This window comes from Streptomyces sp. NPDC088197, from assembly GCF_044741185.1.
In the GTDB taxonomy this organism is placed as follows: Bacteria; Actinomycetota; Actinomycetes; order Streptomycetales; family Streptomycetaceae; genus Actinacidiphila.
The window spans coordinates 687,866-745,536 of record NZ_JBIUSD010000003.1 but is presented as its reverse complement, the minus strand read 5'-3'; the positions used below and the strand labels follow the sequence as shown (position 1 = coordinate 745,536).

41 protein-coding genes and 1 tRNA gene (2 of these 42 running past the window's edge) are annotated in these 57,671 nt (G+C 72.9%); 17 read left to right on the top strand and 25 right to left on the bottom strand.

What is annotated here, in order from left to right; translation table 11 throughout:
- From pstC to ACIOC1_RS11605, 7 genes are all read left to right on the top strand, one after another.
- Nucleotide 1 carries a 1-nt sliver of a phosphate ABC transporter permease subunit PstC gene (pstC, locus tag ACIOC1_RS11635; protein ID WP_355337106.1) on the top strand. It extends 1,025 nt beyond the left edge of the window, so just 1 of its 1,026 coding nucleotides falls inside the window; its start codon lies off the left edge, out of view; its stop codon straddles the left edge of the window (only 1 of its three bases is visible, at nt 1).
- 4 nt (nt 2-5) lie between these two features.
- On the top strand, nt 6-1,313 hold the full coding sequence (gene pstA / locus ACIOC1_RS11630; RefSeq protein ID WP_391046816.1) for a phosphate ABC transporter permease PstA: 1,308 nt from the start codon (nt 6-8) through the stop codon (nt 1,311-1,313).
- Nucleotides 1,313-3,109: a phosphate ABC transporter substrate-binding protein PstS gene (locus ACIOC1_RS11625; RefSeq protein WP_401853505.1), complete on the top strand. Its 1,797-nt coding sequence runs from the start codon at nt 1,313-1,315 to the stop codon at nt 3,107-3,109. The genes pstA and ACIOC1_RS11625 overlap by 1 nt, the downstream gene beginning before the upstream one ends.
- Nucleotides 3,106-5,862 carry a hypothetical protein gene (locus ACIOC1_RS11620; RefSeq protein ID WP_401853503.1) on the top strand — a complete coding sequence of 919 codons (2,757 nt, stop codon included), beginning with the start codon at nt 3,106-3,108 and terminating at the stop codon, nt 5,860-5,862. The genes ACIOC1_RS11625 and ACIOC1_RS11620 overlap by 4 nt, the downstream gene beginning before the upstream one ends.
- A gap of 193 nt (nt 5,863-6,055) precedes the next feature.
- Complete coding sequence (locus ACIOC1_RS11615; protein WP_401853500.1) at nt 6,056-8,308, top strand: Ig-like domain repeat protein; 2,253 nt, start codon at nt 6,056-6,058, stop codon at nt 8,306-8,308.
- A 297-nt stretch (nt 8,309-8,605) separates the two neighbouring features.
- On the top strand, nt 8,606-9,604 hold the full coding sequence (locus ACIOC1_RS11610; RefSeq protein WP_401853498.1) for a sortase: 999 nt from the start codon (nt 8,606-8,608) through the stop codon (nt 9,602-9,604).
- 109 nt (nt 9,605-9,713) lie between these two features.
- On the top strand, nt 9,714-10,505 hold the full coding sequence (locus ACIOC1_RS11605) for an ATP-binding cassette domain-containing protein (RefSeq protein ID WP_391047183.1): 792 nt from the start codon (nt 9,714-9,716) through the stop codon (nt 10,503-10,505).
- A gap of 167 nt (nt 10,506-10,672) precedes the next feature.
- Here the strand turns inward: ACIOC1_RS11605 and ACIOC1_RS11600 are convergent, their stop codons facing one another.
- From ACIOC1_RS11600 to ACIOC1_RS11590, 3 genes are all read right to left on the bottom strand, one after another.
- Nucleotides 10,673-12,130, bottom strand: a complete 1,458-nt coding sequence (locus tag ACIOC1_RS11600; protein WP_401853495.1) for an aldehyde dehydrogenase family protein — start codon at nt 12,128-12,130, stop codon at nt 10,673-10,675.
- Nucleotides 12,131-12,171: 41 nt separating this feature from the next.
- Complete coding sequence (locus tag ACIOC1_RS11595) at nt 12,172-13,521, bottom strand: MFS transporter (RefSeq protein ID WP_355337120.1); 1,350 nt, start codon at nt 13,519-13,521, stop codon at nt 12,172-12,174.
- A 222-nt stretch (nt 13,522-13,743) separates the two neighbouring features.
- Nucleotides 13,744-14,568: a nuclear transport factor 2 family protein gene (locus tag ACIOC1_RS11590; protein ID WP_391046800.1), complete on the bottom strand. Its 825-nt coding sequence runs from the start codon at nt 14,566-14,568 to the stop codon at nt 13,744-13,746.
- A gap of 130 nt (nt 14,569-14,698) precedes the next feature.
- On the opposite strand from ACIOC1_RS11590, the gene ACIOC1_RS11585 reads away from it, so the two are divergent.
- Nucleotides 14,699-16,888: an ATP-binding protein gene (locus ACIOC1_RS11585; protein ID WP_401853491.1), complete on the top strand. Its 2,190-nt coding sequence runs from the start codon at nt 14,699-14,701 to the stop codon at nt 16,886-16,888.
- Nucleotides 16,889-17,018: 130 nt separating this feature from the next.
- Here the strand turns inward: ACIOC1_RS11585 and ACIOC1_RS11580 are convergent, their stop codons facing one another.
- Both ACIOC1_RS11580 and ACIOC1_RS11575 read right to left on the bottom strand, forming a co-directional pair.
- Nucleotides 17,019-17,924: an NADP-dependent oxidoreductase gene (locus ACIOC1_RS11580; protein ID WP_401853489.1), complete on the bottom strand. Its 906-nt coding sequence runs from the start codon at nt 17,922-17,924 to the stop codon at nt 17,019-17,021.
- Nucleotides 17,925-18,143: 219 nt separating this feature from the next.
- Entirely contained in the window at nt 18,144-18,785 is a 642-nt protein-coding gene (locus ACIOC1_RS11575; RefSeq protein WP_401853486.1) for a TetR/AcrR family transcriptional regulator, read from the bottom strand.
- 183 nt (nt 18,786-18,968) lie between these two features.
- On the opposite strand from ACIOC1_RS11575, the gene ACIOC1_RS11570 reads away from it, so the two are divergent.
- A complete protein-coding gene (locus tag ACIOC1_RS11570; protein WP_401853483.1) occupies nt 18,969-19,706 on the top strand; it encodes an SDR family oxidoreductase in 738 nt (245 codons plus the stop codon).
- 255 nt (nt 19,707-19,961) lie between these two features.
- On the opposite strand, the gene ACIOC1_RS11565 is transcribed toward ACIOC1_RS11570, so the two are convergent.
- A tRNA-Arg gene (locus tag ACIOC1_RS11565) sits at nt 19,962-20,034 on the bottom strand.
- A gap of 339 nt (nt 20,035-20,373) precedes the next feature.
- Here ACIOC1_RS11565 and ACIOC1_RS11560 point away from each other — a divergent pair.
- The 7 genes from ACIOC1_RS11560 (at nt 20,374) to ACIOC1_RS11530 (ending at nt 29,450) form a co-directional block, all read left to right on the top strand.
- Complete coding sequence (locus ACIOC1_RS11560; protein WP_401853661.1) at nt 20,374-22,071, top strand: dynamin family protein; 1,698 nt, start codon at nt 20,374-20,376, stop codon at nt 22,069-22,071.
- Nucleotides 22,072-22,295: 224 nt separating this feature from the next.
- Nucleotides 22,296-24,008 carry a dynamin family protein gene (locus ACIOC1_RS11555; protein ID WP_401853480.1) on the top strand — a complete coding sequence of 571 codons (1,713 nt, stop codon included), beginning with the start codon at nt 22,296-22,298 and terminating at the stop codon, nt 24,006-24,008.
- Between the two features lie 125 nt (nt 24,009-24,133).
- Entirely contained in the window at nt 24,134-24,688 is a 555-nt protein-coding gene (gene ssb / locus ACIOC1_RS11550) for a single-stranded DNA-binding protein (protein ID WP_401853477.1), read from the top strand.
- A gap of 194 nt (nt 24,689-24,882) precedes the next feature.
- Nucleotides 24,883-26,313 (top strand): LAETG motif-containing sortase-dependent surface protein, encoded by a 1,431-nt coding sequence (locus ACIOC1_RS11545; RefSeq protein ID WP_401715584.1) that lies wholly within the window; start codon nt 24,883-24,885, stop codon nt 26,311-26,313.
- 356 nt (nt 26,314-26,669) lie between these two features.
- Nucleotides 26,670-28,334, top strand: coding sequence for an energy-dependent translational throttle protein EttA (gene ettA / locus ACIOC1_RS11540; RefSeq protein WP_355337137.1), 1,665 nt, complete (start codon nt 26,670-26,672; stop codon nt 28,332-28,334).
- 16 nt (nt 28,335-28,350) lie between these two features.
- Nucleotides 28,351-28,770, top strand: coding sequence for a thioesterase family protein (locus tag ACIOC1_RS11535; RefSeq protein WP_355337139.1), 420 nt, complete (start codon nt 28,351-28,353; stop codon nt 28,768-28,770).
- Complete coding sequence (locus tag ACIOC1_RS11530) at nt 28,767-29,450, top strand: hypothetical protein (protein ID WP_401853472.1); 684 nt, start codon at nt 28,767-28,769, stop codon at nt 29,448-29,450. The genes ACIOC1_RS11535 and ACIOC1_RS11530 overlap by 4 nt, the downstream gene beginning before the upstream one ends.
- 150 nt (nt 29,451-29,600) lie before the next feature.
- Here ACIOC1_RS11530 and ACIOC1_RS11525 read toward each other — a convergent pair whose 3' ends face one another.
- The 4 genes from ACIOC1_RS11525 to ACIOC1_RS11510 form a co-directional block, all read right to left on the bottom strand.
- Nucleotides 29,601-30,653 carry an ABC transporter ATP-binding protein gene (locus ACIOC1_RS11525; protein WP_401853470.1) on the bottom strand — a complete coding sequence of 351 codons (1,053 nt, stop codon included), beginning with the start codon at nt 30,651-30,653 and terminating at the stop codon, nt 29,601-29,603.
- Complete coding sequence (locus ACIOC1_RS11520) at nt 30,650-33,406, bottom strand: FtsX-like permease family protein (protein ID WP_401853467.1); 2,757 nt, start codon at nt 33,404-33,406, stop codon at nt 30,650-30,652. The genes ACIOC1_RS11525 and ACIOC1_RS11520 overlap by 4 nt, the downstream gene beginning before the upstream one ends.
- A gap of 157 nt (nt 33,407-33,563) precedes the next feature.
- Nucleotides 33,564-37,031 (bottom strand): ABC transporter permease, encoded by a 3,468-nt coding sequence (locus ACIOC1_RS11515; RefSeq protein WP_401853464.1) that lies wholly within the window; start codon nt 37,029-37,031, stop codon nt 33,564-33,566.
- Between the two features lie 132 nt (nt 37,032-37,163).
- Nucleotides 37,164-37,568, bottom strand: a complete 405-nt coding sequence (locus tag ACIOC1_RS11510; RefSeq protein WP_355337149.1) for a globin — start codon at nt 37,566-37,568, stop codon at nt 37,164-37,166.
- 235 nt (nt 37,569-37,803) lie between these two features.
- On the opposite strand from ACIOC1_RS11510, the gene ACIOC1_RS11505 reads away from it, so the two are divergent.
- Nucleotides 37,804-38,874, top strand: coding sequence for a methyltransferase domain-containing protein (locus ACIOC1_RS11505; protein ID WP_401305035.1), 1,071 nt, complete (start codon nt 37,804-37,806; stop codon nt 38,872-38,874).
- A 56-nt stretch (nt 38,875-38,930) separates the two neighbouring features.
- Here ACIOC1_RS11505 and ACIOC1_RS11500 read toward each other — a convergent pair whose 3' ends face one another.
- From ACIOC1_RS11500 to ACIOC1_RS11430, 15 genes are all read right to left on the bottom strand, one after another.
- Nucleotides 38,931-39,674 (bottom strand): N-acyl homoserine lactonase family protein, encoded by a 744-nt coding sequence (locus ACIOC1_RS11500; RefSeq protein ID WP_401853461.1) that lies wholly within the window; start codon nt 39,672-39,674, stop codon nt 38,931-38,933.
- Nucleotides 39,644-40,795 carry an FHA domain-containing protein gene (locus ACIOC1_RS11495; protein WP_355337153.1) on the bottom strand — a complete coding sequence of 384 codons (1,152 nt, stop codon included), beginning with the start codon at nt 40,793-40,795 and terminating at the stop codon, nt 39,644-39,646. The genes ACIOC1_RS11500 and ACIOC1_RS11495 overlap by 31 nt, the downstream gene beginning before the upstream one ends.
- A 106-nt stretch (nt 40,796-40,901) precedes the next feature.
- Nucleotides 40,902-42,248: a VWA domain-containing protein gene (locus tag ACIOC1_RS11490; RefSeq protein WP_355337155.1), complete on the bottom strand. Its 1,347-nt coding sequence runs from the start codon at nt 42,246-42,248 to the stop codon at nt 40,902-40,904.
- A gap of 14 nt (nt 42,249-42,262) precedes the next feature.
- Entirely contained in the window at nt 42,263-43,684 is a 1,422-nt protein-coding gene (locus tag ACIOC1_RS11485; protein WP_401853456.1) for a PP2C family serine/threonine-protein phosphatase, read from the bottom strand.
- A gap of 14 nt (nt 43,685-43,698) precedes the next feature.
- Nucleotides 43,699-46,314 carry a tetratricopeptide repeat protein gene (locus ACIOC1_RS11480; RefSeq protein WP_355337159.1) on the bottom strand — a complete coding sequence of 872 codons (2,616 nt, stop codon included), beginning with the start codon at nt 46,312-46,314 and terminating at the stop codon, nt 43,699-43,701.
- Between the two features lie 139 nt (nt 46,315-46,453).
- A complete protein-coding gene (locus tag ACIOC1_RS11475; RefSeq protein WP_401715570.1) occupies nt 46,454-47,749 on the bottom strand; it encodes a hypothetical protein in 1,296 nt (431 codons plus the stop codon).
- A 57-nt stretch (nt 47,750-47,806) separates the two neighbouring features.
- The gene (locus ACIOC1_RS11470) at nt 47,807-48,784 is read right to left on the bottom strand and encodes a glutamate ABC transporter substrate-binding protein (protein WP_401715569.1); all 978 of its coding nucleotides are present in this window, start codon (nt 48,782-48,784) and stop codon (nt 47,807-47,809) included.
- Between the two features lie 107 nt (nt 48,785-48,891).
- On the bottom strand, nt 48,892-50,298 hold the full coding sequence (locus ACIOC1_RS11465; protein WP_391046756.1) for a hypothetical protein: 1,407 nt from the start codon (nt 50,296-50,298) through the stop codon (nt 48,892-48,894).
- A gap of 201 nt (nt 50,299-50,499) precedes the next feature.
- The gene (locus ACIOC1_RS11460; protein WP_391160402.1) at nt 50,500-51,528 is read right to left on the bottom strand and encodes a BadF/BadG/BcrA/BcrD ATPase family protein; all 1,029 of its coding nucleotides are present in this window, start codon (nt 51,526-51,528) and stop codon (nt 50,500-50,502) included.
- A complete protein-coding gene (locus ACIOC1_RS11455; RefSeq protein ID WP_355337165.1) occupies nt 51,519-52,781 on the bottom strand; it encodes a 6-phospho-beta-glucosidase in 1,263 nt (420 codons plus the stop codon). Before ACIOC1_RS11455 ends, ACIOC1_RS11460 begins: the two co-directional genes overlap by 10 nt.
- Nucleotides 52,778-53,692: an ABC transporter permease subunit gene (locus ACIOC1_RS11450; RefSeq protein ID WP_391160398.1), complete on the bottom strand. Its 915-nt coding sequence runs from the start codon at nt 53,690-53,692 to the stop codon at nt 52,778-52,780. Before ACIOC1_RS11450 ends, ACIOC1_RS11455 begins: the two co-directional genes overlap by 4 nt.
- 2 nt (nt 53,693-53,694) lie before the next feature.
- Nucleotides 53,695-54,645, bottom strand: a complete 951-nt coding sequence (locus ACIOC1_RS11445) for a sugar ABC transporter permease (protein ID WP_355337169.1) — start codon at nt 54,643-54,645, stop codon at nt 53,695-53,697.
- Nucleotides 54,645-55,976 (bottom strand): extracellular solute-binding protein, encoded by a 1,332-nt coding sequence (locus ACIOC1_RS11440; RefSeq protein WP_391160396.1) that lies wholly within the window; start codon nt 55,974-55,976, stop codon nt 54,645-54,647. Before ACIOC1_RS11440 ends, ACIOC1_RS11445 begins: the two co-directional genes overlap by 1 nt.
- A gap of 252 nt (nt 55,977-56,228) precedes the next feature.
- On the bottom strand, nt 56,229-57,464 hold the full coding sequence (locus tag ACIOC1_RS11435; protein ID WP_401853449.1) for an ROK family transcriptional regulator: 1,236 nt from the start codon (nt 57,462-57,464) through the stop codon (nt 56,229-56,231).
- Nucleotides 57,465-57,634: 170 nt separating this feature from the next.
- Nucleotides 57,635-57,671: the 3' portion of a mechanosensitive ion channel domain-containing protein gene (locus ACIOC1_RS11430; RefSeq protein ID WP_391046747.1), read on the bottom strand. It continues 1,031 nt past the right edge of the window; 37 of the gene's 1,068 nt are visible here — the last part of the coding sequence; its start codon lies beyond the right edge, outside the window; the stop codon is at nt 57,635-57,637.

The following is a 57,671-nucleotide window of genomic DNA, read 5'->3' as shown; positions in this document are numbered from 1 at the left end:
ACGACATGACGGACCTTCTGGCCGAGCCCGCCACCGCCGCCACGCACGCCGCCGCAGCCGCCGCCACAACGGCCGCCGCCGCGCCCGCCACCACCGTCGTCGTACGGCAGCCGGCCGACGCCCCGGACGCCGCGCAGCGACGGCGCGCCCTGGGCGGCGTCGCCCGCGGCGCGGTGCTCAACGTCCTCGGCGCCGCCGCCACCGGCCTGTGCACCGCCCTCCTCCTCTTCGGCCGACTGGCCCCGCTCTCCGGCCCGCTGGGCTTCGCGGCCGTCACCTACCTGGTCTTCCTCGCCGCGTACGCCCTGCTGTGCTCGCTGGAGCACGACGGACCCGCGGTCCGCGACCGGCTCATGACCGTCGTGCTCTGGTCCGCCGCGGGACTGCTGTTCTCGGCCCTGGTCCTCGTCGTCGGCTTCACGCTGTGGCGGGGGCGCGAGGCGCTGCCGCACGGCAACTTCTTCACGCAGGACATGCAGCTCGCGGGCCCGCTCGACCCGATCACGGTCGGCGGCATCACCCACGCGATGCTCGGCAGCCTGATCATGATCGCCATCGCCCTGGCCGTCACCATCCCGCTGGGCATCGCCTGCGCGGTCTACCTCAACCAGACCCGCGGCCGGTTCGCGCGCTTCGTGCGGACCATCGTCGAGGCGATGACCGCCCTGCCCTCCATCGTGGCCGGACTGTTCATCTACGCCACCTGGATCCTGATCCTGCACTTCCCCAAGTCCGGTCTCGCGGCCGGACTCGCGATCAGCGTGATGATGCTGCCGATCATCATCCGGGCCTCGGACGTCGTCCTGCGCCTGGTCCCCGGCAATCTCACCGAGGCCGCGGAAGCGCTCGGCGCCCCCCGCTGGCGCACCGTCTGGCACGTGGTGCTGCCCACCGCGCGCTCCGGGCTCGCCACCGCCGTCATCCTCGGCACCGCGCGCGGCATCGGCGAGACCTCGCCCGTCCTGCTCACCGCCGGATACGCCACCGCGGTCAACGCCGACCCCACCAACGGCCCGATGCTGTCGCTGCCGCTGGCCGTGTTCACCTTCGTCAAATCCCCGGAACCGGCCATGGTGGCCCGCGGATTCGGCGCGGCGGCCGTGCTGATGCTGCTGGTCCTGGTGCTCTTCACCATCGCCCGGCTGATCGGCGGGCGCGGCCCCGGCCAGCTCTCCAAGCGCCAGGGCCGCCGCGCCGCCCGCGCCTCCCGCCGCGACGTCGAGCGCTTCGACGACCTGCGCGCCCCCCGCCCCTCGCTGTTCGCTCCCGCCGCAGACCCGGCCGGATCCCCGCTTCCCGGAGAGAACTCCTGATGCCCCGCCGCACCTCAGCCCCGGCCGCCCTGCTCATGGCCCTGCTCGCCCTGCTGGTCACCTCGGTGTTCGGCCCCGGCGTCCAGCGCGCCGCCGCGGCCGACAGCTACGTCCCGCTGTCCGGCGCCGGATCGACCTGGGCGTTCAACGCCGTCGACCAGTGGCGGCGCAACGTCAAGCAGTACGGCATGGAGATCCAGTACGCGCAGACCGGCTCCTCCGACGGCCGGCACCAGTTCCTCAACGGGACGGTGGACTTCGCGGTCTCCGACATCCCCTTCCAGACCAACCCCACCGACGGCTCCGCGCCCGAGCACCCGACCAACGGCAGTTACGCGTACATGCCAATCGTGGCCGGCGGCACCGTGTTCATGTACAACCTCAAGGTCAACGGGAAGCGGCTGACCAATCTGCGGCTGTCCGGCGAGAACGTCACCAAGATCTTCACCGGCGCCATCACCAACTGGTCCGACCCGGCCATCGCCGCCGACAACCCCGGCCTGCGACTGCCCGCCAAGAAGATCGTGCCGGTGGTCCGCTCCGACGGCTCGGGCTCCAGCGCCCAGTTCACGCTGTGGATGGCCAAGCAGCACACCGCGCTGTGGAACACCTACTGCGCCAAGGTGGGCCGCGCGGGCGCCTGCGGCTCGACGTCCTACTACCCGCCGGTGCCCGGCATGATCTCCCAGGCGGGCGACCTCGGCGTGGCGGGCTACGTCGCCCAGGACTACGGCGACGGCGCGATCGGCTACGTCAACTACTCCTACGCCAAGAACGCGCACTTCCCCGTCGCGAAGGTGCTCAACCACGCGGGCTACTACACCGAGCCGACGCCCGCCAACGTCGCGGTGTCGCTGGTCAAGGCGCGGATCAACACCGAGAAGAACTCGCCCGACTACCTCACCCAGGACCTCAGCGGCGTCTACACCGACACCGACAAGCGCAACTATCCGCTGTCCAGCTACTCGTACATGATCCTGCCGCTCAAGGTGCAGGGGCAGTTCACCCAGGCCAAGGGCACCACGCTGGCGGCCTTCTCGTACTACTTCATGTGCCAGGGCCAGCAGTACGCGCCCAAGCTCGGCTACTCGCCGCTGCCGATCAACCTGGTGCAGGCGGGCTTCGACCAGATCCGCCGCATCCCGGGCGCGCAGACCCAGACGATCAACGTCAAGGGCTGCCACAACCCGACCTTCAGCACCGACGGCACCAACACCCTGGCCAAGTCGGCGCCCTTCCCGCAGGACTGCGACAAGCAGGGCGCCGCGCCCTGCACCACCGGCAGCGGCGGCGCGTCCACCGGCGGCTCCGGCGGATCGTCCGGCGGCTCCAACGGCGGCGGTACGAGCGGCGGTTCGGGCAACGGCACGGGCGGTTCGGGCAACGGCGGTACGGGCGGCGGCGGTTCGGGCGGCGGCTCCGGCGGTACGGGGAACGGCGGCACCGGCGGATCGGGCAGTGGGGGCGGCGGCAACAGCTCGGGCGCCGTCGACCCGGACACCGGACTGCCCGTCGACGCGTCCAACGGCGGCTCCCCGGACGGCGGTTCGTCCGGCGGCGGCTCAGGCGACGGCGGTGCGAACGGCGGCGGCAACGGCAATCAGGTCGTGCTCGCGCAGCCGGTCGCCGTCGGCGGCCACAACGGCTGGGGCGGCACCCAGACCCTGATGCTCCTCGCGGCGCTGCTCGTCGTCGGGCTGGTCCTGGCACCGGCCGCGACCTCCCGCGCCCTGAGCGCCCGCAAGGCCCCGGCCGACCGCACCGCCTCGACCGACCGCAAGGAGGACACGCCGTGACGACCCCGCGACAGTCCCTCGGCCGCCGGCTCGTCCGGCGCCTGCTCACCGGCGCCCTGCTCGGCGCCGTCCTCGGCGCGGCGGCGGCCCAGGCGGCCCCCGCCCTGCTGACCGACCTGCGGCCGGTCGCCGCGCAGTCGGCCGCGTCGGTGCGGGCGGCCCAGTCGAGCCCTTCCGCCCAGTCGTCCGCCGTGACCGTCTCCGGCCGCGGCGAATTCGCCGACATGCGCTTCCGCGTCAGCCAGACCCGCGACCTCGCCAACCAGGCGATCAGCGTGTCCTGGACCGGCGGGGTGCCCACCACCTTCGCCGGCACCCAGTTCAACACCGACTTCGTCCAGATCATGCAGTGCTGGGGCGAGGACGACGGCGCCGTCCCCGGCAACCCCGGACCGCCGCGCACCCAGTGCCAGTTCGGCGCGTCGCCCACCACCGGCCGTAACACCTGGCCCGGCAACCAGGCGGACGACACCCGGCAGGTCTCGTACAGCGCGGACCCCGGCAGCTACGGCGAGGACGACAAGTACGGCGCGGGCCGCCCCTTCGGCCGCGGCGAGGTGCCGTTCAAGTCCATCGACGGCACCGTCGTCACCAGCGACACCCAGAACAACCGCTTCTACAGCTACAACACCACCAACGAGATCGACTTCGGCCGCACCGGGGCCGACGGCACCGGGCAGGAGTACGTCGAGGCGCAGACCAAGGAGGAGGCACCGCACCTGGGCTGCGGCGCCCCGGTCAAGCACCCCGACGGCAGCGTCACCGGCCGCTCCTGCTGGCTGGTGATCGTCCCGCAGGGCCACCTGGACCTGGACGGCAAGCCCTACCAGGACCGCACCCAGGTCAACGCGGGCTCCCCGGTGTCCTCCACGAACTGGCGCAACCGCATCGCGGTCCGGCTCGACTTCCAGCCGGTCGGCGCGACCTGCGCGATGGGCGCGCGGGAAGTCGACACCACCGGCAGCGAGTTGGTCTCCGACGCGATGGGGAGCTGGCAGGCCAAGCTCTGCGGCACCGGCACGGTCTTCGGCTACACCACCGTCGGCGACTCCGAGGCGCGCGGCCAGCTCACCGACTCCGGCGACAGCCTGGTCTTCACCACCCTGCCGGTCACCGGCGAGACCCGGCCCGCCGACACCATCACCTACGCGCCGGTCGCGCTGTCCGCCGCCGTGATCGGCTTCAGCATCGAGCGCCAGCCCCGCTCCGACGCGCCCGCCGACGTCAGGAAACGCGCGGGCACCCGGGTCGGCTCACTCGACCTCACCCCGCGGCTGGTCGCCAAACTGCTCACCGAGTCGTACCGCAACTCGCCCTGGGGCGCGGTCCGTACGACATACGACGACGGCGGACCCCGGCTGACCGCGGCCAAGGGCTACGACTGGGCGCTGCGCAATCCGGCCGGCCTGCTCACCGACCCCGAATTCCTCGCGTACAACAAGGAGTTCGCGGACCTGTCGGTCGCCTCCAACCCGAGCACCGACACCGACCTGATCACCGCCTTCGGCCACAGCGACCTGGCCAGGCAGGTGTGGACGTGGGTGCTGGCCGACCGGCAGGCCCGGCAGTTCCTCGCGGGAGTGCCGGACGACTGGGGGATGCGCGTCAACCCCTTCTTCAGCTCCAACGGCGACCTCAACCCCACCGGTTACGCCTTCTCCGCCGACCGCGACGACTTCCCCAAGAACGACAACTGGGAGACCGTCCCGCCCGGCAGCGGCGCCCCGGACAGCCAGAAGCAGAAGATGACGGACTTCCACCCGTACGTGGACGACCTCTACACCGGCGCGCTGCGCACCCGCCGCGGCGACCAGCTCTGGAAGTCCAACTGGGACCCGCTGGCCACCCCGCCGGTCTGGAAGACGCCGGGCCCGCAGGTCGCCGGGCAGCGCTTCATGCTGACCATCACCGACGCGGCCTCCGCCGCCCGCTTCGGCCTCCAGACCGCCCGGCTGCGCAACCCCGCGGGCGAGTTCACCGCACCGACCAGGGCCGCCCTGGTGGCCGCCGCCGACAAGGCGAAGGCCGCCGACGGCGTACGGCGGATCGACCCGACCGCGAACGCCAAGGGCGTCTACCCGCTGAGCATGCTGGTCTACGGCGCAGCCCGCCCGGCCGAACTGGCGCCCACCGCCCGCAAGCAGTACGCGGACCTGCTGCGGTACGCCTCGGGCGGCGGCCAGGTGCCCGGCACCGCCCCCGGCACGCTGCCGGTCGGCTACGCACCGCTGCCGTCCGCGCTGCGGGCCGAGGCGGCCACGGCCGCGACCGCCCTGGAGACCTGGAAGCCGGCCCCCGGCCCCGGCGGCTCCGGCGCCCCGCAGACCGAACCGGGCGCCGCGGACGGCGGCACCGGCTCCGGCGGCGGCACGGGCGGTGACGGCGGCGGCAGCGGTACGGCCGGCGGCTCCGACGGCGGGAGCGGGAGCGCGGACGGCGGCACCGGCGGCCACACCGCCCCCGGCGGCAAGCCCGGCGCCTCGCCCAGCCCCACCGCCGCGACCGGTTCCCCCGCGACCGTGCCGGTCGCGGGCGGCATCACGCCCTCCGACCCCGGTTCCGCGCTGCGCTTCGCGGTGCCGATCGGGGCCGGCCTCGGGCTGCTCGCCGCACTGGGAGCGCCCTTCGCCGCCGGTACCCGGCTGCCGCTGCGCCTGAGCCTGCCCGGCGGACGCTCCCTCACCATCCCGCGGCCGACCGTCCCCGCCCGGCTGCGCGGCTTGCGCCCGCCACGTCGGCGACCGGGCGGCTGATCCGGCCCGCGCCCGCCACGTCGGCGACCGGGCGGCTGAACCGGCCCGCGCGCCGGGCCACCCACCAGACACGTCGTTCGCCCCGAGTCTCAGTCGGGGCGAACGACGGGCTCCACCCTGCCAGACCGGCCATCCGGCTCTGGCGGGTCCCCACCCGTCACGCAGTACGAGTCCCCGATCAGGAGACAGAGATATGCGCACCAAGCGCCCCATCGCCACGATCGCGGCGGTCATGACCGCGGCCATCGCGGCCGGTACCCTCACGGTCGCCGCACCGGCCTTCGCCGACCCCGCGCCCGGCACCTTCGGCACGTACGTGGGCGTCGGCTCCGACACGACGCAGGACGTGCTGAACGCGCTGGCCGGCACGGCGCTGCCGGACGTCGCGTCGTACGACGCCACGGGCTCGGCCACCATCAAGACCCGTGCGAACGGCGTGACCTTCACCCGTCCGAACGGCTCGGGCGCGGGACAGAAGGCGCTCAGCGCCTCGCTGATCGGGGACACCGACCCGGGCGGCACCGTGAACATCGCGGGCCAGGTGGACTTCGCGCGCTCCTCCGGCGCCCCCTCCACCGCGGGCACCACCCTCACGTACATCCCGTTCGGCCGGGACGCGGTCGGTTACGTCGCCAAGGGCGACTTCCTGAAGAACCTGACGCGCACCCAGCTCAACGAGATCTACTCCGGCACGGTCACCACGGTCGCGGGCCACCCCGTGCGGCCGTTCATCCCGCAGTCGAGCTCCGGCACGCGGAAGTTCTTCCTGAGCGCCATCGGCGTCGTCAACCTCGGCAGCAACGTCAAGGGCACCGACGACAACGGCAAGACGGTCGAGGAGAACCAGGCCAACGGCGTCATCCTCAAGGACGGCGACCTCGTCCCCTTCTCCGCCGCGAGCTGGATCGCGCAGAACAACCACACCGCCCCCGACCGCAGCACCGCCGCCGCGGGGAACGGCGCCTTCATCGGCGCCCTCGACCTCGGCGCGGGCACCCCGGTCAGCCCCGTGGTCAAGGGCGCGGACGACAAGCTGTCCCCGTTCGGCGGCTACTACGACGACCCGACCTTCGGCCGCGACGTCTACAACGTGGTGCCCACCCGCGCCATCGACACCTCCAGCGCCTTCTTCGACAAGGGCCTGTACGACACCTTCGTGAGCGCCGGCGCGCACAAGGCGGCCATCGCGTCCGACGTGGCCGAGAAGACCATCGCCGCGTTCGGCTTCCAGAACGAGCCCTACAACGGCAGCATCGACACCTCCGTCCGCGGCCACGCCAAGGCGGGCGGCCTGGAGACCAACAGCTCCTCGCTGATCAAGCCCGCCGCGGTCGGCGCGCTGGCCGCCACCGCCCCGGCCCCGCGCCAGCTCACGCTGAGCTGGACCGCGCCCGCCGACCCGGCGCTGCCGGTCACCGACTACCGCGTGCGGATCACCGACAGCGCGGGCGACGTCGCCTTCAGCACCGACCTCAAGGCCCCGGCCACCTCGGTGACCGCGCCCCTGGCCCCCGGCGCGTACACCGCCGAGGTCTACGCCTCCAACCTGGTCGGCGACGGCCCGAGCGTGACGGTGGCCGGCACGGTCAGCGAGGTCCCGAAGGGCGCCTCGAAGATCACCCCCGCCGTCTCCCCGGCGAGCGTCCCGTACGGCACCGCCGCCAAGCTCGCCGTCGCCGTCAGCGGCCCGTCCGCCGCCACCGGCAAGGTCACCGTCAAGGACGGCGCGGCCACCCTCGGCACGCTGACCCTGGACGCGGCGGGGAAGGCGTCGCTGACGCTCCCCAAGACCCTCGCGGTCGGCGCCCACACCCTGTCCCTGTCCTACGCCGGTGACAGCAGGCTCAACGCCTCCGCCGCCACCGCCAAGGTCACCGTGACCAAGGCCGCCGCCCGCGTCGCCGTCGGCGTCTCCCCGGCGAAGCCGGCCTACGGCACCTCCGGCCGGCTCTCCGTCGCCGTGACCGGCCCGGCCACCGCCACCGGCAAGGTCGTCGTCAAGGAGGGCAAGACCACGCTCGGCACGGTCGGCCTGGACAAGACCGGCCGCGCGTGGCTGACGCTGCCCAGGACGCTGAAGGTCGGCACGCACACCCTGTCCCTGTCCTACGGTGGTGACGGCCGCCTCAACACCGCCGCCGCCACCTACAAGGTCACGGTCGTCAAGGCCGCGCCGCGCATCGCGACGAAGGCCCCGGCCGGCGTCAAGACCTCGGCCCGCGGCAAGGTGACCGTCGCCGTCACCGCCAACGGCGTCACCCCCACCGGCTTCGTCCGGATCTACGACGGCAAGAAGGTCGTCGGCACCGCCACCCTGAAGAACGGCAAGGCCGTCGTCACGCTGGCCAAGCTCACCAAGAAGGGCAAGCACGTCCTGACGCTGCGGTACTCGGGTTCGGCCACCGTGAACACCGGCAGCAAGTCGTTCGCCGTCACCGCGAAGTGACCCCGGCTCCCGCCCCGGCGGACGGCACCCGTCCGCCGGGGCGGGAGACCCGCGCACGGGTGCCGCGCGCACGGGTGGCCGCCGCCCGCTTCCGGTATCGCCCGGTGCGCCCCTGTCGCGTGAACCGCCGTGACCCCATGGACCTTTCGCCCCGCACGCCACCGTCCAGCCCCGCACGCTCCCATCCGCTGCGCACGCCACCGTCCAGCCCCGTACACCACCGTCCAGCCCCGTACACCCCCATCCAGCCCCGTACACCCCCATCCAGCCCTGGACATCCCGAGGAGGCAGGCCGCCGTGACGGTCACCGACCAGACTCCGCCGCGGGCGGCGCGTTCCGCCGAGGCACCGGCCGAGACGCCCGAGGAGGTGACGCGGGCCGAGACGCCCGGCGGCGCGCCCGCCGGGGAGCCCGCCGCGGTCGCCGCCCCGGCCCCCCGGCCCCGGCGGCCCGCCGCCCGTCAGCTCGCCGCAGGCGCGCTGCTCGCGCTCGCCGTGCTGCTGCTCGGCCTGGCCGCCAACCTCGTCGTACTCAGCGGGTTGCAGCACAGGTCCGCGCAGCAGGACCGGTTCGACGCGCTGCGCGCCAGCCTCGCCGAAGGCACCGTGCCGGTCGGCCAGACCGACGAGCGGGGCCGGCTGCTCGCGCCCGGCACACCGCTCGCGCTGCTGGAGATCCCCCGGCTGCACCTGCGCGAGGTGGTGGCGGAGGGCACCTCGGCCGACGTGCTCACCGGCGGCGTCGGCCACCGCCGCGACACCCCGCTGCCCGGCCAGTCCGGCAGCAGCGTGCTGATGGGCAGGGCGGCGGCGTACGGCGGACCGTTCGGCGCGCTCGACCGTCTGCGGCCGGGCGACACCTTCACCGTCACCACAGGACAGGGCCGCCACCGGTTCCGGGTGCTCGACGCCCGCCGCGCGGGCGACCCGGCCCCGGCGCAGCCCGCCGCGGGAGGCGGCCGGCTGGTGCTGGTCACCGCCGACGGCCCCGCGTATCTGCCCAGCGGTGTGCTGCGCGTGGACGCCGACCTGGTGTCGAAGACCGCCGACACCCCCGACGCCGTCATCCGGCCCGGCTCCCTCCCGGCCGACGAGCAGCCGATGGGCACGTCCACCAGCGAGCTGTGGAAGCTCGTGATGTGGCTCCAGGCGCTGCTCGCGGCGTCCGTCGCGGCCGTGTGGGCCTGGCACCGCTGGGGCCGCCACCAGACGTGGATCGTCTTCCTGCCGCTGACCGCCGTCGTCGGCTTCCAGGTCGCCGACCAGGTCACCGGCCTGCTCCCCAACCTCCTCTGACCCGCCCACCGTCCGCCCCGTACTGCCCGAGGTGCCCGCCGTGACCGACATCGCCACCCCCGAAGAGACCACCGTCGCCCTGCCCGCGACCATCCCGCCCGAGACCGCCGTGCCGCGCGGACCGGGCGCCGCCACCCTGGACGCGCGGGGCATCTCCGCCTGGTTCGGCACGCACAAGGTCCTCGACCGGGTCTCGCTGACCATGCCCGCCGGCCGCGTGACCGCCCTGATCGGCCCGTCCGGCTGCGGAAAGTCCACCTTCCTGCGGACCCTGAACCGGATGCACGAGATGATCCCCGGCGCCGCCATGGGCGGCGAGGTCCTGCTCGACGGCGACGACATCTACGCGGCGGGCCGCCCGCTCACCGAGGCCCGGCGGCACATCGGCATGGTGTTCCAGAAGCCGAACCCGTTCCCCGCCATGAGCATCTACGACAACGTGCTGGCCGGACTGCGGCTGACCGGCACCCGCGCCTCGCGGCAGACCAAGGACCTGCTGGTCGAGGAGTGCCTGTCGCGCGCGGGCCTGTGGAAAGAGGTCAGGGACCGGCTGCGGCAGCCCGGCGGCGCCCTGTCCGGCGGCCAGCAGCAACGGCTGTGCATCGCCCGCTCGCTGGCGATCCGCCCCCGCGTGCTCCTCATGGACGAGCCCTGCTCCGCCCTCGACCCGACGTCCACGCGCCGCGTCGAGGAGACCATCAGGGAACTGGCCGACGAGGTCACCGTCGTCATCGTCACCCACAACATGCAGCAGGCCGCCCGCGTCTCCCAGAACACCGCCTTCTTCCTCGCCGAACAGGGCACTCCCGGCGGCATCGTCGAACACGGCCCCACCGAGGCGATGTTCGCCAACCCCCAGGACACCCGCACCGCCGACTACGTCAACGGCCGCTTCGGCTGACCTACCGCGCCGTCCTCGTCGTCACACGCGTCCCGGACCGGATGTTCGCCGCCGTCCCGACGGGCCTGACGCGGTCGCGGGTGACCTGCGCGACCGAACAGCCGCAGTCGCCGGGCGTGCCGACGCCGGTCCGCCCAGCCGCGGGGGCAGGTGGGCGGACCCACGCGTCACGACACGGGGACGTAGACGACCTTGTTCTCGACGAACTCCTTCAGCCCCTCGATCCCGAACTCCGCACCGATACCGGATTCCTTGATCCCGCCGAAGGGCACGTCGGGAAAGCCCCCGACGTGGGTGTTGATCCACACGGTGCCGCTGTCGAGCCTCGCGGCGACCTCGGCCGCGGCGGAGGTGTCCGGTCCCCAGACGGAGTTGCCGAGCCCGTAGCCGGTGTCGTTGGCCCGGGCCACCGCCTCGTCGAGATCGGCGTAGCGCAGAAGCGCGCGCACCGGGCCGAAGGTCTCGTCCCGCACCAGGGGGCTGTCATCGCTGATGTCGCGGACCACGGTCGGCGGGACGAAGTAGCCGGGGCGCGGGTCCACGGCCCCGCCGGCGATGACCGTGCCGTCCTTGTGGGCCAGTTCGAGATATTCCTTGACCCGCTCGAACTGGGCGGCGTTCTGCACGGGACCGAACGCGGGATCGGCCTCGGGGTCGAGGCTGTGACGCAGCTCCTTGGACGTCGCGAGCTCCGCGAAGATCTCGGCGAACCGCTCGTACATCGCGTCCGGGACGAAGATCCGCTTGATGCCCACGCACAGTTGCCCGGCGTAGGAGAACGTCCAGGTGAAGATCTCGGGTGCCACCTTCTCCACGTCGGAGTCGGGCATGATGATCGCCGAGTCGTTTCCGCCGAGCTCCAGCACCACTCGTTTGATCGTCGTGGCCGAGGCTTCCAGGACCTTGCGCCCGGCCGCTGTCGAGCCCGTGAACGACACCATGCCGACGTCCGGGTGGTTGGCCAGCGCGGGGCCGACGCTCTTGTCGGGGCTGTTGTCGCCGAGGATGTTCACGACACCCGCAGGCACGATCTCCCGCAGCAACTCGCCCAGGTACAGGGCGTGCAGAGGCGAGGTCGGCGCGGTCTTGAGGACGGCCGTGTTGCCCGCGAGGATGGCCGGCACGACCTTGTACAGGCTCTGGAAGAGCGGCATGTTCCACGGGACGATCGCGGCGACGACACCGATCGGCTGGTAGTGGCGCTCCACCCTCCATTGCGCGTCCGAGTGCACCACGTCGGGCGAGAGGTCGAGTTCGGCGAAGTGACGGACCCACCTGAGCGTCCAGTCCAGATCCAGCTCTCGCAGCATCGGCAGGGGCTTGCCCAGTTCGAGCGCCAGGATGCGCAAGAATTCGTCGTAGTGCTCCTCGACCGCGTCGGCGATCCTCCGTACGACCTCGGCGCGTTCGGCGAACGGCGTCGCGCGCCAGGCCGGGAAGGCGGTCTTCGCGGCCTTGACCGCGAGCTCGAGCTGGTCCTCGTCGGCGGCCGCGGCGGTGGCGATCACCTCCCCGTTCCCGGGGTCGATGATCTGCGAGGCGGCGGCTCCGGGCACCAGCTCGCCGTCGATCAGGTGGGCGAACGTGTGGTGAAGGAGGTTCGTCTCGTTCGAAGGGAAAAGCATCGTTGCTCCTTCTCTGATGGATGTTGCGGTTCCTCGCGGGGTCACGACGTCTCGCTCGGCTCAAGGCGGGACGAAGGCTGCTTGCCGGTGTCCCCGGAGCGCAGCCGGAGCCCGACCGCGGCGACACCGGTCAGGAGAACGGCAGCGATGGACAGGGACGCGGCCAGGGAGCCGGTGGCCTTCCAGGCGGCGCTGACGAGCGCGAAACCCACCGCGTTGGCCACCTGCGTGGTGGTGAGCAGGACACCCGACGCGGCGCCCTCGTCCCCTTCCCGTACACGGGCGAGTACGGAGGCGATGATCGCCGGGTAGGCGAAGCCCATCCCCGCGCCGAAGCCCGCCGTCATCAGCGCGATGACGACCGCTCCCGCTCCGGCAAGCGCGGCGCAGATCGCGGCGACGAGGCTGGCGAACATGACCAGTGAGCCCCACAGCATCGCCGGGGGACCGGTGGGGGCACCGGGCCGACGGGCCGCGAGAGTCGTCGCCATGTACGCCACGCCGAGCGGAAGGTACGCCAGCCCCGCTCCGAGCGCGCCGATCCCGAGCCCCTCCTGCAGGTACAAGGTCATTCCCAGCAAAGTCGCGCTGTTGCCCACGTAGAACGCCACGGTGGCGACGAGCCCGAGCCGGATCGACCTCTGTCGCAGGAGCTGTCTCGACAGCAGCGGAGCGGCGGCCCGGCGCTCAACTCCGGGCATCGCCGTCGCGATCACGGCACCCGCGCCGAGCAGCACCCACGCGATCCAGGGCCAGCCGTGGTCGGGCCCGAGGCCGAGGCCCAGCAGCAACGGGATCAATGCGCCGGCCAGTACGCCGCCGCCGAGCACGTCGACCGGCACCGGCTCGGGCGCGCGCGTCTCCGGGATCGCCCTGGTGACGAGAAGCAGCGCGGCAAGGCCGATCGGCACATTGATCGCGAAGAGCGCACGCCAGCCCACGCCGGCGATGTCGACGGCCAGCAGCCCGCCGCCGATCAGCTGACCGAGCGTCGCGGCAGCGCCGAGCACCGTCGTATAGGCCAGCACCGCACGGCGACGCGGCTCGCCCTCGTACACCGCCTGGATCGTGGCGAGCACCTGGGCCAGCATCACCGCGGCCGCGAAGCCTTGAAACGCGCGCATGGCGACGAGCACCAGGAGGCTGGGAGCGAGTGCGCAGCCCAGGGAGAAGAGCGTGAAGGCCGCCATCCCGATGCCGAACATCAGGCGCCGGCCGAACCGGTCTCCCAGCCGCCCGCCGATCACCAGCGCCGCTCCGTAGGTCACGACGTAGATCGAGAGAACGAGCTGCGTGTCGGCAATCGAGGCTTTCAGGTCCTCGGCGATCGACGGAACACCGACGATCACGATGAAAGAGTCCAGGAATCCCATGAAGGTTCCGGTCAGCAAGACCGGCAGGGCCAACCGATGAGATGTCATGTTTGGCCTTCGCTTTCCGTCCTGAGACTGGCGATCGCGCCTTCTCGGGCACGTGAGATCCCGCCACCTGGCCATCGGACCCCGCGGATCACGAACCACCGAGGAACGGCAGGTCGGCGGGGTGATCCGCGGGTCCGATGGCCGCTGTGAGGACGTCGCCGTCGAGACTGAGTCGCGGGTCTCGGAATACGGCTACGACGCGACGTCGCGCGCGGGTGGGACGACCGCGGCCAGGCGGGTCAACGACCCCTCGAGCTCGTCGGCGGAGACCATCGGCAGGCGGGGCACCACTGCCGGGTCGGTGACCGCTGCCCAGTCGTAGGTCTGGGTCACCTCGGTGTGGCCCTCGCCGGTCGGGGCGAGCTTCCAGGTGAAGCGGTGACCTTGCGGGCGCTGCCCCGGGTGGCCGGGCGCCCAGGCGATGACACGGTCCTCGGTGAAGGCCACGACGTGGTTCTCGGTCCGGTAGTCACCGAGCTCGCTGTGCATGGCCATGACGAAAGTGTCACCGACGGCGTCCAGCGGGCGGGAGGTTTCGGCGTGCCTGAGGCGGCCGGTGGCGTCGAATTCGACGTGGCGCCGGGGGTCGCGCAGCACCGCGAAGATCTGTTCGGCCGGGGCGTGCAGCACTCGGGAGACGGTGGTGTGGGTCGGACCGCCGTCCGTGGTGACCGGGTCCGGGTAGAACCGGGCCCATGCGATCCGTCCGTCGCGGACGGTGAGGATTACCGGGCCGCGCAGTACGACCGTCGCCCCGGTCGGGGCGGTGCCCCGCATCTCCCATTCCGACCACGATTCGTCGCCGTTCTGCGCATGGCGCAGGACCTCGGCCCGTATGTCGGGCAAGCCGGCCAGGATCTTCGTCCAGTTCGCGGCGACCTGGTCGGAGCCGACGAATCCCTCGGCCGGTCGCAGCGGTCGTTCGGCCACGTAGTCGTCGGTGAAGCAGTCGGCGATCCGCTCCGGCACGTGGGAGTTGATCGCTTCGCGTAGTGCGTGGAGGGCCTGGGGGAGCATGCGGCGATCTCCTAGTTCTGGTTCGCTCTGTCACCGTCGAGCATGGAGGTCCGGGGTGCCGCCGGGCGACCTGACACCGCCCGGACACTGCCCGGACGGCGTCCCGGCCCTGACAGGCATAATCGAAGTCATGAACGACTGGCCGGGGCCGAAGACGACCAGCTTCGCGGCCATGCTGCGCGGCCTGCGGGAAGCCCGGTCGCTGACCCAGCAGGAGCTGGCCTCCGCCGCGGGACTCTCCGTCGAGGCGGTCAGCGCGTTGGAACGGGGGCGGCGGACCCGGCCCCAGCCGCACACGGTGCGGTCGCTGGCCTCGGCGCTCCAGCTCCGCGAAGCGGACCGCATGGCGCTGCTGGCCATCCTGGGCCGGGCCGGGGACGGGACGTCCGAAATGCCGGCCCGCACGTTGACACCCCGCCCGCCCTCACCCCCGGCCGTCCCGGTGATCGGGCGGGACGGCGAGGTCGCCGAGATCGTCGCCGCCCTGCGCACCGCGCCGGGCCGGCTGGTGACGCTCACCGGCCCCGGCGGGGTGGGCAAGACCACCGTCGCGCTGGCGGCGGCTGACGCGGTGGCCGCGGACCATCCGGGGGCCGTGTACTTCGCGGACCTGACCGACGTCACCGACCCGGACGACGCCATCGCCGCCGTGTCCCGCTCCGCGGGCTCCCACAGCGACACGGTGACCGGCCTCGCCGCGCACCTCACCGGCACATCGGCTCTGCTCGTCCTCGACAACCTGGAGCGCGTCACGGCCTGCGGCCCGCAGCTGGCCGAGCTGCTGACGGCATCCCACGACGCGGTGATCCTGGCCACCAGCCGCGTCCCGCTGCGGGTACGGCGGGAACGTGAGGTGCGCATCGCTCCCCTCGGCCCGGCCGCAGCCGTCCGGCTCTTCGGCGAGCGGCTCACCGCCGCCGGCGCGCCGCCGACCGGGAGCGGGGACGACGCCGCCGTCGCGCTGCTGTGCCGACGGGCCGACGGGCTGCCGCTGGCCATCGAGCTCCTGGCTGCCGCCGCCGCCCGACTCGGACCACGGGAACTGCTCAAGCGGGTCGATCAGCTGGCGGATCTGCCCGTGGCCGGCCCGCGGGACCTGCCGGCGCGGCAACGCACCATGGCGGCCACCGTCGAGTGGAGCTGCCGGATGCTCGGCCCCGCGGCCCGGGGACTGCTTCCCCGGCTCGCCATGGTCCCGGGCAGCTTCTCCCTCGACATCGTCGAGGCGGTCGCCGCGCCGGATGCGTCGGACGCGGTGGGCGCGCTCGCCGAGTTGGTCGAGCACTCCCTGGTCACCCGCGGCGCCGACGCGGGACCGGTCGCGCGATTCCGGCTGCTGGAACCGGTCCGCCGGTACGTGTTCGAGGCACTCGGGCCGAACGACCGCTACCACATCCGTCGGAGCGTGGCCCAATGGGCCTTGCGGGCAGCGCGCGAACAGGGTGCGCGGATCCGTGGCCGCGGCGACCTGACGGCCGTCGTAGAGGTTGAGGCGGATCGCCATGTGCTGCGGCTCGGCTTCGATCACCTCGTCGATTCCCGTCGGCACGACGACGCCGCCGAACTGCTGTGGTCGGTGTGGCTGCCGCTGTGGATGACCGGGCACACCCACGAGGGGCTCGACTGGGCCGACCGCTTGCGTGAGCACGACCTGAGCGAGCGGGGCCGGGCCCGCTGGCTGGTGGCGCGTGCCGGGTTCCACCGCGTCGCCGCGGACCTGTTCGCCACCGCGGAGCGGGCGATGCGGCTGGCCGAGCGGATCGACGACACCTCGCTGGCCGCGGAAGCGGCGATCTTCGCGGCGGCGGCGGCGTTGCGTCTGGAGGACTTCGACGCTTCGGTGTCTTTGCTGGCCAGGGCGGAGGCCCACGTCAAAGCGCGCCTCGACGTCGAACGCGACGTGTGGGCGGCTGTGCACGTGCTCATCGGCCGCGGGGACGGCGCGCTGCTGCGCGGTGACCGGTCCGCGGCGGCGCGGCACTGGCGCGCCGCCGCGGCCACGGCGCGGGAGCTGGGCAGCGAGTTCTCGGTGGCCGCGGTCCTCGCGGAGTGCGCGCAGGCGGCCCGCGGCGAAGGGCGCCTGACCGACGCTGCCTCGATGCTCGCCGTCGCCAGCGAGCTGGGCCCCCAACAGGACGGGTACCGGGCGCGCCTGGCGGGCGTGGCCGCGGCCGTGGCTACGGACCTCGATGACCTGGCGTCAGCGCGGTGGTGGGAGGACGCGGCGGGGCCGGACGCACCCCTGCGGGACACCGATGAGCTGGGCGAGCGGTTCCGGGAGCTCGTCCGGCGCGCCGACACCGTCTCGGGCCGGGACTGAGCTGAGCCGTCCGCCCGTACCGGCGGTGTCCGGTCGGTGTCCGGAGGTTTCCCGCGAGGGGGGGCGGCGGGATTCGAGACCGTCGACGGCGCCGGGGAGCCGCGCCCCCTCCGACCGCGTACGGCCGACGTCAGATGAGGATCACGATCTTTCCCCGCACATGTCCGCGTTCGGAGAGGGCATGGGCCCGCGCGATCTCCTCCAGCGGGAAGGTCCGTTCGACGCGCGGTGCGTACCGGCCCTGCGCGCCGAGCGCGGCCGCTTCGGCGAGAAGCGTGGAATCGTTCACCGCGTTGGCCATACGGACCCCCAGACGCTCCGCGTTCGCGTAGTCGGCGACCGTCAGCACGCGGGCGGGGTCGCCGGCGATCTCGATGAGGTCGGGGAGGGAGCCGGAGGCGGCGGCGTCGAGCACGAGGTCGACCCCGTTCGGGGCCAGGTCGGCGAGACGTTCCGACAGGCCGGCACCGTAGGTGGTGGGAAGGGCTCCGAGTGAGGTGAGGAAGGCGTGGTTGCGCTCACTGGCGGTTCCAATCACGGTGGCTCCGAGGGCGACCGCGATCTCGACCGCCGCGCCGCCGACGCCTCCGGCGGCGCCCTCGACGAGCAGGGTGCGCCCCGCGAGCGGGCCGAGCGCCTTGAGCCCGCTCAGCGCCGTCACGGACACCAGACCCGCCCCGGCCGCCTGCTCGTCGGTCCAGGCGGCGGGCGCGGGCGCCCACGCCGAGAGCACGGCCAGCTCCGCTGTCGCCCCCGTGACTCCGCCCAGCCCGAAGACGCGGTCGCCCACGTTCACTCCGGTGACGCCCTCCCCGATCATGTCCACCAGGCCCACGGCGTCGCGGCCAGGTATCGCGGGCAGGTCCACTGGGAGGACGTCGCGCACCTCCCCGCTGCGCACTTTCCAGTCGACGGGGTTGACGCTGGCCGCCACGACGGCGACGCGGATCTCTCCGGGACCCGGCAGCGGGTCCTGGACCTTCTCGACCGTGAGGGTCTCCGTACCGCCGTACTCGTGGTACCGGGCTGCGCGCATGATGTCCTGCCTTGTTCGTCCCGACGGCTTGGTGTGCCTTGACATCGACCAGGCTAAAACCTGACATCAGTGTCAGAGGCAAGTCGGGCAGTCAAGGGGCAGAGCGCGCGTAGGCCCGCGGTGTGGAGCCACGGACGGTGATCAGACCCTTGACGACCTCGTCTCCGGTGATCTCCGGGTAGGCGTCCGGCCGGGCGACAGAAAGCCAGGGTCCGCGAGCTAGGACCGCGCGGCGGCGTTCTCGCCGAGGTCCAGGTGGTCCGGGCGATGCGGCAGCGTACGGGCGCCGGTGGTACGGAGCCCGTCGAGGGCGAGTTCGAGGTAGCGGCGCCACGCCTGGGGCTGTGCGGCCAGCAGGGGCGCCGCCGTCTGATGGATGCCCGCGAGGAGCAGCACGATGTCCGTTCCCGTGACGTCCCCGCGGACGGTGCCCTGCTCCTGCGCCCTGGCCGTGAGCACGTCGGCCGCGTCGCGGAGGCGGCCGATCCCGTCCCGCACCCCGGTGTGATCCAGCGAGGGGCGTCCGATCACTTCACAGAAGGCGCGGTCGGCGGCCAGCGCCCCGACGCCGTCGGCCATGAACTCCGCCAGTGCCCGCGCCGCGTCGTCCGCGTCGGCAAGGCGCTCGGCCGTGCCGGTCAGCCGGTCGAGAAGTCGCAGCATGATGGCCGCGAGCAGGTCCTCCTTCGAGGCGAAGTGCCGGAACACGGTGCCTTTGGCGAGGCCGGCACGCTGGGCGATCTCGCCCATCGACACATCCGTGCCCCGCTCGGCGAACGCCTCCGTCGCGGCCTGGAGCAGCAGACGCCGGTTGCGGACCATGTCCGCCCGCCGACCTGCGGTCTCTGTCGTCTCGCTCATGCGTACTCCCTGGTCAGGAGGTCCAGCCTACCAGCAAGGTGACCGCTGGGTCAGCTTAGGTGTACGGTCAATATGACCCGGCGGTCACCTTCTGTCGGGTCGGCCGCGCCGTCGCCATGACGCCTCGCGGATCACCGCCGCTTCATCACGCGCCGTCTTCGCGGCGCACCACCGGAGGAAGACATGAGCAGCACCCTTGACGGCAGGACCGCACTGGTCACCGGCGCCTCCTCGGGCATCGGCCGGGCCACCGCGCTCGCCCTGTCGAAGGCGGGCGCCCGGGTGGCTGTCGGAGCGCGCCGGGCGGACCGTCTGACGTCGCTCGCGCAGGAGGCGCCGGGTGAACTCCTGGTCCTGGAGCTCGACGTCACCGACCGTCAGTCCGTACAGGACGCGGTCGCGGCCACCGTCGACCGCTTCGGCGCCCTCGACGCCCTCGTGAACAACGCGGGCGTCATGCTCAACGGACCGATCCTGAACGCGGACACCGCCGAGTGGCGCCGCATGGTCGACACCAACCTGCTCGGATCGATGTACACCGCCCATGCCGCCCTGCCCCACCTGCTGGAAAGCAGGGGCGCCGTCGTCCAGATCTCCTCGACCTCCGGGCGCACCGCGTCGGCGGGCGGCGGTGTGTACGCCGCCACCAAGTTCGGCGTCACCGCCTTCGCCGAGTCGTTGCGGCAGGAAGTCACCGCCCAGGGCGTACGGGTGATCGTCGTCGAACCCGGAATGGTCGCGACCGAACTGCTCACCCACATCACCGACCCCGCCCTGCGGGACTACGCCAAGACCTATGCCGAATCGATGCGGACGCTCAACGCCGAGGACATCGCCGACGCCGTCCTGTACGCGCTCACCCAGCCCGACCACGTCGCGGTCAACGAGATCCTGATCCGACCGACCGATCAGACCCGCTGATTCGGACGAGGAGTTGAGCCCGGTGTCCTTGCCGGTCGGCGGCCGCGTGGCGTGGTGGGCGAGTTCGAGGGCGAGGCGGGCAAGCATGCGGGACGGCCGGCCGTAGATGGCCGGATCCAGCCAGCATCAACCGGACTTCCCGGACATGAGGGCGGTGGCACACCGCCTGCCGCGTCACCGGTTCGACGGAAGCGCTGAAAGTGCCGACCTGCGGAAATATCCTGGGACGGGCCGAAGGGTCCGTTCGGATAGGAGTGCCCCCGGCAGGACTCGAACCTGCGGCCAAGCGCTTAGAAGGCGCCTGCTCTATCCACTGAGCTACGGGGGCCGGACAGTGGCCGCGGCTGTCTCCGCCCCTGGGTGGTTCCGTGACCTTGTACCGAGGTCAAGGATAGGGCGCTACATGCCTGCCGCCGGTTGCTTCACCCGCGTGACACGTTGTGGAGGTTCGGTGAAGTGGTCCGATAATCGCAGGCATGTGCAGAACGTGCATCGCTTTTGACGCCTCGGATCGCTGCTGTTGTGCACTCGTTATGCCGATGGCTCATTCTGCCCCATCGACACCATGGGCCGCCCCATTTCATGTAGTGCGGGCCGAATGGGGTGATTTACCCGAAATACGCTTCAAAAATGCTCCAATATGGGGCATTCTGCGGGTGTGGCGATCTTGGACGTACGGCCCGAGCTGCTCGACGCGCTGTCCGCGCTGCGCGACCGCGTCGACGCCGCACGCTTCCCCTTCCCACTGCGCGGAGCCGCCCGCGCCCGGCGTACCCGACAGGAGTTGCTCGCCCAGCTCGACGACTACCTGGTGCCCCGGCTGAAGGCGCCCGAGGCCCCTCTGCTGGCCGTCGTGGGCGGTTCGACGGGCGCGGGCAAGTCGACCCTCGTCAACTCCCTTGTCGGCCGCCGCGTCAGCGAATCCGGTGTGCTCCGGCCGACCACCCGCACCCCGGTGCTGGTCTGCCACCCCGAGGACCGCGCCTGGTTCGCGGACCCGCGCGTCCTGCCGGGCCTCAACAGGGCCTGGGCGGTACGCCAACGGGTGGGTCCGGGCGGCGCGGCCGGGGGCGGCAGGCCGGGCCGGGGCGACAGCGGGGACCGGAACGGCGACCGGAACGACGACCGGCGCGGCCGGGGCGACCGTACCGACCGCGGCGAATCCGGGCGCGCCGAACTGCGCCTGGAGACCGACGACAGCCTGCCCCGCGGCCTCGCGCTCCTCGACGCCCCCGACATCGACTCCCTCGTCACCCGCAACAGGGAACTGGCCGCCGAGCTGATCTGCGCCGCCGACATCTGGGTCCTGGTCACCACCGCCTCCCGCTACGCCGACGCCCTGCCCTGGCATCTGCTGCGCACCGCCAAGGAGTACGACGTCACGCTCGCCACCGTCCTCGACCGCGTCCCGCACCAGATCGCGGACGACGTCGGCAGGCACTACGCGGCGCTGCTCGGCAAGGCGGGCCTGGGCGACGTACCCCGCTTCACCGTCCCCGAACTGCCCGAATCCGCGGGCGGCGGCGGCCTGTTGCCGCAGACCGCGGTGGCCGCGCTGCGCGAATGGCTCGCGCACTGCGCCCAGGACCCGGCCGCCCGCCAGCACGCCGCCCAGCGCACCGCCGTCGGCGTACTGGACTCCCTGCGCGGCCGGTTGCCCGCCCTCGCCTCCGCCTCCGCCGGTCAGCACGCCGCCGCCGTACGCCTGGCGCGCGGCGCGGAGGACGCGTACGAACAGGCCGGGGAGCGGATCGGCACCGCGATCGGCGCGGGCGTCCCGCTGGCCGGTGAGGCCCTCGCGCACTGGCAGGGCTACCCCGCGTGCGGCCCCGACGCCCTCCAGCACGCGCTCGCCGAGGAGTTCGCGGCCCTGCTGCGGACCGAGACCGACGCCGCCGACGAACGCGTCGTCGCCAACTGGCAGCGCGACCGCGCCGGATCGGCGCTGCTCGGCGAGCCCTCCGCGCGGCCCGACCGCGACCGCGTCGCCGTCGCCGCCCGGATCGACAAGGGCGTACGCCGCTGGCGCCGCGGCCTGACCGAACTGTCCTACGCGCAGGCGCGGGCCGCCCGCGACGCCGACCGGCCGCCCGTCGACCCCGAGGACGTGGCCGCGCTGCTGGCGACCGCGCTGCTCGGCGGCAAGCGCGGGAGCGCCGCGGGTGAGCGCCTGGCCGAGACCGTCGGCGTACAGGCCGCGCTGCGGCTGCGCGACACCGCGCGCGACCGGCTGGACGACGCCGTCGCAGGGCTGCTGCGCGCCGAGCGGGACCGGCGGCTGGCCCCGGTCGACGGCTACGACGTGACCGCGCGGCAGCAGTCGTCGCTGATCGCGGCGCTGTCCGTACTCCAGAGGGAAAGGTGACCACGGTGGCCACGACGACCGGCAGTTCGGCACGATCGGCGGCGAGCGGGTCCTCGGACGCGGCGGGGGACGGGCCGGGACGTGTCCCGGGCCCGTCGTCCTCCGCGCCGTCCGCTTCCCCGTCCGCCGCTTCTTCGTCCGCCGTTTCTCCGTCCGCCGTCTCTTCGTCCGCCGTCTCTTCGTCGGTCGCTCAGGGGCGGGAGAGCGCTACGGACGCGCTGACCGTGCGGGTGGACGCGCTCGGCGAGTTGCTGGGGCTGTCCAGGACGCGGATCAGCCCGGACGCGCTGGCCGAGACCGGCGAGCTGCTTGAACGCCTGGGCGAGCGGCGGCGGTTGTCGCTCGACCACACGGTGGTGGCGCTGGCCGGGGCGACCGGCAGCGGGAAGTCCACGCTCTTCAACGCTCTTGCGGGGCTCGCGCTCTCCGAGACCGGCGTACGGCGGCCGACCACCGCGAAGCCGGTCGCCTGCGCCTGGCAGCCGGAGCGGGCGGCCGGGCTGCTCGACCGGCTGGGGATCGCGCCGCAGGACCGTTACGCCAGGCGCGGCGCGCTGGACGCGGCGGGGGAGTGGCCGGGGGACCTGTCGGAGGAGCTGTCGGGGACCGAGGGCGCCTTCGCCGCCGACGGCGCCACCGGGCGCGCGGAGAGCCTGGACGGGCTCGTCCTGATCGACCTGCCCGACCACGACTCGGCCGCGACCGGCCACCGCGATCAGGTGGACCGGCTGCTGGGCCTGGTGGACGTCGTCGTCTGGGTGCTCGACCCGGAGAAGTACGCCGACGCGGCCCTGCACGAGCGCTATCTGCGCCCGCTGTCCGGGCACGCCGACGTGACCGTGCTGGTGCTCAACCAGATCGACCGGCTGCCCGGCGACTCGGTCGACCTGGTCCTCGACGACCTGCGGCGGCTGCTGGACGAGGACGGCCTCGCGGTCGGCGAGCACGGCGAGGACGGCGCCGTGGTGCTCTCCGCGTCCGCGCTGACCGGTGAGGGCGTCGCGGACCTGCGCGCCGTACTGGCCCAGCTCGTCACCGACCGCGCGGCGGCCGGAAGGCGGCTGGCGGCCGACATGGACCGCACGGCGAGCAGGCTGCACCCGCTCTACGTCGGCGAGGGCGGCGCCGGGCTCACGGACTCGGCGCGCGAGGAATTCGTGGACCGGCTCGCGGACGCGGTGGGCGCGGCCGGGGCAGGACAGTCGGCGGAACGGGACTGGGCGGGAGCGGCGGAGGGGGCCTGCGGTACGCCGTGGGGCCGGCTGATCGGTGAACGGGCCGCGGTCGGCGCCGGTTCCCGCGGTGAGCGCCCGGCGCAGGGCTCACCCGTACGAGCGACCCGTACGGGCGGCGGCGGGCTGTCCGCGTCCCGGCCGGTGGTCGACGAGGCGGTGCGCGGCGTGGCGGCCGACGCGTCCCGCGGGCTGCCCGCGCCCTGGGCGCAGGCGGTACGTGACGCGGCCCGGCGCGGCGGTGACGGGCTGCCGGAGGCGCTGGACGGCGCTGCGGCGCGGGCGCGGCCGGGGGCGCCGGAGCGGCCCGGCTGGTGGTCGGCGGCCGGTGGCGCGCAGTGGCTGCTGATGGCGCTGGCCGTGGCAGGCGCGGTCTGCCTGATCTCGGTCGCGGTGGGTTCGCTCGATCTGACGTGGTGGCTGCCGGTCGTGATGATCGCGGTCGGCGGACTCGGCGGCCCGGCCCTCGCCGGTGCCTGCCGGTTCGCGGCCCGCGGGCCCGCCCGGCGGTACGGCCAGGCCGCCGAGCGGCGGCTGCGGGACGCGGCGGCGGACTGCGGCAGGGCCCGGGTACTCGAACCGGTGGCGGCCGAATTGATGCGGTACCGCGAGGTGCGCGAGCAGTACGCGGTGGTCGCCGGGGCGCATTCCGCGCACGCGGCGCATTCTGTTCGCTCTTCTCTGGGAGACCACTCGTCCGAGTGACGAAGTTATCCACAACCGGCCGGTAATCCACAGATTCCGGCCGGTTTCTCCATGCCTGGTCGAATTCCTGCACGATGTCCTTACGGCGTCCCGCGGGGGGCGCGATCGGCAGGGAGGGCGGAGAAATGAACGAGACGCTTGTGACCGTGGTGGGAAATGTGGCCACCGAGCCGGAGACCCGGCAGACCGCGACCGGTGTGGCCGTCACCCGCTTCCGGCTGGCGACCACCTCGCGCCGGTGGGACGCCGAGCGCGGCGCGTGGACGGACGGGGCCACGAGCTTCTACACGGTGTGCGCGTGGCGGACGCTGGCCTGGCATGTGAAGGAATCGGTCGGAGTCGGTGAACCCTTGCTCGTCCAGGGGCGGTTGAGGATCCGTGAGGAGGAGCGTGAGGGTCGGCGCTATCTGACCGCGGAGATCGAGGCGGTGGCGGTCGGGCACGACCTGGCGCGGGGCGTCTCGCGGTTCAGCCGGGTCGCGGCGAGCATGACCGGGGCGGGGGCCGCGTCCGCGTCCGGAGCGGCGGGGGCCGTGGTGGGGAACGCGGTCGGGAACGCGGCCGAGACACCGCCGGTGGCCGCCCGGCCGGATCCGGCGCCGCCCGTTCCCGCGGGGGCACCCGGAGTATCCGGAGTATCCGCTTTCGGCAGCATTTCCCAGGATGAATTCTGTCGATGACTTATCGACAAACACGGAATCATGCAATTGTGCCGATAACGATTGGGATTCGAAAAGGCGCTGCGGGGACTCTCTTGGTGAGCGTGTGACGCCTGGTTCCTAGGATCTCCTCGTTCAGCACGCACGGGGGCCGGAACTGCGCAGGCAAGGCGATCCTCTGAACGACCAACGCGCCTTGCCCGGAGGGGAAATCCATGTTCAAGACCTACAGGCGGGGCGCCGCCCGCCTCGCGGCGGCCGGCATCGCCACGGGCCTGCTCGCGGCGGGCGTGATGGCGGGAGCGGGCGCGGCCGTCGCCGCCCCGAACGACGGCACGACGCCGTCGGCCACGGGCGCCACCGCCGTGCTCGGCGGCATCGAGAAGGACAAGGCCGACCAGGCCGTCGTCAACCCCGGTGCCAAGGACGAGTACGACGTCACCGCCGGGCTCTTCTCGATGGCCGTGACCGGTGGCGGCACCATCGAGACGTACTGCATCGACTTCAATCACCACACCGTCGACAAGGCGACCTACAACGAGGTCACCTGGGACAACTCGACGCTGAAGGACAACAAGGACGCGGGCAAGATCGCCTGGATCCTCAACAACTCCTACCCCAAGGTCGACGTGGCGGGCGTCACGGACACCCTCAAGGCCGCCGGGGTCACCCTCGACCACCCGCTCACGCCGGGCCTGGCCGCGGCCGGTACTCAGGTGGCGATCTGGCACCTGTCCGACCCGGGGGTGAACGTGCAGGCCAAGGACAGCGACGCCAAGGCGCTCGCGGAGTACCTGGACAGCCACGCGCAGACCCTTGAGGAGCCCAAGCCCTCGGTGACGCTCGACCCGCCCGCCGTCTCCGGCAAGTCCGGCGACCGGCTCGGTCCGGTGACCGTGCACACCACCGCCGACGCGGTCGACGTCAAGCTCGGCGCCGACGCCCCGGCGGGCGTCAAGATCGTCGACAAGGACGGCAAGGCGATCAGCGGTCCGGTCAAGAACGGCACCGCGCTCTACTTCGACGTCCCCGCGGGCACCGCGGACGGCACCGCCCCGGTGACCGTCGCGGCCACCACCGAGATATCCGTCGGCCGTGCCTTCTCCGCCACGGACACCTCCAGCCAGTCGCAGATCCTCGCCGGTTCGCAGAGCACCACCGTCACCGCGGCGGCGACCCTGTCCTGGGCCAAGAAGGGCCCGATCCCGGCGCTGTCCGCGCAGGTCGTCTGCGCCAAGAACGGGGTCGACGTCACCGCCGCCAACCAGGGCGACGAGGACTTCACCTTCGAGCTCGAAGGCAAGAGCTACACGGTCGCGCCCGGCAAGTCCCAGACCGTCACGGTCCCCGTCCAGGAGGACCAGAAGTACAAGATCGACATCACCCTGCCCAACGACCAGGTGAAGACCTTCGAGGGCGTCCTGGACTGCAAGACCGCCACCACCCCCGGCCCCACCCCGACGGCCACCCCCACCAACGCCCCCAGCCCCGCCACCTCCGGCAGCACCACGGGCGGCACCGATCTCGCCGAGACCGGTAGCAGCAGCGCCACCCCGATGATCGCGGGCATCGCCATCGCCCTCGTCGTCCTCGGCGGCGCCGCCGCCTTCTTCTTCCGCCGCAAGAAGAACACCCCCACCGCCTGACCCGGGGCACCCCGCCGCGAACGGGTCCTGCCGCACCGGAGGGTGCGGCAGGACCCGTTCGCACACCCGCCCCCGTCCGGTCCGCGACGCTCGCGCGAAGATCGGCTTCCGCCGGCGCTCAGCAGGCACGCGAGACGTACACGACGTACACGTGGTCAGAACCTTCTTCGTCAGCGTGCTGATACTGGGCGGCGTCGTGCTGACCCACCGGGAGGCCAAGCGCCGGGCGGCCGCCGGGCGGGGGCGGGGGAGGGACCCGTTCGCACGGATGGGTGGACGTACGGCAAGATGGGGTGTATCTGCCCTCACGCGGCGGTGCCGCACTGTGGCCCTACTCGATTGCCGGACGGTTTCTCTTGGCTGAGTTCATTTACACCATGCGCAAGGCCCGCAAGGCCCACGGCGACAAGGTGATCCTCGACGACGTGACGCTGAGCTTCCTGCCGGGAGCGAAGATCGGCGTCGTCGGGCCGAACGGCGCCGGTAAGTCGACCGTCCTGAAGATCATGGCGGGCCTGGAGCAGCCGTCGAACGGTGACGCGTTCCTGTCGCCCGGCTTCTCGGTGGGGATGCTGCTCCAGGAGCCGCAGCTCGACGAGTCCAAGACCGTGCTGGAGAACGTGCAGGACGGCGCCGCCGACACCATGGCGAAGCTCACGCGGTTCAACGAGATCGCCGAGCTGATGGCGACCGACTACTCCGACGCGCTGCTGGACGAGATGGGCAAGCTCCAGGAGCAGCTCGACCACGCCAACGGCTGGGACCTGGACGCGCAGCTCGAACAGGCCATGGACGCGCTGGGCTGCCCGCCCGGCGACTGGCAGGTCACCACGCTCTCCGGCGGCGAGAAGCGCCGCGTCGCGCTCTGCAAGCTGCTGCTCGAAGCGCCCGACCTGCTGCTCCTCGACGAGCCCACCAACCACCTGGACGCCGAGTCGGTGAACTGGCTGGAGCAGCACCTGGCGCAGTACGCCGGCACCGTCGTCGCCGTCACCCACGACCGGTACTTCCTGGACAACGTGGCCCAGTGGATCCTGGAGCTGGACCGCGGCCGGGCGCACCCCTACGAGGGCAACTACTCCACGTACCTGGAGAAGAAGGCGGCCCGCCTGAAGGTCGAGGGGCAGAAGGACGCCAAGCGCGCCAAGCGCCTCAAGGAAGAGCTGGAGTGGGTCCGCTCCAACGCCAAGGGCCGTCAGGTGAAGTCCAAGGCCCGCCTGGCCCGTTACGAGGAAATGGCCGCCGAGGCCGACAAGGTGCGGAAGCTGGACTTCGAGGAGATCCAGATCCCGCCGGGCCCGCGCCTGGGCTCCATCGTGGTCGAGGTCAACAACCTCTCCAAGGCGTTCGGCGACAAGGTGCTGATCGACGACCTGTCGTTCACGCTCCCGCGCAACGGCATCGTCGGCGTCATCGGCCCGAACGGCGCTGGTAAGACCACGCTGTTCAAGATGATCCAGGGCCTGGAGACCCCGGACTCCGGCTCCATCAAGGTCGGCGAGACGGTCAAGATCTCCTACGTCGACCAGAGCCGCGCCAACATCGACCCCAAGAAGACGCTGTGGGCCGTCGTCTCCGACGAGCTGGACTACATCAACGTCGGCCAGGTCGAAATGCCGTCCCGCGCCTACGTCTCGGCCTTCGGCTTCAAGGGCCCGGACCAGCAGAAGCCCGCGGGCGTGCTCTCCGGCGGTGAGCGCAACCGCCTCAACCTGGCGCTCACCCTCAAGGAGGGCGGCAATCTGCTGCTCCTCGACGAGCCCACCAACGACCTCGACGTCGAGACCCTGTCGTCGCTGGAGAACGCCCTGCTGGAGTTCCCCGGCGCGGCCGTCGTGATCTCCCACGACCGGTGGTTCCTCGACCGGGTGGCGACGCACATCCTCGCGTACGAGGGCGAGAGCCGCTGGTACTGGTTCGAGGGCAACTTCGAGTCGTACGAGAAGAACAAGGTGGAGCGGCTCGGCGCCGACGCGGCCCGGCCGCACCGCGCCACGTACAAGAAGCTGACCCGCGGCTGAGGGCACGGTATCTGTGATGGCACGGCACATCTTCCTCTGCCCGCTGCGCTGGGCGGACATGGACGCCTTCGGGCACGTCAACAACGTGGTCTTCCTGCGGTATCTGGAAGAGGCGCGGATCGACTTCATGTTCCGGCTGGCGCCGGGCGAGGGAAGCGTGTCGTTCACCGGCGGGTCCGTCGTGGCCCGCCACGAGATCGACTACCTGCGTCCGCTGGTGCACCGGCACGAGCCGGTCACCGTCGAGACGTGGGTCTCGGACATCAGCGCGGCGTCGCTGACCGTCCACTACGAGGTCAAGGACGGCGAGACGGTGTACGTGCGGGCCTCCACGGTCGTCGTCCCGTACAACCTCGCCGCCGGACGGCCGCGGCGGATCACCGCGGAGGAGAAGCTGTTCCTCCAGCGGTATCTGGACGGGGCCGTCACCGTATGACCGCTCCCGCGCGGTCGACGCTGACGCTGGCGCGAGCGGGGGAGGCGGCCGATCTGGCCGCCTTCCTCCGCCGGCTGATCCGCTGGGACAAGGCGGCGGTCGTACGGCTCAGGTCCGCCGAAGGGGAGGCCGCCCTCGGGGTCTTCGGCCACCCGCCCTTCGGGGGCGTCCTCGCGGTCCGCACCGCGGCGCTGGCCGAGGACGGGGTCGGGGCGGCGATCGACGCGACCGTGTCGGCCGGGCAGCTCCTCGACGCCGTGCCTCCTCCGGAGGGGGGCGAGTTGGTGCTGCCCGGGTCCGTCACCGGCCCCTCCTGGGCCGGGCTGCTGCCGCCGCGCGGCGGCTGGCTGCGGGTCACCGAGGTTGACGGTGACGCCGTGCGGGCGGCTGCCGCCCGTGTGATCGGGGAATTCCGTACGCGTACGGAGGAGTTGGGCGACGCCGGGCGTACGCGGGCCGGACTCGACGCGCTCGCCGAGGAGTTGTGGGCTCGGCCGCTTCCCGGTACCGGCTTGCCCTTGCGGGCGGTGCACGCCGCCCATGCCCTCGGGTTTCTGCGGGGGGCCGAGGACGCCGTGCTTCTGTCCGCCGGGCCCTGGCTGCGGCTGCGCACCGCGCTCGGTTCCGTGGCCGTACGCGCTGCCGCGCCGGCCTCCGGCCTGACCGTCACCCCGGCCTAGGGCCTGACCCTCTTTTTCCCACCCGCCCACCCGTGCAGATGCTTCCACCCCTGCGGGTGCCGCCCGCGGGCCCCTCCCGCCGTCGGCGGCTGCCGTGCCGCGTTCGGCCCCCATGGTGCTCCCCGTCGCGTGTGCGGGCGTGGGTGGCCGTCAGCCGTCCTGGGGCTCATCCGTCCGCTGAGGGGGTTGGGAGGGGTCGGGCCAGAGGGAGATGTGGTCGGGTTCGAGTTCGAGGAGGACGCGGGAGCGGATGGAGAGGGAGTCGGTGTAGTCGCGGGGGAGTTGGAGGCGGCCGGCGCGGTCGACGGTGGCGTATTCGCGGGCCACGACGGACTCCTGGCCGTGTTCGTCGACCTCGGTGTGGCGGACGACCTCGGAGGCGGTGCGGCCGTCGCGGATGGCGACGGTGCGGCGGACGGCGTTGGCGACGGCGTGGTCGTGAGTGACGACGACGACCGTGGTGCCCAACTCCTCATTGGCGGTGCGGAAAGAGGCGAAGACCTGCTCGGCGGTGGCGGAGTCGAGTTCGCCGGTGGGCTCGTCGGCGAGGACGACGGACGGGCTGTTGGCCAGGGCGACGGCGATGGCGGCGCGCTGCTGCTCGCCGCCGGACATCCGGCCGGGGTGCCGGTCGTGGCAGTAGCCGACGCCGAGCATGCCGAGCAGTTCGGTGGCCCGCGCGGTGCGCTGCCGCTTCGTGCGCAGCCCGCCGGTGCGGCCGGCGAGCTGCATCGGCAGGACGACGTTCTGCGCGGCGGTGAGGTACGGCAGCAGATTGCGGCCGGTCTGCTGCCAGACGAACCCCACCACCTCCCTGCGGTACCGCAGCCGCGACGCGGCGTCCATCGCCAGCAGGTCGTAGCCGCCGACGGACGCGGCGCCCGCGGTCGGCACGTCGAGCCCGGCCAGGATGTTGAGCAGCGTGGACTTCCCGCTGCCGGACGCGCCGACCAGGGCCATCAACTCGCCCTTCCCGACGAGCAGATCGAGCCCCTGGAGGGCCTGCACCTCCACCCCGTCCGCGGTGAAGATCCGCACCAGCCGGTCGCAACTGATCAGCGCGTCCTTGCCGTACGCGGGCCGCTCCCGCCGCTCGGCGACCGCCCGCTCCAGATCCGCGAGACTGCTGACGGGAGCGCGGTCAGGTCCCGTCACCGGACCCGGCACCGCTCCGCGTACCTCGCCGCCCGCTTCGCCCGTCATACCCGGTCCCCCACTCTCAACTCCGCGCTCTCCCGCCGCCGTCCGCTCACCCACACCTGGATCAGCAGCACCGCACAGGCCAGTATCAGCAGCCCCGCCGACGGCAGGGCAAGGGACCACGGATCGGCCCGCAGGCCGAGCCCGAAGTCGGCCGGTTCCACGCCCCGTTCGCCGCCGCCGAAGGTGAGCGCCCGCAGATCGACGCCCGGTCCGAGCAGCGGGACCACCGCCAGGCCCACCAGGACACCGCCGACGGCGGCGAGCAGCGCCTGCGGCAGCATCTCCAGCAGGACCAGCCGCCGCGACTGCCGCCGCGTCATGCCCATGGTGCGCAACCTGGCCAGCAGCGTGGCCCGTTGCGGCGCGGCCTGGAGCAGCGACAGCAGCAGGGCCAGCGCGCTGAAGGCGGCACCCGCCGCGACCGCCGCCAGATAGATCGAGCGCGCGCCGCGCTGCAAGGGGAAGTCGCCCAGCCGGGACCGCTGTTCGCCGCGCGTCAGCACCGTCACGAAGGACGCGGGCTCCTTGGCGACCGCGCGCAGCGCCCCGCCGTCGATGTGACTGCCCGGCGCGTTCATCGCCAGCAGCACCGTAGGACCGCTGTACTGGCTGTACGCGGCCAGGTCCGGGTGTCTGGCGGCCAGTTGCGCCGCGGAGACGATCACGAACTCGGCGCCGGGCGCGGCCGGGGTGCTGGTCAGGACGGCCGCGGTCCTGACGGTGACGGCGCCGACGGCCGCGTCCACCCGGGCCGTTCCGTCGCCGAGCAGCGAGGCGAGACCGGGGCTGAGCACGGCGGGCAGCGTCCCCCGCCCCGGATCGTGGTCGAACGCGCGCGCGGTGAAGGCGGGCAGCCCGATGTCGTGGGTCAGCCGCGCGTACGCGGTAGGGTCGACGATCACCAGCGAGTAGGACAGGCCGAAGGGCGCGGTCGGGCTGTTCGGCTCGACGCGGGCGGTGACGACCCGGCCGACGCCGGGCACCTTCTTCCGTACCTCGTCGGGCAGTTGGCGGGGGAGCCCGAAGCGGGAGTCGACCCGCGCGTCCGCGCCGACCAGGACGCTCGCCGCCCGGTCCCTGCCGTGGTCGATACCGGCCAGCACCGAGCCGCCGAAGGACGCCACGGTCAGGGCCACCAGCAGCGCCAGCAGCGGCAGTTGGCTGGTGGCGGGGGAGCGGCCCGCGCGGGCCAGGCCCAGATGGGTGACCGCGCCGGGCAGCCGGGCCGCGGGGCGCGCCAACAGACGGAGCGGCAGCGGATACAGGCGCAGCAGCACCAGCGCCGCCGCGACGGCGACCAGCACGGGGGCCGCCGCCAGATACGGGTCGCCGCCGCTGTCGGTGCCGCGCCGCCGCAGGGTCAGTACGGCGCCCACGACCAGGACGGTGACGGTCAGTTCCGCGACCAGTCTGCGGCGCGACGGCCGGGCAGCGGTGACGTCCTCGCGGCCCGCCGCGCGTGGCCGCCGGGCCGCCGCCACGGCCCGGACCGGCAGCGCCAGCGCGGCGACCGCGGTGACCGCCGCGCCCAGCAGCAGCGACGTGCCGTAGCGCGAGGCCGGCAGCGCCAGCAGTGCCAGGGCGACGCCGAGGGCGCCGCCCGGCACGGCGGCGGCCGTCGTCTCGCCGAGCAGCCGCCGGAAGACGCCGCGCAGGGCGGCGCCGCGCGAGCGCAGCAACGCGATCTCACCGCGCCGCCGCTCGGCGGCGAGGCCGCCCGCCATCAGCAGCACCGCGAACGCCGTCGTGCCGACGCCGACCGCCGCGATCAGCACCAGCGGCGACACCGCCCGCCGGTCGTCGGAGTAGCCGTCCAGCACGGTGCCGAGGCCGCCGGTGAGCCGGATGTCGGGGTCGGTGGCCTGTTGCAGGGCCACCGAGTCGGGCCCGGCGTTGAAGGACGCCAACTGCCTTTGCAGCGCGGGCACATCGTGCGCGGCCAGGCCGTCGGTGGCCAGCGGGTGGTGCCAGTACCGGGTCACCAGCGTGCCCAGCAGCGGCATCGAGCGCGCGGCCGTACGGTCGACGAGCAGCGAGAAGTGCCAGTACGTCTTGGGCTCGCTGCCCGGCGGGGTCGGCGGCGCGGACAGCTGCGGGGTCAGCAGGTCGCTGTTCTCGGTCCAGAAGTCGTCGGCGGGGTCACGGGGTGCGACGATGCCCGAGATCCGGACGGTCAGCGCGGTCGCGGTGCGGCCGTGCAGGTGCACGGTCTGACCGACCGTGAGACGCATGATCTCGGCGGTCCGTACGGTGACGGCGGCCTCGACCGACAGCGGCGCCGGAACGCCCCCGTCCGGCGCGGGAGCCGGCAGCCGCCCTGCGACCAGGCGGCCGTGCCCGGCCAGTCCCGCCTGCGCCACCAGGCTGGCGGCCGGGAAGAGTTCGGAGGTACGGGGCAGCCCCTGGTCGGGCACCGGCGCCTCCGAGGCGCGCACCCCGATGACGGACCGGTCCTTCCGCAGCCGCAGCGGCGGCTTCGCCATCCGCTGGAAGACCGTCTCCACATGGTCGACGGCGGTGGGGTCCAGCAGCTCGGTCGTCGTGAACTCGGGCCTGTAGGGGCCGGTCAGGCTGACACCGCGGTCGAGCGGCGCCGCGTCCCGGACGGCCTGCCGCAGCGCGGTGTCCTCGTAGCGGTCCACCGCGCGGGGGAGCGCCGCGGCGAGGAAGGCGGTGACCAGGACCAGGACGGCCGTCGCGAGCGCGGCGGCGGGCGCGGACCGCAGCCTGACCCGTACCCAGGAGGTGTCCACGCGCGCGCCACCGTCAGCACCGGGCACCGACGTGCCGACAGAAGCCCGCCCCGAAGCCCGCCGCCCCGAGGTCCGCCGCCCCGAGGCCCGTTCCGAAGAACCCCCCGACGCGCCCTCCGAAATACCCCCGCCCTCACGCGAGTTGTCGTCCGGCATCTCAGTCCTCCCCCTGCCGCCGCAGCGCCGCCGCCGGATCGCCGCGGCGCACCGCGGTGGCGAGGACGACGACCAGCGGCGCGATCAGGACGACGCCCAGCAGTTCGGCCAGCGGCCCCGCGGGCATCTCGACCAGCAGATCGGGGACGGGCCGGGCGGCCTGCGAAGTGAGCACGACCAGCGGGGTGATCAGCCGGGTCAGCAGCGCGCCCAGCACCACGCCCACGACGAGCGAGATCAGCACGAGCGTCCCCTGTTCCGCGGCGATCATCCGGGCCAACTGGCGGCGCGGGGTGCCCAGGGCGCGCAGCACCGCGAATTCGCCGTTGCGCTCCCTGATCGCGCCGACCGCGCTGACCGCGAAGCCGACCGCGGCCAGTACGGCCGCGGCGATCACCGCGGCGGGCAGCGCCGACTGCGGTCCCGCGCCCAGCGGATCGGCCCGCAGATCCGCCGCGGTCTCGTCCCGTACGAGCACCACGTCGACGTCGGTTCGGGCGCGCAACGCGGCGGCGACCCGCGCGGTCGTGCCGGGCCCGGTGGCCAGCCACCACTCGGTGGGCTCCATGGAACGCGCGTCCTGCGACTCCAACAGCCGGTTGACGGACCGGAGATCGAGCAGCAGGGCGCCCGCGTCCAGGTCCTCACGGCTCTGCGTGTCCTGCGTACCGTCCGCGGCGGCGGCGCTCCGGTCCGCCGTGCCGGGGATCGCGCGGACGGCGGCCGTGACGCGGGCGACGATGTCCACACCGTTGAGCTGGAGCCGCACGGTGCCGCCGACCTTCGCGCCGACCGCCTTGAGGTACGAGTCGGTGGCGACGGCCGGGAGTTCGGGCGGCACGAGCGATTCGACGCGCGTGCGTACGGTGGCGGTCGGCGGCGCCTGCCAGCTGTCCGGGACCACCTCCGTGGAACCGGTGGCGTACTCCAGGCCGAACAGCGCGGGGCCGCCCAGCACGGGCGGTTCGGCGGACGGCGGCACCGCACCGGGATCGCCCGCCAGGCTCGGGTCGTCGAAGTCCGCCCGCGCGTCCCACGAAGCGGCGCCCCGCGCCGTACCGGTACCCGCCGCGCTCAGCGCCTCTCCGCCGCCGTCCGGCCCGACGACCCGCGCGGAGGAGATCGTCAGTCGGTGCGTCTCTTTCACGCCCGGCAGCGAGAAGACGGTGTCGATCCGGGTCAGCCGCAGCGGTCCCGCCGGGCCGCCGCCCGCCGTGCCCGCCGCGGACGCCAGGTCCAGGGTGAGCCGGTGCGGGGCGCCGTCCGGCGGCAGATCGCCCAGCTCGAACTCGTACACCACACCCGTGGCGTCCGTCAGCGCGGCGGTCAGATGGTCGGGGCCGTTGGCGGACGCCATCGGGCGGCCGTGCCGGTCCACCGCCCGCAGCGACGCGGTGAACTCCACCCGGCGCGCGTCACCGGGGACTGCGAACCCGCCCGAATCCCCGGCGCTCCGGGCGGCCCGGCCCGAATCCCCGGCCTTCCCGCCCGAATCCCCGCCACTCCCCGCGGCCCCGCCCTTCCCTCCCGCCCTCAGCGGCGCGAGCAGCTCCGCGACCGGCCGCCCCGCCGTGAGGTCGGAGCGGAACCGCATCGCCCTGCCCGCCTGCTCGGTGTCGATGGCCAGGACCGTCGCGTGCCGCTGCTGGGTCAGCAGCACCTCGTCGCGGGCCGCGGGGGCCACCGCGGTGATGCCCGGCACCTTCGCGTAGATCCCTGCCTGCCCGAACGGCGGGGTCGTCATCCCGGTGACCCTGATGTCGGAGCCGACGGTGAAGTCCGCCTGGTCGCGCTGCGAACGGTCCCAGCTCGCGCCCTGCCCGATCGCGAACATCCCCATCGCCACGGCCAGTACCAGCAGCAGCACCGCGCTCGCGCCGCGCCGCGGACGGCGGGCGAACTGCCAGCCCGCCAGGGCCGGCGCGAGCCCGCGACCGCGCGCCGCCCGCCGCTCACCGAGCCCGGCCGCCAGCGGCAGCAGCCGCAGCACCAGCACCGTGCCCGCCAGCAGGCACAGCGCGGGCGCGGCCACCAGGACCGGGTCCACGCCGAGACCGCCCGCGCCGTCGGCGCTCAGCACGCCGCCGCCGGACGCCCGGCGCTGCAACTGCCAGTACGCGACCCCGGCGACCACCAGCAGCCCGACGTCCGCCCCGGCCTGGAGGGCGCCCGGCAGCGCGCCCCGCCGGGACCGTGCCGCGCGCCCGGCCGTGAAGGAGCCGCCGCCGCGCACCGCGGGCACGATCACCGCGAAGGCGCAGGCCAGCGCCGCGCACACGGCCACGAGCCAGGCCGCGCCGCCACTGCCGCCGCCGAGTGTGACGCCGGTACGGGCCAGCGCGCCGGTCCCCGCCAGGAGTCGCGTGACGGGACCGGCGAGCAGCGGCGCGATCAGCGCGGCGGGCACCGCCAGCAGCAGCGCCTCCCCGGCCGCCAGCCGGGCCACCCGCGAGCGGGAGCCGCCGCGGGCCCGCAGCAGCGCGGTCTCCCCGGCCCGCTCCTCGGCCAGCAGTTGCGCGACCAGCAGCAGTGCGAAGCCCGCCAGGATGACGAGCTGGAGCGCGCCGATCAGCAGCGTCGAACGGGTCACCAGCAGGCTGCGGCGCAGCCCGTCGAGCAGTGTCGGCAGCTCGCTCGACACCTGCGCGGAGCCGGTCGGCTTCGCGTCATGGAGGTCGGCGACGGCCGCTTTCGCGCTGCGCTCCAGCGCGTCCATCCGGCCCACGCCCACGCCGCCGAAGTCCGCCGTGCCCTGCCAGGACATCTCGGCGGGCGCCACCCGCCCCGAGCCGAAGGTGCCGCCGTCCACGAGCATCGGCCCGTAGGTGGTGAACGACAGCGTGTGGATGCCGCGTCCGTGCAGCGGGTCCAGGTGCCAGTACGGCGCGGCGGGGTCGGCGGGGCGGTAGAGGCCGGTCACGCGGATGCGCAGCGGCGGCCCGCCGAGCCGGTCGGTGAGCGTGAGGACGCTGCCGGTGCGCACGGTGAGCGCCTGGGCCGCGACCACCGGCATGGCGACCCGCACCTCGGCGGAGCCCTTGGCCGCGGGCGTCGGCCAGGCGCCCTCGGTGATCGTGACGCGCGAGCGGTCGAAGGTGGCCAGCAGCGTCAGATCCGGGTCCCCGCCCTTCGGCGACCCGGCGGGGCGCAGCGCGAACGGCAGCCCGTACGGGCCCGACCTGGTGCTCGACCTGACCGTGGCCGGGAGCCCGTCGAAGGCGTCGGGCACGATGCGCCGTACGGCCGAATCCAGCCCGTCCCGCGTCGGCCCGCTGACCGATGCCTGCACCTCGACCGTCGACCGGTCCGCGGCCTGGTGCTGGAGGGTGCGGCGCAGCGCCGCGTCGCCGATCGCGCCGGTGAAGGCGGTGAAGGTGGCCAGCACGGAGGTGGTGAGGACCACCGTGAGCAGCGCGGCGGCGAGCAGCAACCGGTGCGCGCGGACGCGCAGCAGCACGAAACCGGTCACCGGCGAGCCCCCGTCCTGTCGCTGACCGGATGGTCTCAAAGGGGGAGGGCGTGGTGAACGGTGCCGGAGGTTGTCGGAATACGATCGTGACCGACCGTTGAGCGGACGATTCTCCTCCGCTCAGGGCCGTTTTCAGCCGGGGGTGTTGACCATCGACGCGGCGGCGTACGTCAGGTAGTCCCACAACTGCTGTTCGTGCGCGGGTTCAAGGCCCAACTCGTCGACCGCCGCCCGCATATGGCGCAGCCACGCGTCGTGCGCCGCCTTGTTCACCTCGAAGGGCGCGTGCCGCATCCGCAGCCGCGGGTGGCCGCGCTCGTCGCTGTACGTGCGGGGACCGCCCCAGTACTGCATGAGGAAGAGCCGCAGCCGGTCCTCCGCCGGGCCGAGATCCTCCTCGGGGTACATCGCCCGCAGTTCGGGATCGCCCGCCACCCCCTGATAGAAGACGTGCACCAGACGGCGGAAGGTTTCCTCGCCGCCGACCAGCTCGTAGAACGTCTGCTGCTGCACCGTGCCGCGCGGGATCTCATTCACACCCCCATGGTCGCAGAAGGACCGGCCGAGTACCGGAGTCGTAGGACCGGGCCCGCGGGCGCACGATGGAGGCATGGCCGACACAGACGCGGAAGCGGGCACGGAGGGTACGGACACGGGTGCGGACGGTACGACCTCGGATACGGATACGGATACGGATACAGCTACGGTCGCGGATACGGGTACGGGCGCGGCCGGGCGGTACCGGGCCGCGGCCTCCGCGCTGCGCACCCGCATGGTCCGCCGCATCGTCGCGGGCGGCGGCCTCACCGACCCGGCCTGGCGGGCCGCCTTCGCCGAGGTGCCGCGCCACCTGTTCGTACCCGACTACCAGCGCTCGGCGCACGGCGGCGGGCAGGACCGGCTCACCGCCGCCGACCCCGACCCGCGCCACCGGCTGCGCTGGCTCGCGGGCAGCTACGCCGACCGGCCGATCGCCACCGACGTGGTGGACGGCGAACTGCTCTCCTCCAGCAGCCAGCCCTCGCTGATGGCCCTGATGTGCGAAGCGCTCGACGTGGCGGACGGCCACCGCGTCCTGGAGATCGGCGCCGGAACCGGCTACAACGCGGCGCTGCTGGCCCACCGGCTCGGCCCCGACGCCGTCACCACCATCGACCTGGACGAGCGGATCACCGCCGCCGCCCGCGCGCACCTGGCCGCGTACGGCACACCCGCCGCCCGCTCCGTCACCGTCGTCACCGGCGACGGCGCGCTCGGCCACCCGGCCGGCGCCCCGTACGACCGGGTGATCGCGACCTGCGAACTGCCCGCGATCCCGGCGGCCTGGCTCGCCCAGTGCCGGCCGGGCGCCCGGATCCTCGCGCCCCTCGGGACCGGGCTGATCGCGCTCACCGTACGGAGCGCCACCGAGGCCGAAGGGCACTTCCTGGCCACCCCGGCCTTCTTCGTCCCGCTGCGCGGCCCCTCCACGACGGCCCCTGCGCCCGCCGCCGACGACGCGGCGCAGGCGGTACGGGCCACCCGCACACCGCCGCGGATCATCGGCAACGACCTCTTCCGCTTCCTGCTCACCCTCGTCGCGGGCCCGCTGGACCTCACCTGGTCGCCCGGGACCGGCACCGCCCGGCTGCTGGCCGCCGACGGCTCCACCGCCCGCGTCACCGCCGACGGCACGACCCGCGTCAGCGGCCCCCGCGACCTGTGGGCGCTCGCCGAGTCCGCGCACACCGTCTTCCGCGACCTCGGCCACCCGGCCAGGTCCCGCTTCGGCCTCACCGTCGACGGCCCCCGCCAGTGGACCTGGCTGGACGACCCGGCGGGCCCGTACCGCTGGCCGCTGTGAGCCGCGGCGGCCGGAAAAGCCCCCCGCCGCTCTGAGCCGCGGCGGCCGAGAAGCCCTCAGCCGGACAGCGGCTCCCAGACCGCCGCGTCGTGCGCGAACAGAATCCGCCGCGGGTCGTACGCCAGCAGCCGCTCCACCCACGGGTCGGGCTCGGGCAGCGGCGCTCCCGCACCGCCGGCGGCGGCCAGGACCGCGCCCTGCGCGGCGGCGAAGTCGGACGCCGAGGTGTGCGTCTGACCGGCCAGGATCACCGTCCCGTCCGGCCTGCGGATCACCAGCGACTGGTGACCGACGGTGTGACCAGGCGTCGGCAGAATCCACAGCCCCGGACGGATCTCCACTTCACCGGTCAGCTCCTCGTAGCGGGCGCCGGGGAAGCCGACCAGATGCTCGGGCGTGTGGCCGCCGCCGCGCGCCACCGCCAGCTCGGCGTCCTGCACCAGCACCGGAGTGCCGGGGAAGAGCGGATTGCCGCCGATGTGGTCGAAGTGCAGATGGCAGTTGACCACCAGCGCGATGTCCGCGGTCGTCACCCCCGCCGCGGCGAGCGCGTCGGGCAGCGGACGGCGGTACGGGCGGTAGTGCGCGTCCGTCTCGGGGTCCGCGGTGCCGATCCCGGTGTCGAAGAGCAGGAGTTCGCCGTCGTGCTCGACCAGATAGCCGAGCGCGGGCTCCACCCGCGGCTTCCCGTCGGCGGTCTCGGAGCCCGGCCGGACGAACCGGCCCAGGTCGAGGCGGCGCAGGGCCGCTCCCGTACCGGACACCCGCGTCACGCCCGGCGGAGTGTGATCGTCGTCCATGCCCCCACGTGGACCCGGTCGCCCTCGAAGAGCGGGATCGGGGTGTACGGGCGGATCGCGTCCTCGCCCAGGTTGACCGTGGTGCCGTTGGTGGAGTCCTGGTCGACCACCGCCCAGGAGCCGTCCGGCTGCTGGACCAGCACCGCGTGCTGGTGGGAGACGCCCGGGTCCTCGGGGGAGCGGGACAGGTCGATGTCGGGGGCCTCACCGGTGCTCTGGCGGCGCCGTCCGATGGTGATCTGGTTGCCGATCAGGGGCAGTTGGATCTCCGGCGAGAACGCGGGGAAGTACAGGCCCTCCGCGTCCGGGCCGCTGCGGGCCATCATCGCGGTGAAGTACTCCCGGTCCGCGCCGATCACCGCGACCCACGCCGTACCGGCGGACGCCGCGGGCGGCTCGTGGCCGGACCCGGGGGAGACCGAGGGCCCGGACTGCTCACCGGACAGATACGGGTTCTGGAACGGAGGCGCCGCCGGCGAGGACGGCGCGTGCTCGGGGCCGCCGCCCTCGATCGGGCGGCGCGTGGCGGACGCGGGCGGAGCCGCCGACGCCTCGGTGGGCGTCGGCCGCGCGGCGGGCGGCTGCTCGGCGGAGACCTCCGGCTCCGCCACCGGAGCCGGACCCGTCCCCACCGCCTTCACCTGCGAGGACGGCGGGTCCAGCAGGAAGTCCCCGGAACCCGACGTCACCGACTGCGACGGCAGCGGCTCCGCCGGCCGGTTCACCTGCGAGGGGCGGGACCGCTGCGAGCCGTAGTCCGGATACGGCGGGAAACCGGACGCCGTCGGCGGCGGAACGGGCGGGGCGGGCGGCGCGACGAAGGTGGTGGAGGTGTGCGTCTGGAAGTTGAAACGGCACTCCTCGCAGAACAGCGCCATCCCCTCCCGCGGCGTCCCGCACTGCGGGCACACCTCCGGCGCCGCCGGCCCGTCCGGCTCGTAGCCGCGCGACGACGCCCCCGGCGAGGTCGACACCGGCGAACTGGACGCCGACGCGGACGCGGACGCCGACGAGGACGGCGGCCGGGTCCCGTACGAGGACGACGGCACGGCGATCCGCATCCCGCAGACCTCGCACCAGTCGTCGGTCCCGGACTGATGGCCGTTCGGACAAGTCGGCATGGTGCTGGCTCCCCCTCCGCCCGCCGGGGGCGGGGTCACAATCCGTGCGAGCTGCTGACGGTTACGTCCTCACACGTTACGTCGTCACATGTCGCGACCGCACGGGTCACTTCTTCACACGCACGGTCTTCGTCGACCGGGTCTCCAGGGTCATCTCGTCCGCGTCGGCGACCCTGGCCTTCAGCCGCACCGTACCGCTCGCCGCGTCGACCACGTCCACGACCTTCGACAGCAGCTTCGCGGTGTCCTCGTTGCCCGACGCGCTCGCGAGCTGCACCGCGCGGCCCAGCTTCGCCGTCGCGCCGTCCATGTCACCGGACTTGCGGGCCTCCAGACCCTGCTGGATGACCTGCGCCAGCTCCGCCTGCCCGGTGTAGTGGGCGACCTGCGGGTTGATCCGGGTGGAGGCGGCCATGTCGTCCGTCCACACCGCGCGGACCAGGCCCTGCGACAGCACCTCGACGGTGCCGTCCGGCTGCGGCAGCACCAGCGACAGCCGCGCCGCCAGCATCTCCTGGCCGACTCCGGCCACCGGCACCCGCACGCACACGTGGTAGTCGCGGGACTCGTCGCCCCACGACCCGGTCGGGTAGTCGCCCGCGCGCGGACCGGCCTCGGTGCGCCGCGCGCTCAGGTCCTCCACGGTCGGCGCGACCTGCTTCACGAACGCGATCTCGGAGCCCTGCGGGGTCCACAGCCGCAGGCTGACGTCCGCGACCTCCTTGCCCATCGCGTTCTCCATCATCGCCTGGAAGTCCGCGGCGAGTCCGGCCGGATCGGCGACGATGTCGACCGAGCCGAGCATCGCCGAGGCGATCCCGGTCAGCTCCTTGACCTCCCAGTCGGTGCCGACACCGCGCGCGTCACAGGTGAAACGGCCCGTGCACGCGTCGAGGGTGGCCTGAAGGTCCTCCGGCTTCTCGTGCTCGTTGCGGCCGTCGGTGAGCAGGATGCCGTGCCGTATGGCCACGTCGGTGCTGGCCAGCAGCCGGTCGGCCAGCCGCAGCCAGGTGCCGATCGCGGTGCCGCCGCCCGCCGTCAGCTTGCGCAGCGCCTGCTTGGCCTGCGCGCGGGTGGTCGGATCGGCCACCGCCAGCGTGCCGTTGGCCGGGTAGACCTCGCGCGCCTGGTGGGTGCCGCCGACCACCGCGAAGGCGACGCCGTCGCGGATGGTGTCGATCGCGACGGCCGTGGCGTCACGGGCGTTGCGCATCTTCGTCGGCGGATACTCCATCGAGCCCGAGCAGTCGACCATGATGACCACGCCCGCGCTGGGCGCCGCGCCCCCGGCGGCGGACGCCGGACCCGGCAGCGGCTGCCCGCCCGAGGTGCCGCCGCCGGTCGACGTCACGGTGACGATGGCGTTGACCTCGCGGCCGCCCTCGGGAAGGAACTCGTTCTGATAGATGTCGACCGAGAACTGAGGCACGTTCGACTTCGAGAATTTGGCCATCGGTACTGCGCTCCTTAAAGCCCGTTCACAGCCCCGCCCAGGCCCTCCGTGACCTGGGCGGGTGGGAATCCTGCCCGCGACACGGCGGCCGGGAACGGCAGCACCGCGACCGTTACGTTGTCGTGGCCGCCGCCGTCCAGCGCCACCCCGACCAGCGTCCGCGCGCTGTGCAGCGGGCGGGTCCTGGCATCCGGCGGTACGACCTCGGCCATCTCGGCGGCCGACTCCGCGTAGTTCCACAGCCCGTCGGTGCACACCACGATGACGCCGGGGCTCTCCGGCTGGAAGGCCGCCACATGCGGGTCGACCTCGACGGCGTCCGCGCCGAGCCAGCCGGTGATCGCGTGCGCCCGGTCGTCCGCGTACGCCTCCGCCTCGGTCATCAGACCGGCGGAGACCATCCTGGCCGCCCACGAGTCGTCCTCGGTGAGCCGGGCCGACGGGCGGTCGCGGTCGTCGGGGATCCAGTACGCGCGGCTGTCGCCGATCCAGCCGACGGTGAAGACCGGGCCGGTGACGACGGCGCTGACGCAGGTGCAGGCCGGTGCGTTGTGGTGCGGGACGCCGTCCTGGGTCTCCTCCTCGGCGAGCGCGCTCACCGCGTCGAAGGCCGCCATCAGCGCGCCGCGCATGGCCTCCTCGGCGGGGGCGCCGCGCTCCAGCGAGGCCAGCAGCGACTCGTTGCCCGCCACCGACGCGGCGGCCGACGCGTCGTCCGGGCGGTACGCGGTGGACACGCCGTCGCAGACCACCGCGGCGACCGCCGGGGTGCCGTCCGGCAGCGAGGTCGTGGACAGGGCGAAGGCGTCCTCGTTGCGGTGGTGCCGCAGCCCGCGGTCGCTCACCGCGGCCACGCCCTCCAACTCCTGCTCCTGGTGGTCCCGTTTGCGCGGCTGGGCGTGCCCGCAGTGCTCGCAGTACCCGTCCGCGTCGACCCCGCCGAGGCCGCACGCCACGCACACCGTGCCGTTCTCCTCCGCCGGTTCCTCCTCACGCGGATCCGACACCTTCGCACCGGCCAGCGGCACCCCGAGCGCGAGCGTGTCGCCGCCGCCGCCCGGCTGCGCCGCGGCCTGCGGGGGAGCGAGCAGGAACGCGTCGGTCGCGGGGCCTTCGCCTTCGGCTCCACCGCCGGGTTGCCCGGTGCCGCCGTGCCCGTCGCCGGGGGGCCCGGCAGCGGCGGCCGTGGAGCCGAGGCGGTCGCCGTCCGTGCCCGCGAGGCCGGCGGCCGAGGGCGCGGCTCCCGCCGTACCGCCCGCGGCGCCGGGCGCTTCCGCGCCGGAAGGCGAGGCGGCGGACCCCGCCGTTGACGGGTCCGCGCCGGAGGCGCTGAGGCTGAGGTCCGCGCCGCAGTGTTCGCAGAAGCGGTCCTCCGCGTCCAGCGGCTCCGCACAGGAGGGGCACAGCGTCGTCGTGGAAGGCGGCGACTCGGGCATTGGCGGCATCTCGTTTACACCCACGTCCGGGGGCGGAAGCGGTTGGCGCGTTCCACCAGTTCGATCCTCGTACTGCCCTGCTGGGCGAGCCTGGCCAGCACCCGGTACGAGCGCTCCAGGCCGAACCGCAGGTCCCGCTCGTTCAGGGCGGAGCCCAGAACGGCCTTGTGCGGTCCGGCTGTTGACGGTACGCCCGGAGCGCCCGCCGGGAGGTCCCCGACACGGCCCGCCAGCACCCAGTCCAGTGCGCTGCCCAGCACCTCGGTGGCGAGCTGCTCGCGCCGGTCGGAGTCCAGGCCCTGCCGTTGCAGCTCCTCGACCTGGAGCCCGGCCGCCTGGAGGTCGGCCAGCAGCGGCTCCTGCGGCGATCTGTCCCGCAGCCGGGCCCTGATCGCCGCCACCCGCGCGGCGGTGAAGTGGATCGACGACTCGGGCACCGACTCCAGGACGCGTACCGCCCCCTGCCGGTCACCGGAGGCCAGCAGCACCCGGCCGAGACCGAAGGCCGCGCTCACATAGCTCTGGTCGGTCGTCCACACCAGCCGGTAGTACTCGGCCGCGTTGTCCAACTGCCCCAGCACCTCGGCGCAGATGCCCAGCGCCAGCTTCGGCGCGGGCTCACCGGGGAACGCGTCGTAGACCGCGTCGAAGCTCAGCGCCGCCGTCTCGTGGTCGCCCGTGCACAGCGCCGCCAGGCCGCGGTGCCACACCACCCGCCAGTCGATGGCGTCGTCCTCGGCGTCGGCGAGCGTCGCCATCACCTGCTGGGCGCCGTCGAGGTCGGCCATCTCCAGCCGCGCCCGCAGCTCCCGCAGCCGCTTCTCCACCGAGTCCTGCGGCGCGGAGTGCAGTGCCGCCACCAGCTCGGCCGGGGCCGCGGCCGAAAGCCCGGCCAGGAAGCCCGCGTTGGGGTCGGCGGGGTCGACATGCGGTACGGGCAGCGCCAGTACGGCCGCGCCCGCGTTCAGCCGCGACACGGTGGGGCTGGTGGCGGGCGGCGGGCCCCAGTTGGGCAGGGGGGCGCCGATCACGGTCGGGCTGTACGCGCCGGGGCCGGGCACCGCGGGCAGCCCCGCGGGCTGGGCCGGGATGCTTCCGGCGGGCAGCGCGGGCGCCGACCCGTTGCCGCCGACCCGGTCGCGGCGCCGCGACGCCTTCTCCAGCGCGCGGTCGGCGCCGAGCGTCGAGGTGTCACCGGTCACCGGCCGTACCAACTCGGTGTCCACCACGCGCAGTTCGGGGCCGAAGAGGGTGGACAGCGCGGGCCGCGGGCGGCCGGTCTCCAGGGCGACGACCTCGCGCAGCACGCCCAGGAGCTGGTCGGACATCTCCTCGGCGGAGGAGAACCGCTTGTCCGGGTCCGGGTCGGTCGCGCGGACCAGCAGCCGGTAGAAGGACTCGTAGCGGGAGAAGACCTCGATGTTGCCCGGGTCGGGCAGGCTGTCCACGAAGACGTTCGTGTAGCCCTGGAAGTCGAAGGTCAGCACCGCGAGCGTCCGCGCCACCGTGTACAGGTCGGAGGCGACCGAGGGGCCGACCTCGGCGACCTCGGGCGCCTGGTAGCCGACCGTGCCGTATATCGCCGACTCGGTGTCGTCCATCCGCCGCACGGCGCCCATGTCGATGAGTTCGAGGCGGTCCTCGGTCTGGATGGCGTTGTCGACCTTGAAGTCGCAGTAGAGCAGATTGCGGCTGTGCAGGTGCCCCAGCGCGTCCAGCGCCTCGATGGCGTACGCGATGGCCTGCGCGACCGGCAGCGGCTCGCGCCTGCCGTCCGGCGTACGCCGCTCGTTGGCGATCTCCTTCATCGACTTGCCGCCGACGTACGCCATCACGATGTACCCGTCGAGGGTGCCGGTGCGCTGGTCGAGGTGCTCGACGAAGTTGTAGATCCGGACGATGTTGGGGTGCTCGATCTCGGCGAGGAAGCGCCGCTCGGAGACGGCCGCGGCCAGCGCGTCCTCGTCCCCGGTGTCGAGCAGGCCCTTGAGCACCACCCAGCGGTCGGACACCGCCCGGTCCACCGCCAGGTAGATCCAGCCGAGCCCGCCGTGCGCCAGGCAGCCCACCACGTCGTACTGGCCGTGCACGATGTCGCCGGGCCGCAGCTTGGGCGAGAACGAGTACGGGTGGCCGCACTTGCTGCAGTAGCCCTCGGTACGGCCGGGGCGGTCGCCGCGGCTGCGGCCGACGGGCGCGCCGCAGTCGCCCTTGCTGCAAAAGCGCTTGCGCTCGGGCACCTCGGGGTTCTCCAGCACCGCGGCGGCCGGGTCCGGCCGCGGCACCGTCGGCACCGACACCAGGCCCGCGCCGAGCTTGCCGCGGGTGGAGCCGCTGCTGGAACTGCGGCTGCTGCGCACCGACACCGAACGGCCGGTGGCGGTGCCGCTCAGCGACCGCGACAGCCGCCCGGAGACCGAACGGCGCGAGGCGCGGGAGGACGACTTGGAGGACCGCGAGGAGGAGTGCGACGAGGTCTGCGAGGACACCGAACGGCCGGAGCGGCCCGAGTCCGCGCCGCGCGCGCCGGGCACCGAGCCCGCCGCGCCCACCGGACCCGCGCCGCCCTGCGCGGCCACCGGCAGCGGCGCGAGGCCGCAGGTGTCGCAGTACAGCTCGCCGCCGCCCATGTCCTCCAAGGTCCCGCCGCAACCGGGCCGTTGGCACTTGCTCACGGTGTTCCCCCTCAGCCTTTCCCCTGTCGCGCGTACGCCACGCGCGCCCTGTACGCAACGGTCCCGTCCGACGACGACATTCCGGCGGTCCCGGTCATACCGGCCCCCTGCTGTCCTGCGGCCCCGACGTCCGCGGCACGGTGACCTCCGCGACCGCCTGCTGATACCGCTGCACGGTGCGCTCGGCCGCGGCCAGGTCGCACGGCGCGCTCCACAGCAGACGGCGCGCCTGGTCGTACCGCTCGATCAGCAGCGGGTCCTCGGCCATCCCCAGCCGCGCCACCTTCGCGCGGTACGCGTCCAGTCTGCCGCGCAGCTCCGCCCTGACCGCCAGCGGCGCGGTCACCGCCGTCAGCGAGTCACGGGCCCGCAGCAGCTCCTCGTCCGCGCGCTCCTCCAGGCCGTCCAGCAGCGGGGACAGCCGGTGCCACTGCGAGCCGCGCCAGAACGCCTCGGCGGACGCGAGCTGTTCGTGCAGCGCCGCCGCCGGGCCGCTGACCGCGGGCACGTCGGACGCCAGGATCTTCGACAGCACCTCGACCCGGGCGCTGCGGGCCTCGGTCAGCGTGCGGTCGGCGCGCGACAGCACGTCACGCAGCCGCAGCAGCCGGTGCTCGGCGTCGTCCCGTACGTGCAGCACCGCCTCCACCTCGCGGCGGATCTGCTCCAGTTGGCGGCCCGCCTGCTCGTACCGCTCGGTGTCGGGGCGGCCGGGCGAGGGCGCGGCCCGCCAGAAGGCGAGCGGGTCGGAGACGGTACGGGCGCGCAGCACGCCCAAGTCGTCGATCAGACCGGCCAGTTCGTCGCCCGCCGGGTGCGTGCCCGGCCGTACGCCCACCGAGTCCGCCAGCGACTGGACCCGCCGGGTCTCGGCGGCCAGCAGGTCGATCCTGGCGGGCAGCGCCGACCACACGGAGTCGGCGGCGGCCACCGTCTCCATGGCCTGGTCGTACCAGCCGTTCATCCGCGCGAGCAACTGCTCCAGGCTGAACTTCTCGGTCAGTTTCGCCGGGCCGGTCAGCGACCTGGCGGCGTCCGGGGTGGCGGCCCCGGTGACGGTCACGCCCTCGCCGCGCAGCAGCTCGGTCAGCCGGACCAGTTCGGTCTGCGTCGGCCAGCGCCGCTTGGCCCGCAGCTCACGCGCGCTGTCCAACGCCTCGGTGTACGCCTCGAAATGCGCCCACAGCAGGGTGATCGCCGCGTCGGTCTGCGCCCAGCGCTCCTTGGTGACACCGGTCAGCTCGGCGCCCTCCAGCAGACGGCGGCCCGAGTGGTCCTGGAGGGCGAGCAACGAGGACTCGATCGCCTCGTGCTCGGTGCCGAGCCGCTCCAGGGCACGGTCGACCTCTTCCCGTCCCATGACCGGTCCGGTGGGTCCAGCGACCGCCATCACACCCTCTTTCCGCTGTCCGTGTGCGCTGTTGGTGCCCCCGACTGCGTCGCGCCGTTACTTGTAGTGGGCCTCCGGCGGGCCGGTGATCCCGGACAGGTGCTGACCGAGCCAGCGGTGGTACTGCCGCATCCACTCGCTGTCGGCGCCGCCGCCGCTGTACGTCGCCAGCACCTGGTTGACCTGCCGGATCAGGTCGGTGTCCGCCAGGTTCATCGCCACACCGTACGGCTCGGTGGTGACCGGTTTGCCGACCAGCCGCATCGACGGGTCCTGCGCGGCCTGGCCGGCCGCGAGCGCGTTGTCGGTGAAGACCGCGTCCGCGAGGCCGAGTTGCACCCGCACCAGACAGTCGAGCTGGTTCGGCACCAGCATGATCTTCGCGCCGTGCGGGTCCGCCTGGAGCTTGGTCGCACCGGTCGAACCGGACGCGGTGCAGACCTTCTTGCCGCTCAGCGAGTCGTCGAAGCCGGTGACGGGGGAGCCCTCGGGCGCCAGAAGCTGCTGGCCCGCCATGAAGTAGGCGCTGGAGAAGGCGATCTGCTTGTCCTTCTCGGTCAGCCGGGAACACGTGATGCTCATCGTGCGCACCACCATGTCGACCTTGTGGGTCAGGATCATCGGGACGCGCTGGTCGGTCGGTATCGTCAGGTACTGCACCTGCGCGTTCTCACCGAGGATGCTCTTCGCGATGGCCTTGACGATGGCGATGTCGAAGCCGGTGATCTCACCGGAGACCGGGTCGCGGTAACCCCACAGATAGCTGTTCTGGTCGACACCGACGATCAGCCGCTTGTTCCGCCTGATCCGCTCCACCGCCGCGCCGTCCCGCGTCCCGCCGTCGGGGTCGAGGCTCGTGACCGCGCCGGTCGCCGGGTCCAGGGCCGTCGCGGAGTTCTCGCACGCGTCGTCGGCCGCGTACTGCGCGTGCGTCACCGGCGCCCGCGGGGCGGTCCTGCCCGCGTCGGCGGCGGGAGCGGTGTCCGACGGCAGCAGCAGCGCGGCGCTCAGCGCCAGCGCGCACGCCGAGGCCATCCCCGCGACTCCGCCCCAGCCGCGCAGCCTGGCCCTGGCCCGCCTGCCGCGTCCTGGCCGTATCGCTTCCACAGTCCGCCTCACCCCGGGTTCGTTCCGCACGCTCATCACCGGTACTCCGACAGGCGGCGCCCGATGCCGAACACCGCGCCCGCCGCCGCCAGCACCGCGAGCACCGCCGCGCCGTACGGCAGCAGCGACAGCGCGCCGTGGCCGTTCCTCGCGGCCTGCTGGAACTCGTGCTGCTCCTGCGCGACGGCCTTCTCCAGACTGGCGTCGACCACGTCGAAGCACTGCCCGGTGGTCTCCGTGACCGTCTTGCCCTTGCTGTCCTTGCCGCCGATCACCTCGGCGACCGCCGTGGCGTAGTCACCGTTGTTGTCACTCGCCCTGGCCACATCGTGCCTGCCGCGCCACGCCTGCACACCCTTGATCGCGGAATCGACCGGGGTGCGGCCCGCCGTGTTGTCGGCCAGCTTCAGCGCCTTCGCCAGCTCACCGCCCACACCCTTGGGGTCCTTGCCCGCCAGCGTCTCCATGCCGCTCTGGAACGTCGCGTCGTACGCGCTGCCGGAACCGCGGGCCACCAGCGTCAGATTCTCGTCGCCGCGGGCCTGGAGCACCGCGATCCGCGCGCTGTTGAGCACCTTCATCGACTCCGCGCCGTGCGCGTCGGAGTTGTCGAGCTGCGTACGCGCCACCGTGTGTCCCACCACCAGCCACAGCAGGACCACCGCGCAGGCGGCGGACGCGGCGAGCATGCCGTGGTTGAACACCCGGTTGGTGCGCCGGTAGTGGCGGCGCTGCGCCCACACCAGGCCGCCGAGCGCCACGATGCCCAGCGCCCAGGAGGCGTAGGGCAGCGCCTTGGCGCCGGAGTAGTCGTCGTCCAGCCGCGCCGACTCCGCCTCGTACAGCTTCTTGGAGGCGTCGAGCAGCCCGCCGGGCTTGCGCATCTGCTCGTTGGCGAACCGCAGGTAGGCGCCGCCCAGCGGCAGGCCCTGCCGGTTGTTGGCCTGGGCGGTGGCCACCAGCTTGGTGTACCGCGGGAGCTGCTGGTTGAGCGAGGAGATCTGCGCGCTCGCCTCCGCGGACCCTTGCGTGTTCGCGGCGGCGTGCGTGATCAGCTCGGCCGCGGTGTCGATGTCCTTGTCGTAGCGGTCGGTGACCGAGCGCGGCTCCTGGCCGCCGACGAGGAAGCCGCCCGCCACCGTCGCGTCGGCGTCGGCGAGGCTGCGGTAGATCTCCGCCGCGTCCGCGCTCAGCGGCCCGCTGTGGTGGAGCACGCTGCCCGCGGCCGTCGTACGGTCGCTGACCTGCCAGGCCGTGACGGCGCCGAACGCCACGACCAGCAGGGCCAGTACGGCGCCGATGATCCGCAGCCGGCCCGGCTCCGTGGTGGCGGCGGCCTTGAGCTGATCCGTACGTTCCACCCAGGCCCGGCGGCGCTGCGCCGGTACCCCCGCCCGGTTCAGCCCGTTCGAACCCCCGCCCATCGTCGGCGTCTGCGTCACTCACCCTCCCCCGGGACCGACCACCGCGTCCGCGGAAGTCACGCTCTCAGCCAGCAGTATGGCCGCAGCCACCTGCATCCACCTAGCCAACCGGTGGATCTTGCCGCACGACCGCCTTGCCTGCTCCCCTAACCCCCCACACGCGTCAACGCCCTGTTCGGTTCCCGGGTGACCGGGAACCGAACAGGGCGGTGTGAGGCGTTACGCGTAGTGGGCCCGCAGTGCCGCGTGGGACCGCGCCGGGGCCGCCAGGTGGTCCAGACCCAGCAGGGCCGCGCCGAGCACCGGCGGCGCCGTCACGACGTGCGGCCGGGCCTTGGGGGCACGGGCGGTGAGCCGTTCGGTCAGGGCGTCCATGAGATACGGATTCCTGGCCGCCATGACCCCGCCGCCCAGCACCACGTCGGCCTCCTCGTCCAGCAGGTCGAGTCTGGCCAGCGCCACCGTGGCCAGGGCCACGATCTCGTCGGCCTGCTGGTCGAGTATCGAGCGGGCGACCGCGTCCCCCGCGTCGGAGGTCGCGAACAGCACGGGCGTCAGCTCGTACTTGCGGGCCGCCGGAATCGTTTCCAGGTGCAGCGCCTCGATCAGCGCGTACATCGTGGGCAGTCCGAAGTGCGCGGGCAGTGTGGCCGCCAGCGCCGTCGGTCCGCCCCGGCCGTCCTCGGCGCGGGCGGCGTGGAACAGGGCCTCCTCGGCAAGACCCGAACCGCCGCCCCAGTCCCCGGAGATCTTGCCGATCGCCGGGAAACGGGCCGTCCTGCCGTCCGGCAGCATGCCCACGCAGTTGATGCCCGCGCCGCACACCACCGCCACCCCGCGGGGCGCGTCCACGCCCGCCCGCAGGATCGCGAAGGTGTCGTTGGCGACGCGCGTCGACCTCGCCCAGCCGCGCCCGTGCACCGCCGCTTCGAGCTGCTGCTCCTCGACCGGCAGGTCCGCGTTGGCCAGACAGGCCGAGGTGTGCTCCACCAGAGGCGTCCCCGTATCGGCGCTGTCGGAACCGTCCGCGGCACGCCGCAGGCCCGCGTCGGCCGCCGCGCGCTCCACGATGCGCGCGAGGGCGTCGACGGCTGCCCCGACGCCGACGACCGGCGGCTGGAAGCCGCCGCCGCGGGCGGCGCCGAGCACCGTTCCGTCGGCGGCGACCAGCGCCACGTCGGTCTTGCTGTTGCCCGCGTCGATGGCGAGGACGCCACCGGGGACGAGCGGTTCCCGGCTCACGCCCACGCCAAGTGCTCCCGGTTGTGCGCGACGAGACTGTCGGTGAGCGCCTCGGCGTACTCGTACTGGCCGATCAGCGGGTGCGACAGCAGCGCCTTGAACACCCGGTCCCGGCCGCCGCGCAGCGCGGCCTCGAGCGCCAGGTCCTCGTACGCCGTGACATTGGCGATCAGGCCCGCGTACAGCGGGTCGAGCGGCGCGACCGGCAGCGGCTTCGTGCCGTTCCCGTCGACCACCGCGGGCACCTCGATGACGGCGTCGTCGGCGAGGAACGGCAGCGTGCCGTTGTTGTACGTGTTCACCACCTGGACGTCGCCGGTGTTGCGCAGCAGCGAGGACGCCAGCGCCACCGCGGCCTCCGAGTAGAAGGCGCCGCCGCGCTTGGCCAGCAGCTCCGGCTTCTCGTCCAGCGCCGGGTCGCCGTACATCTCCAGCAACTGCTTCTCCATCGCGGCCACTTGGGAGGCCCGCGACGGCGTGGTCCGCAGTTCGCGCACCACCTCGTCGTGCGCGTAGTAGTAACGCAGGTAGTACGAGGGGACGACGCCGAGCCGGTCCACGATCTCGCGCGGCAGGTGCAGGTCGGCGGCGATCGTGTCGCCGTGCTCCGCGAGCAGCTTGGGCAGCATGTCCTCGCCCTGCGGCCCGCCCAGGCGCACCCCGCGCTCCCACGTCAGGTGGTTGAGCCCGACGTGGTCCAGATGCACCTGCTCCGGCGAGACGTCCAGCAGCCTGGCGAATTTGCGCTGGAAGCCGATCGCCACATTGCACAGCCCGACGGCCTTGTGCCCGGCCTGGAGCAGCGCCCGGGTCACGATGCCGACCGGGTTGGTGAAGTCGATGATCCACGCCTGCGGCGCGACCCTGCGCACCCGCTCGGCGATGTCGAGGACCACCGGGACCGTGCGCAGCGCCTTGGCGAGACCGCCCGCGCCGGTGGTCTCCTGGCCGACGCAGCCGCATTCGAGCGGCCACGTCTCGTCCTGGTTGCGCGCGGCCTGCCCGCCGATCCTGAGCTGGAGCAGCACGGCGTCCGCGCCGGCCACCCCCGACTCCAGGTCGGCGGTGGTGGTGATGGTGCCCGGATGGCCCTGCTTGGCGAAGATCCGCCGGGCGAGCCCGCCGACCAACTCCAGGCGGTCCGCGGCCGGGTCGACCAGCACCAGTTCCTCGATCGGCAGAGTGTCGCGCAACCGCGCGAATCCGTCGATGAGTTCGGGGGTGTACGTGGACCCGCCGCCCACGACTGCCAGTTTCATCCCTTGACTCCCGTCAGGGTCACGCCTTCGATGAAGGCCTTTTGCGCGAAGAAGAAGACCACGATCACCGGGGCCATCACGAGAACGGTGGCCGCCATGGTCAGATTCCAGTTGGTGTGGTGTGCGCCCTTGAAGGACTCCAGTCCGTAGCTGAGCGTCCAGGCCCCGGGGTTGGAGCTGGCGTAGATCTGCGGCCCGAAGTAGTCGTTCCAGCAGTAGAAGAACTGGAAGAGCGCCACCGCGGCCAGGGCCGGCCTGATCATCGGGACGATGACGGTGAGCAGCGTGCGCAGCTCACCGCAGCCGTCGACCTTGGCGGCCTCGGTGTACTCCTTGGGGATCGTCAGCAGGAACTGCCGCAGCAGGAAGATGGTGAACGCGTCACCGAAGGCCATCGGGATGATCAGCGGCCACAGGCTGCCGTCCATCCCCAACTGCTTGGTCCAGAACAGGTACATCGGGATGATGACCACCTGCGGCGGCAGCATCATCGTCGAGATCACCAGGACCATGACCAGATTACGGCCGCGGAAGCGGAACTTGGCGAGCGCGTACGCCACCGGCAGGGACGACACCACGGTCAGCACGGTGCCGCCGACCGCGTACACCAGCGTGTTGCGCCACCAGGTCAGGAAGCCCGGGGTGTCCCACACCGTGCGGAAGTTGGACCACTGCCAGTGGTCGGGCCACAGGTCGCGGGTGAGCGCCTGGTTGTCGCTCATCACCGCGGTGAGGAAGACGAAGACGAAGGGCAGCACGAAGAAGGCCGCCGCCGCGATGCCGAGCGAGTGCACGGCGATCCAGTGCAGGGTCTCCTTGCGGCGCGCCTTGCGCCGGGCGCGGAGGTCGGGGCCGCGGCCCGCGGCGGGGTCGCGGACGGCGCCGCCGGGCGCGATGGTCGCTTGGGTCATGATCAGTCCTCCGCCGACAGGAAGCCGTTGCGGCGGCGCAGCAGCAGCGCCGTGAACGCCATCGAGAGCACGAACAGCACGAGGGCGATGACGCACGCCGAGCCGTAGTCGAAGCGCTGGAAGCCGCGTTCGTAGACCAGTTGCGGCAGGGTGAGGGTCGACTTGTCGGGGTAGCCGGGCTCCACCTGCTGGCCGGAGTTGCCGATCACCCCGCTCGCGACCTTCCCCGCGACCAGCGGCTGTGTGTAGTACTGCATGGTCTGGATGACACCGGTGACCACCGCGAACATCACGATCGGCGAGATGTTCGGCAGCGTCACGAACCGGAAGCGGTGCCAGGGGCCCGCGCCGTCCAGCTCCGCCGCCTCGTACTGCTCCTTGGGCACGTCGAGCAGCGCGGCCATGAAGATCACCATCAGGTCGCCGATGCCCCACACGGCCAGCATGGTCAGCGCGGGCTTGGACCAGTGCGGATCGGTGAACCAGCCCGGGGTGGGCAGACCGAAGTCGCCCAGCAGGTGGTTGACCGGTCCCGTACCGGGGTTGAGCAGGAAGACGAACGCCATCGTCGCGGCGACCGGCGGGGCCAGGTACGGCAGGTAGAACGCCGTACGGAAGAAGCCCGCGCCCGTCTTGATCTTCGTGATGAGCAGGCCGATGCCGAGTCCGAACAGCACCCGCAGCGTCACCATCACGACGACCAGCCACAGCGTGTTGCGCAGCGCGGGCCAGAAGAACGGGTAGTCCGAGAAGACGTACGACCAGTTCTTGCCGCCCACCCAGGTCGGCGCGTTGATGCCGTTGTACTTCATGAACGAGAAGTAGACGGTGGAGACCAGCGGGTACACGAAGAAGACGCTGAACCCGATGATCCAGGGGGACAGGAAGGCCAGGGTGCGCAGCGCCGACTTGCGGCGCTTGGCCTTCAGCAGGGGATGGAGGGCGGCGGTCATCACTTGGCCTGCGCGATGTCCTTGTCGACCTGCGCGTCGACACCCTGGAGACCCTGCTCAAGGTCCTTGGACTTGCCGGACTCGTAGGCGTAACCGAAGTCCTGGAGCGTGAGCTGGTACGCGCCGCCGTTGATGCTCGGCGGGGTGGTGGTGCTGTTCGGGTTCTGCGCGATGTCGATGAAGGTCTTGAAGCCGGGGTCGGCGTCGAGCTTCGGCGACTTCAGCGCGGCCAGCGTGGAGGGCACGTTGTGGATCGCGTTGGCGAAGGAGACGACCGCGTCGGTGTCGGTGGTCATGAACTTCACCAGCTCCCAGGCCGCGTTCTTCTTCGTGCTGGTGTTGGCGATGCCGATGATCGTGCCGGACAGGTAGCCCTTGCCGTACGTGCTCGCCTGGTCGTCGGGGACCGGGAAGGGCGCCACGCCGAGGTCGTTCATCCCGGCGTCCTTGGCCATGCCCAGCCGCCACTCGCCGTCCATGCCCATCGCGACCTGGCCGGTCAGCAGCGGGTTCTTCGCGCCGAATTCGTCACCGAAGGTGTTGCGGTACTTCTCCAGCTTGCCGAAGCCGCCCAGCGACTTGACCATGTCCTGCTGCCAGCCGAACATCTTCGCGAACCCGGGGTCCTTGGCCACCTGGGACTTGCCGCTCGCGTCGAAGTACTTCACACCCCACTGCGCGGCCAGGTGCGTGGTGGTGGACTCGTAGCCGTGGAAGTTCGGCATGAAGCCGAGCTGGCTGTACGAGTCGCCCTTGGACTTCGTCAGCTTGATCGCGTCGGCCTTGAACTCGCTCATGGTCTTGGGCGGCGCGCTGATCCCGGCGGCGGCGAACGCCTTCTTGTTGTAGTACAGCCCGTACGCGTCACCGAGCAGCGGCAGCGTGCAGCGGGTTCCGTTGAACTGGGTGTACTCCAGCATCGGCTTGGGGAAGGTGGCGGCCGGGTCGATCTTCGACTTCGTCAGGAACGGGCCGAGGTCGGCCATCGAGCCGGAGGAGCAGAACTGGCCGACGTTGTCGGTGGTGAAGGAGGAGACGACGTCGGGGGCCTTCGAACCGCCCGCGCGCAGCGCCTGGTTGATCTTGTCGTCGGTGATGTTGCCCTGCACCTTGACGTGGATGTTGGGGTGGGCCTTCTCGAACCGGGCGACGTTGTCGTTGATGGCCTTCAGCTCGTTGGGCGCGGTCCAGCCGTGCCAGAACGTGATGGAGACGTCCTTGCTGGCGTCGTCGTCGGCCGAGCCGGAACTCTGGCCGGTACATGCGCTCGCGAGCAGCGATATCGCGGCGGTGGCCGCTACGGCGGCGGCTGCCTTCGTCAGACGGGACACTGCGCTTCCTCCGGGGGATCTTCGGGCCTTGCGGGCCTTTCAAGTACTGCTTTCAAGGACTGGTCGAGGGTGTGCTGAGGGCCTGTTGAGGGCCTGTTGAGGGTGTGCTGAGGGTGTGCGGGACCACCGGAGCGGCGGGGTGTGCCGGTCCGCTGGATCTGCGGGTACGCGGGTTCTGGGCTCTGGTGGTTCTGGCTGTGGCGGTTCTGGCTCGGGCGGTTCGGGGTGGCGGGGTCCGTTGTCGGGGCGGGGTCAGCGCGAGGTGTCGAACACCTCGTCGCGGGTGGTGGCGAGCGCGCTCTCCAGCGCCCCGCTCAGTACGGGGTGGTCCTGGACCGTGCCGAGCACCAGATGCGGCCGGGGTACGGCCAGTTCGGTGAGTTCGGCCTGGACCAGGGCGCGCAGCGGTTCGCCGCCCGCCACGGTCACATCGCCCGACAGCACGATCATCGCCGGGTCGAGCACGGCGACCAGCGAGGCCAGACCGATGGCGGTGCCGGTGGCGAACCGGGCGAGCAGTTCGCCGTACGGGCCGCTGTCGGCGCCGGTCTCCTCGCTCGCGGTGTGCCGCAGCGCGGCCTCGGCGAGCAGTTCGGCGGCGGCGTCCTGCTGGGTGCCGGCCGGGACGTCGATGCCGAGTTCCCTGGCCAGCCGCAACACGGCGTTGCAGCCCGCGAGTTCCTGGAAGCCGCCGTTGTTGGCCTTGGTGACGTTGCGGACCAGCGGGGTGCCGGGCACCGGCAGGAAGCCGACCTCGCCCGCGCCGCCGGTCCAGCCGCGGTGCAGCCGGCCGCCGATGACGATGGCGGCGCCGATGCCCTCCTCGTTCCACAGCAGCACGAAGTCGTCGTGCTCGCGGGCGGCGCCGATCCGCTGTTCGGCGACGGCGGCGAGATTGACGTCGTTGTCGTACTCCAGCGGCATCGGCAGCGCGGCGGCCAGCTCGTCCAGCAGCGCGGGCGCGTGCCAGCCGGGCAGGTGGCTGGCGTAGCGCAGCCGTCCGGTGCTGGGGTCGAAGGCGCCGGGCGTGCCTATGACGATCCGGTGCAGGTCGGAGCGGTTCAGCCCGGCGGCCTTGGCCGCGCCGTCCACGGCCTGCACGACCTGCTCCACCGCGTTGCCCGCGGTGCGGCGGCGCGGGGTGAGCAGCTTGAAGGTGCCGACGGTACGGCCGGTGATGTCGGCGACCGCGGCCCTGATCCGCTCGGAGTTGACATCGAGTCCCGCCACGTACGCGGCGGCCGGATTGACCGAGTAGAGCTGGGCGTTGGGGCCGGGGCGGCCCGCCGTGGTGCCGGTGGCCTGGACCAGCCCCGCCGCCTCCAGGCGCGCCAGCAGCTGCGACGCGGTGGGCTTGGACAGTCCGGTCAGCTTGCCGATCCGGGTACGGGAGAGCGTGCCGTGCTCCAGCAGGAGGTCGAGTGCGGCGCGGTCGTTCATGGCGCGCAGTACGCGCGGCGTTCCAGGGGTGCCAGCCATGCGCGCCATCCTCCCTCAGTTCACTGTTAGGAAAGTTTCCTATTGGCAAAACGAAAGGTAGGCCCGCCATTGGCGGAGCGTCAAGGGGGGTCGACGGCAGGACGGCCAAGTCGTTATGAACGAAGCCCCCGGCGCCATCAGGGTGCCAGGGGCTTCGGCAAAGCGACAGGTGCCGGGGGTCAGCGCTCGCCGGAGGCGGGCGGCGGCACGGGCGCC

Coding starts and splice junctions, on each gene's coding strand:
- ACIOC1_RS11450 (WP_391160398.1), bottom strand. CDS start 53,692: ATGACCCAAGCGACCATCGCGCCCGGCGGCGCCGTCCGCGACCCCGCC.
- ACIOC1_RS11590 (WP_391046800.1), bottom strand. CDS start 14,568: ATGCTCCCCCAGGCCCTCCACGCACTACGCGAAGCGATCAACTCCCAC.
- ACIOC1_RS11570 (WP_401853483.1), top strand. CDS start 18,969: ATGAGCAGCACCCTTGACGGCAGGACCGCACTGGTCACCGGCGCCTCC.
- ACIOC1_RS11600 (WP_401853495.1), bottom strand. CDS start 12,130: ATGCTTTTCCCTTCGAACGAGACGAACCTCCTTCACCACACGTTCGCC.
- ACIOC1_RS11625 (WP_401853505.1), top strand. CDS start 1,313: ATGCCCCGCCGCACCTCAGCCCCGGCCGCCCTGCTCATGGCCCTGCTC.
- ACIOC1_RS11470 (WP_401715569.1), bottom strand. CDS start 48,784: ATGGCCTCGGCGTGCGCGCTGGCGCTGAGCGCCGCGCTGCTGCTGCCG.
- ACIOC1_RS11495 (WP_355337153.1), bottom strand. CDS start 40,795: ATGCCGACTTGTCCGAACGGCCATCAGTCCGGGACCGACGACTGGTGC.
- ACIOC1_RS11480 (WP_355337159.1), bottom strand. CDS start 46,314: ATGGGCGGCGGCGAGCTGTACTGCGACACCTGCGGCCTCGCGCCGCTG.
- ACIOC1_RS11545 (WP_401715584.1), top strand. CDS start 24,883: ATGTTCAAGACCTACAGGCGGGGCGCCGCCCGCCTCGCGGCGGCCGGC.
- pstA (WP_391046816.1), top strand. CDS start 6: ATGACGGACCTTCTGGCCGAGCCCGCCACCGCCGCCACGCACGCCGCC.
- ACIOC1_RS11445 (WP_355337169.1), bottom strand. CDS start 54,645: ATGACCGCCGCCCTCCATCCCCTGCTGAAGGCCAAGCGCCGCAAGTCG.
- ACIOC1_RS11535 (WP_355337139.1), top strand. CDS start 28,351: ATGGCACGGCACATCTTCCTCTGCCCGCTGCGCTGGGCGGACATGGAC.
- ACIOC1_RS11580 (WP_401853489.1), bottom strand. CDS start 17,924: ATGCGCGCAGCCCGGTACCACGAGTACGGCGGTACGGAGACCCTCACG.
- ACIOC1_RS11490 (WP_355337155.1), bottom strand. CDS start 42,248: ATGGCCAAATTCTCGAAGTCGAACGTGCCTCAGTTCTCGGTCGACATC.
- ACIOC1_RS11585 (WP_401853491.1), top strand. CDS start 14,699: ATGAACGACTGGCCGGGGCCGAAGACGACCAGCTTCGCGGCCATGCTG.
- ACIOC1_RS11475 (WP_401715570.1), bottom strand. CDS start 47,749: ATGGCGGTCGCTGGACCCACCGGACCGGTCATGGGACGGGAAGAGGTC.
- ACIOC1_RS11530 (WP_401853472.1), top strand. CDS start 28,767: ATGACCGCTCCCGCGCGGTCGACGCTGACGCTGGCGCGAGCGGGGGAG.
- ACIOC1_RS11500 (WP_401853461.1), bottom strand. CDS start 39,674: ATGGACGACGATCACACTCCGCCGGGCGTGACGCGGGTGTCCGGTACG.
- ssb (WP_401853477.1), top strand. CDS start 24,134: ATGAACGAGACGCTTGTGACCGTGGTGGGAAATGTGGCCACCGAGCCG.
- ACIOC1_RS11615 (WP_401853500.1), top strand. CDS start 6,056: ATGCGCACCAAGCGCCCCATCGCCACGATCGCGGCGGTCATGACCGCG.
- ACIOC1_RS11575 (WP_401853486.1), bottom strand. CDS start 18,785: ATGAGCGAGACGACAGAGACCGCAGGTCGGCGGGCGGACATGGTCCGC.
- ACIOC1_RS11505 (WP_401305035.1), top strand. CDS start 37,804: ATGGTCCGCCGCATCGTCGCGGGCGGCGGCCTCACCGACCCGGCCTGG.
- ACIOC1_RS11455 (WP_355337165.1), bottom strand. CDS start 52,781: ATGAAACTGGCAGTCGTGGGCGGCGGGTCCACGTACACCCCCGAACTC.
- ACIOC1_RS11435 (WP_401853449.1), bottom strand. CDS start 57,464: ATGGCGCGCATGGCTGGCACCCCTGGAACGCCGCGCGTACTGCGCGCC.
- ACIOC1_RS11525 (WP_401853470.1), bottom strand. CDS start 30,653: ATGACGGGCGAAGCGGGCGGCGAGGTACGCGGAGCGGTGCCGGGTCCG.
- ACIOC1_RS11485 (WP_401853456.1), bottom strand. CDS start 43,684: ATGCCCGAGTCGCCGCCTTCCACGACGACGCTGTGCCCCTCCTGTGCG.